The sequence below is a fragment of the Amycolatopsis sp. NPDC043885 genome, assembly GCF_056435685.1.
Window position 1 is genome coordinate 228,858 of sequence record NZ_JBWKEA010000012.1, and the last position, 44,376, is coordinate 273,233.

Consider the following 44,376-nt stretch of genomic DNA (forward strand, 5'->3'; position numbering starts at 1 on the left):
GGCGAAGCGGTGTCCTTTATAGATAGCCATGTCGTTAGTTCCCTTGGTTGTCTGTGTCTGTCGGCACTTCGTCGCCGTCTTTGCCCCTTGCGGCAGCCGCGCTCAGTGCGGCCTGGACCTCTGCGAGTTCTCTCCCCAGCACCGCTATCGCGTCGGAATCGACGAGCAGGACCACGGGGAACGCCTTGCCGAAACGGATCTCCGCCCGGTTGGCGTAGGTGAGCGCGCGGACGCGGATCGGCAGGTCTGCCGTGACGTGGATCTGAACCGTGTCGCGCATCGGGCGCTCAGATCACGAACCGGCGAGCTGTCCACGTTCCCGAGCCGCGTGCGGACGCTGCCCGACCGGCGGTTGGAGTCGTCATGCCTGCCTCCCTCTTGGTGTCGAGGTGCTGGGGCGAGTCCCCGGCAACCTGGCACCTAATCTCCGCCAAAACGCGGGACGTGATCACCACGTGGCGGGACATCTAGGGACGTCCCTGGTACGGTCGAAGACGTCCCTACAAGTCCCTAGGAGGGCGGATGCCGAACGAACGCTTGCGGGACGCCCTGCTGCGCAACGGCCTTACGCCGAAGCAGGTCGCCGACGCCACCGGGGTCGATCAGAAGACCGTGGAACGGTGGATCACCAAGGGGCGGACGCCGTACCCGAAGCACCGGCACAAGATCGCCGCGATGGCGCGCGAGTCCGAGACCTACCTGTGGCCGGACTCGGTGGCCCCGGAGCGCAAGGCCGAGACAGCAGCCGCCGAGGTCGTACGCGTGTTCCCGCACCGCAACGCGATCCCCGTCGAACTGTGGGACCGGCTGATCAAGGAAGCGTCGGACACCATCGAGGTGCTGGTCCACGCCGCGCTGTTCCTGGTGGAGCGCCCGCGGTTCATCAAGGACTTGGCCGCAAAAGCCCAGGCCGGGGCGAAGATTCGGCTGATTTTCGGAGATCCCGAAGGGGAGAGCGTCGCTCTGCGCGGGGACGAGGAGCAGCTAGGCGACGGGACGCTTGCGGCGCGTATCCGCAACGCACTGGCGTTCTACCGGCCGCTGATCGGGGTAGACGGGGTGGAGATGCGCTTCCACAACACGACCCTCTACAACTCGATCTTCCGCTTCGACGACGAAATGATCATCAACACGCACGTCTACGGCTTTCAGGGAGCCCATGCCCCATCCCTGCACCTCCGCCGGCTATCCGCCGGGGACCTCTTCGAGACCTACTCGGAGAGCTTCGAAGCCGTCTGGAACCTCGCCAAGCCCGCCACCTTCTAGGAGGCCACACATGGCACGCGTCGACTACTACAACGACCCGAACGCCCCGAAGGCGAACAGCATCGCGGTCGCGGTGTCCGCGTTCATCCAGGACGACGAAGGCCGCATCCTCATGATCCGGCGGACGGACAACGACCTGTACTCGATCCCCGGCGGGCAGCTCGAACTCGGCGAGACCCTGTCACAGGCCGCCGTGCGGGAGGTCCGCGAGGAGACCGGGATTGAGTGCGAGGTGACCGGGGTCATCGGGCTGTACTCGAACCCGAACCACGTCATCGCGTACGACGATGGCGAGGTGCGGCAAGAGTTCTCAATTTGCTTTCGTGCGAGTGCGCTTAGTGGAACCCTTGCGACCAGCAGTGAGAGCAGGGAAGTGATCTGGGTAAACGCCGATGCTCTGCGCAGTCTTAACATTCACCCTGCAATACGACTCCGAATCTCTCATGCTACAAGTAACAGGGACAATGTCTACTACGCATAGTGAGTTTTCAGAGAAGTCCTAGCTATGGAATTTCAAGAACATCGTTGCTCTCTTCGATAAATGCAATCTCTAATTTTAAGCCTAATGTTGCGATCCTTTGCTCGCAGCGCACAAGGCTGACCTGAGAAAACGTGAACAAGTCGCCGGGTGATCGACCTTTGCCGGCGAACGCAATCACGACTAACTTGGGCTCAAAGTCGTCAGAAAGTGTGTGCTGTCCGCCGCTGACAACCGAAACCTTTTCTCGAAATTTTTCTAAAGCGTCTGGCTGTCTGACCAGGGCCTCTGCTGAGTTGCTGGCCTGGTTAAAGAGGTGGCTTGCTGCAATCGAATCGTCGAGTCGCTTCACGTGTACAAGGCGGCCGTCTGGTGTCAAGATGTCGCAAGCCTCGAAGCCATGAGGGTGCTGCTCTGTGTGAATTAGCTGCCTGTCGAGTGAGACGTGGCCTTTTATTTTTCCTACCACGTGGTCATTGTAGTGACGCTCATTCGCCCACCCTAGGTACTCCGATGAATCGGACTTGCGGATCTTCTTCTGCTTCGGCCATCCAGGAAGGGATAGATTACTTCTGTTCGAGAAGATCCGGTCGAGGCGCGAGTTTAGCATTGTGAGGTATGCGCCTCCAATGTTGTACCAGCGGCCTCGGTGAAACACGTAGGACTCGCCGTTCAGCTTCGTCTGATACAGGATCCATTTGTCGCCGGATATTTCCCGGGTTAGCGCTGTTCCCTCTTCGCTTTGGCCTTGGATCCTCATGGTTCGTAGGCGAGACAAGCGCGCGTTTGGTTCCAGGTGCGCCAAGGGTGCAGTCAGGCAATGTAGATCGAGTTCTTCATAGAGCGGAGGTTTTGTGGAGCCGGATCCAAATACTTTGTACTGTGCGATTTCGCCAGGTTCGCTATCGAACTCCGCAGGCCAGCATAGTGACATACTAGCAGTGTCTTCCTTGAGGTCTGCCGAAAGTGCGGCCTCCAGCATGGAAATCTTGCCATTTCCGGGCTTAAGTGGTTGTGTATCTTCGAGATGGGCAAGCTCGGACTTTGCCTCTTCGGTCTCGATTACGCTGTCGATTTGTTTAAGGTCTGATAGCAGGCCTCCGGGAAGCTTTGCCAGCGGAATGCCGAGAGAGTCGGCGCCTCGGACGGTGATCTTGCGGGCTGCTTGCCGTACGGCTTTGGAGCGAGGTTTTCCGCCTGTTGGCTGAACATCGCAAGTCAAGCCATCTGTCTCAATCTTTCCGACGAATCGGCTTACGATTTCACCGATCTCTTCCAGGCCGAAGGAGGGGAGAGATGCGCCACCGAACACGGTAGTTCGCGCTGTACGAGGCACGGTATCCAAAGCGTGTGATGTTAGAGCGGAAACCGATTCAGGGTGCGCGCGGCGCAAAGCGAATTTAAGGCCAAAGCCGTCGTCGATGCAAGTCGGGTTAATGACAAGGTGTCCCATGCTCCAAGACAGCCCGTAGCAATAATCGTGCGTCGATTCAATTCTCACCAGAAGTAGTCCGGCGGAAGTTTGATTGGTTAACTGAAAGGGAATCGATGAAACGCTCGCAGCATGCCTTACCCATGTGGGGCTGTCATTCAAAATTGTACCGTAGACCAACAGTGCGTCACTCTTGTCAACTGTGGTCCGAATTGCTGTAAAGCCTTTTTCTTTCAGATACTTGTCTTGTACGGCAGTCTCAAGCTGATCATTCGCTGGCAGGCGAAGTCTGTAAAGGGATGTCTTCGCTGATTTCGACGGCTGCCTAGGCACTGCCCACCTCATTCATACGTTCTGTTCTGCCGAACTTGGCTCTATGGGATCAAGGCGCGCCGCCGTCGGCGGCGCGCTGGTCACCTTGCGTACGCGTCTCGCCTGCGGGCGCACCTGGCCCGACACGGCGGGCTGCCGCTCCGCTCCGCCCACCGGCCGGGCGGTGCACCCGCTGAAGCCGTGGACAGGTGTTGCCGCCGCCAGCGGCGCGCAGGTACGCCAATGAGCACGTCGGCCTCCTCGCTGAGACATTCGTGCTCAGAGGTCGCGAACGGACCAACGGCTGTTACGCGAAGCCATCGCCCCGATGCCAGATCGTCACAACGGCCGTCACGCCGCGTCAAGGCGGGAAAGCGTGCCTTGACCCGACGCGACGGCCGCGTGGATGGCTTCGTATCGGGGGGATGGGGGAGGAGTGGGCGAGTGCCAGGCCGTCTCCAGGCCGTCAGACGTCGGGTAGGGGTGAGAACACGCGAGAAGTGCCCAGCCCTGTCCGCGCAGGTCAGCGGCCAAAAGCAGCGATCATGCCCACGTCAGAAAAGCCCCGGGCCCAAAAGATCAACATGTAACTGGCCTCGTGAGTGGTAAGGACGGTTCTAACCGTCCTTACCACTCACGAGCACCTGTACCGCACCGGCGGTCTCACGTGCTTGTTGGGACGACACGTGTGATCCGGCGGGCGACGTGCGTGACTGGATGGACGACGCGCGCGACGGGTGTTTCGCCGCGAGTCGTCCGCCTGAACACGCGTGTCGTCCCGTCAATCACGTGTGTCGTCCGTCCAATCACGCGAAACGGCCACCCGCGCACTCGCGAGACGCAGGCGACCAGCGTTGCGAAAGCCACAGCGCAACACCCGGGGCAGCAGGGACCAAGATCGGCCAGGTGGGTCGTGAGTGGCAATAAGGGTTAGAACCCGAATCGCCACTCACGACCCACCGGGCCCAGCGCCCACCGCAGCCCGCCTCCCGCAAGCAGCCGGCGAGCTAAAGCGTGTGGGTGGCGATCAGTTGCCCGATGGCGCGGATGTCCGAACCCCGGAACTCCAGCCGCACGTTCCCCAGCCCGCTGAACCAAAGGTCCAGCTCGGCATCGAGGTCGAAGGTGCCCGCGGTTTCGATCGAGAAGGCCTGGATCCTGTTGTACGGCAGCGAAGTGAAGTCCTTCTTCTTGCCCGTCATGCCCTGGACGTTCACCGCGATCAGCCGCTTGTTCGTGAACACCACGAAGTCGCGCACCGCCTTGAACGACGAGATGATCTCCTCGCCGGGGATGATGATCGGCTGCACCGTCGGCGCGATGTCCTTCGGCTTGCACGGCGTGAGTTTGAAGACGGTGTCCTTGGAGAAGTCAATCATGTAGTCCAACATACGGACGAACGCGACATCGGGACCCGTCCCCGGCTGCGTCCCTCATAATGCCGGGCAACAGGAGGAGGCACGATGAAGCGGCTCACGACGACGCACGAGAGCCTGGCGCTCGGCGTGCCGCCGTCGGCTCCCGGCGCGGTGTTCGCGCTCACGCTCGCGGGCGGCGTGTCCGTCGACCCCGGCGAAGGCGGCGAGATCACTTTCGGACGCAATCGGCCGCAGGTCGACGTCTGTGTGGGGGAAAACGACCTGCAGGTCAGCCGCAGGCACGGGCTGCTGAACTTCACCGACGGGCGATGGTGGGTCAGCAACACCGGCCAGCTGCCCATCCGCTTGCCGAATTCCCGCTGGCTGTCCCGCGGCGAGGAGCCGATCCCCCTGTCGGACGGCTATACACCGCTGTTCGTGCGCGGTTCGGGCAGGCGGGAGCACCTGCTCGAGTTGTACGTCGCGGGGCCCGAGGAAGGGCAGCCTGTCACTCGGCACGACGACGTCACCGTGCCGCCCCGCCGCTGGCGCCTCAGCGCGGAAGAACGCCTGGTCCTGGTCGTCTTCGGGCAACGGTATCTGCTGCACGACCTCAATCCGCAGCCGTTGTCCCGTCAGCAGACGGCCGAGGTGCTCGCCGAACTCCGGCCCGGCGAGACGTGGACCGCCCGCCGCGTCGAGCACGTCGTCATCGACGTCCGGGCGCGGCTGTCCGCCGGCGGCGTTTTCGGGCTGCGGCGCGAAGAAGTCGGCGAGCCGGTCGGCAACGCGTTGAACGACAACCTGTTGCGAGAGCTCGTGCTGTCCACGACCCTCGTCCCGCCGGATCTCGCCCTGCTCGAGGCGCTCGACTGAATATGTCCATAAAGGACAGTCAGCTCACGCCTTCCATCGCCGCCTTCGCGACGTCGCTTCCCCTGTCCGCCTCGCCCGCGACCTTCACCAGCGCCGCCGTCGCCTGATCCCGGCTCTCTTCGGCCTTCACGCGTCCCGCCGAGGCCGCGTTCACGCCGAAGAAGGCGCCCACCACGGTGCCGATCACCGTGCCCGCCGCGGTGATCACCGCCGTGACGTCGGAGGTGTTCGGGTACCGCCAGACCGCCGCGACCGCGATCACCGCGAGCGCGCTCAGCCCCGCCAGCACCGTCATGAATCCGTAGTTCTTGCTCATGGCCCGCTCCCTTCAGGCTCTTTGGCGGCTGCTTCGCCCGAACGGCGCCCATCGTTACGGCGAAAGGCCCGACTGTTATCCGCCGATGCCGAAATGTACGTCGTGCTCCGTGCCCGGCACTACGAATTCCAGGAGCCGTGTGCCCTCTTCGGCGATCGAATCCTGATCTCGCAACGGCTTCCGCGATTCGATCGTCAGGGTCGCCCCTTTGATCGCCCAAATGGCCAGGAATTCACCATCGACGAGCAGGGTGCCCCGTCGGCCGCCGTTACCCGGTGGCAAGGGCACGCGACGGCCATCGGGGATCACTCGGACGCGGTCGGCGTGGGAGAGCAGGACGTTGTCGTACTCGGGAAGAAACCGGGTCGGCGCCGGGGTTTCCGGGTCTGGCCGCGGGGCGTCGGGAAGGTCGAACAGTTCCTTTCCCTCGGTGTCGCGGAAGGTGATCAGCCGTGGCCGGAGTCGCTCGAAGACCTCCTTGAGCCTGGTGAGCCCCGACCAGACCTGCGCGTCGCGGACGGTCGCCGGGCCGAACGCGTTCAGGTAACGCAGCACCAGGTCGTCGAGGGAGATCCCGGACGTGACCGGCTCACCGACCCACTCTTCGAGCAAGGCGAACGCGGCCGGGCCGGTCTGGCCCCACAGGCCACGCGGGGTCACGTGCGCGAGCGGGAGCAGGCTGTTGACCGCGTACGCGAGAGTCTGCGGGTCGGCGTCGGGCCATCGAGGCGCCAGCGCGGTCCGGATTTCGGCGCGTGTGCGGGGCCGTTCGGCCAGCAGTGCCCGTCCGGCTTCGGCGATCGCGGCGAGGTCGAGTCCGGCGATCTCCCGCGAGTAGTGGCCGAGGAAACCGCGCTCGACCACTGATCTGACGGTCGGCCACAGGGCGAGGCCGTCTGCGGCCGTGACCAGGTGGACCGTGCCGCGCATCAGCGTCGACCGGACGACCTCGCGGGCGGCCAGCGGTTTCGCCAGCTCGTCCACCTGGAAATCCCGCAGTCGTGACCACAGCCCGACATAGGACGAGTCGGGGGCCTGCGCCTGGAGGCCGGCCAGCCGCTCGATCGCGGTCACGGCGGGCAGATCGGCGCGATCGAGCAGGAGCTGCCTGGCCAGTGTCGCGCGGTTGAGGGCCCGTGGGCTCAGCTGGTCCATGGTCAGACGCACTTTCGCAGGAAGGAACGGAGGTCTTCGGCGAACAGACCGGGGACCTCCATCGCCGGGAAGTGGCCGCCGGTGTCGTACTCGGACCAGTGTTCCACCGGGCCGTCCTGCAGGCTCCGGATCGTGGTGTCCCCGGCGAAGACGGCGATCCCACGCGGCGGACCGGCGGGCGCCTCGCCCCAGCCGCCTTGCGACATCTGCCGGTAGACCTCCATGCCTTCGTACACGGCGTGCGCGGAGGAGGCGCCCGCGCCGGTGAACCAGTACAGGCTGACCGCGGTCAGCAGGTGGTCGCGGTCGACGGCGTCGTCCGGCAGTTCCTTGGCCGGATCGGTCCATTCGGCGAACTTCTCCACGATCCAGGCGAGCTGGCCGGTGGGGGAGTCGTTCAGCGAATAGGCAAGCGTCTGCGGCCGGGTGGCCTGCAAGTGCAGGTAGCCGAGGCCGTCGGACTGGAACCGGTTGAAGCGTTCGCCGCGCTCGCGGTCCTTGTCGTCGAGGCCGTCCAGGTCGACCGCGGGTCCGAAGGGCATCCCCGCGCTCGTCCCGGTGAGGTGCACGCCGACCACACGGTGCGGGGCAATCATCGACAGGATGCCTGCGACCCCGGCGCCCGCGTCCGTGCCGTGGACGCCGAAGCGCTCGTAGCCGAGGCGGTCCATCAGCGTGGTCCATGCCTGGGCGACGCGGAACAGGTTGCCCCAGCCGGGGCCGCTCACCGGGTTCGAGAACCCGTAACCGGGCAGGGACGGGATGACCAGGTGGAACTCCTCGGTGAGCTCCTCGACGACCCGCCGGAATTCGAACGGCGAGCTGGGCCAGCCGTGCGTGAGGAGCACCGGCAGCGCGTCCGGGGCGGTCGAGCGGATGTGCAGGAAGTGGATGGTCTGGCCGTCGATCTCGGTGGTGAACTGCGGGAACTCGTTCAGCTCGGCTTCCTGGGCGCGCCAGTCGAAGCCGTCGGCCCAGTACTCGGCCAATCCCTTGAGGTAGGCGACCGGGACGCCTCTGCTCCAGTCGCCGGTGACCTCGCGGGGCCAGCGGGTGCGGTGCAGGCGGTCCTTGAGGTCGTCGAGTTCGGCCTGGTCGATGGCGATGCGGAAGGGCTTGATTTCGGTCATGGGGCTAGATTAGGAACGATTGCGGAAAGGTTCGTTCCGCGATTGCGGACAAGGTGGAATCCATGGCGGAAACTTCGGCGAGACTGCTGCGACTCCTGTCGTTGCTGCAGGCCAGGCGTAATTGGACGGGGCCGGAACTGGCGGACCGGCTCGACGTCACCACCAGGACCATCCGGAACGACATCGAGCGGCTTCGCGGCCTGGGCTATCCGGTCGACGCCACTCCCGGCGTCTCCGGTGGCTACAGCCTGGGCGCCGGCGCGGCGATGCCCCCACTGCTGCTCGACGACGAAGAGGCCGTCGCGGTGGCGATGGGCCTGCGCACGGCCGCGGGCGGCACGATCGCTGGGATCGAGGAGACGTCGGTGCGCGCGCTGGCGAAACTGGAGCAGGTGCTGCCGTCGCGGCTACGGCACCGAGTCGCGGCGCTGAATTCCGCGACGCTCGCGGTGCAGGGCGGAGGGCCCACGGTCGACGCCGAGGTGCTCGCGGCCATCGCTGCCGCCTGTCGTGACCGCGAGACCCTGCGCTTCGACTACGTGGGGCACAGCGGATCCGAGACACGAAGGCAGATCGAGCCGCACCGCGTCGTGCACATGAGCCGCCGGTGGTACCTCGTCGGCTGGGACGTCGACAAGCAGGACTGGCGCACGTTCCGCGCCGATCGGGTGCGGCCGCGGATGCCCAACGGCCGACGGTTCGAGGAACGCGAACCACCCGAAGGCGGCGTGGTCGCCTACCTCCAACGTGGCGTCGGCGCCGCGTTGTGGCGGCACCACGCGACGATCCGGCTGCACGCCCCGGCCGCCGAGGCCGCGGCGAAGGTGCCGCCCGCCGTCGTCGTCGAAGCCGTCGACGAGCGGACCTGCTTGCTCAAAGCCGGCGCGGACACGCTGGAGTACCTGGCGCTCTACCTGGGCCTGCTCGACACCGACTTCGAGGTCGTCGACTCCCCGGAATTCGCCGGGCACCTGCGCAAACTGATCGGCCGGTTCAGTCGTGCGGTGGATGCTTGACGTCGAAGACCAGTTCCGGGCGCTCCCAGGTGATCTTCGGCGGGCTGGGCGGTACGACGCCGACGCGGCGGGCGCCCATCCGCTCGTAGAACCCGGCCGCCGGCGGATGGGAGACGACGCGGAGCTCGGTCATGCCGAGGTCCGCGGCCTGCCCGAGCATGTGCTCGATCAGCCACGCGCCGATGCCCGTGCCCTGAGCCGAATCGGCGACGAACAGCAGGTCCAGCTCGGCCGGGTACTCGATCAGGCTGTAGAAGCCCACCACATCCCGCTGCGCGTGGGCGACGAACGCGGGATGGGTGGCGAGGTAGTCCTCCGTCACCTGGTAGTTCTCGAGGATCGACGCGTACTCCCCTTGGTAGGCGGCCGATTCGTGCATCAGCGCCGTCAGCCTGCCGGCGTCGGAAGCGCTTGCCCTGGAGATGCGGTAGCTCGTCACGAGCGCAGCTTAGAACTTCACACCGACAATTCTTGACCTCCAGCTATCTGGAGGTATGAGGCTGGGTTCCTACAGCAGGGACGAACTGGAGGTACAAGATGAAAGCGGCTGCGTTCACGGAAGCCGGTGGCCCGGAAGTGCTCCGGGTGCTGGAGCTGGAGGAGCCGCACGCCGGGGCGGGGGAAGTCCGGGTGCTGGTGAAGGCGGCGGGGGTGCAGCCGTACGACGCGGCCGTGCGGGCGGGATGGGAACCCGCGGGGCTCGAGCTGCGTTGGCCGCGTGTCCCCGGGAACGAGTTCGCCGGGGTCGTCGACGAGGTCGGTTCCGGGGTTACCGGCCTCGTCGCGGGGGCCGAGGTGCTCGGCTTCACCGCCGTGCAGGCATACGCCGAGTACATCGTGGTGCCCGCGGAGAACGTCACGCCGAAGCCGGCGGAGATGCCGTGGGAGGTCGCGGGCGGGTTCACGGCGGGGACCCAGACGGCGTATCTGGCGCTGGACGCCCTCCGGGTCGCCCGCGGCGAGACACTGCTGATCCACGGAGCGGCGGGCGCGGTGGGCACGGCCGCCGTCCAGCTCGCCGGGCTGCGCGGGGCGAAGGTGATCGGGACGGCGAGCGAGGCGAACCAGGACTACGTCCGTTCGCTCGGCGCCGAACCGGTGGTTTACGGCGACGGCCTCGCGGACCGGGTGCGTGGCCTCGCGCCGTCCGGCATCGACGCGGCGCTGGACGGCGCGGGCGGGGAAGCCTTCGACCTTTCCCTGGAGCTGGTCGGGAATCCGGACCGCGTGCTCACCCTGGTCGAGCACGGGCGCGCGCCCGAGGCCGGGGCGCGAGTGGTCACCGGGACGCGGTCGGCCGAGAGGCTGGGGATGCTGGCGTCGTCGTACGTCAAGGGGGAGTTGCGATTCCTCGTCCGGCGGACGTATCCGTTCACCGAAGCCGCGGCGGCGCACCGGGAGATCGAGACCGGGCACGGGCGGGGCAAGGTCGTGCTGACGTTCCCGTAGAGACCTCGTGAGTGGTAAGGACGGTTAGAGCCAACGGTGTCTTGCGTACCTACCGGCGGTGACTGCCGGTCGATCGCGGGTCCGTGAAGGCCTCCTTCCCTACGCTCAAGGTAGGGAAGGAGGCCTTCACGGACACCAGAACGCCGGCAACGGCACGTTAAGGCTGGTCCAGGTCCCCTCGTGAGTGTTTCGGGTCGCTAGAACGACCCGAAACACTCACGAGCCCCAAGATCCCCGCAGCTTCCTCACCACTCCGCGCACCACGAGCGGCGTCACGATCGCCACGAAGAGCACCAGCGCCGCCCAGCCCCCGAAGCCGCCGAACCCGCCTTCGTCGTAGGCCGCCGGTGCGGCTTCCCGCCAGTTCTTCGAGCCGCCGCCCGCCGATTCCTCGTCGGGGCTCGCCGTCGCGGTCGCGGTCTTGTCGCCGGTGGCCGGACCGTTGGCGGGCCCCGCCGACTTGCTCGGCCCACCCGCACCCGGCCCGGCCGCGGGTTTGCCGTTCGGGGCGATGATCCCGGCGGTCACCAGCGGGTCGGGCGGGCTGGTGGCGCCCGCGCCGAGACTGCCGCGGAAGGTCGGGTTGGCGCAGTTGCCCGCGTTCAGCTGTTTCGGTGGCTGCCCGGTGAGCCGCGCGTTGGAGTTCATGATCTCCTGCGACAGGTTCGGCGGCAGCGGCGAGTAGCCGATACGGGCCATGTTGATCTGGCCGTCGCAGGCCACGTGTTCGAGGAACGCGGTCATCGTGTCGGTCTTGCCCTGGTCGCCGTAGCCACCGCGGCAGGTGTCACGGCCGCTCGTACAGGGCATCATGATGTAGGAGTACGCCGAAATCGGGTAAGTCTTCGGGTCCGCGTTCGAGTAGACCTTGTCGAGTTTCTGGCTCAGGTCCGGGCGGAGTTCCGCGAACTTCAGCGCGGAGGCGATGTTCTCCGCGTAGGGCTGTGTGTACTGACCCGCGCCGTTCTGCACCCAAGCCGACGGCACGTTGTGGCGCTGCGCGTAGGCGAATTCGTCGTAGGCGATCGAGAACGGGATGGTCGCTTTGCCGATGGCCTGCGCGATCTGGTCCGAGTCTGCGAGCAGCCGGTACCAATCGGCGTCCGGTCCTCGTTCGGGCAGCTGGATCGGGCGCACCCCGGCGGGCAGGCTGCCCATCCCGTTGCCGACGTTGCGGGAGACGAAACGCTGGTAAGCGTCGGGTGCCGCGTGCGCGACGAAGTCGTAGAACAGTGCCGTCGTCCCGGATTGCCCGGTCCGCCCGACGAGGGTGATGGGCTGGTCCGGCAGCGACTTCCCGCCGTTGGTCGCGGTGATCGCCGGATCACTCCAGCGGGTGATGTCCCGGCTGAAGATCCGGCCGATCACCTCGCGCGTGAGGTGCAGGTAGTCGACCCGCTTGCCCGCCTGGTCGGTGACGTTGTACATGACCGCGACCGCGCCGGCGACGTCCGGAACGTACTGGTAGCCGCGGGTCTGCGCGGTCACGCCGCCACCGCCGGCCGCGAGGAGTGAGGAGACCTCGGCTTCGGTCCCGCCGAAGTCGACCGTCCGGTCGCCGTACTGGTTGACCCCGGCCGGCGAGTTGGTGGCCGAGTAGTTGACCGGGATACCCCGCGACGTCGCGCCGTTCTGCCAGTCGGTCATCGCCACACCGACGTAGCTGGACCCCGAGCCGGTGACCCTGCTGAGCGCCGCCGCGCCGGGCGCGCCCGCCACCGAGATCGAGAGCAGCAGCGCCGAGATCCCGGCCAAAGCGCCCACCCCGCGCAAGGCCGTCATCCGAACCGCCCGTTCACGTAGTCGAAGGTGCGTTCGTCCGACGGCGCGTTGAAGATCGTGTCGGTCGGACCGTGTTCGATCACCCGGCCCGGTTCGTTCTCGGCCGCGAGGAAGAACGCGCAGTGATCCGAAACCCGTTGGGCCTGCTGCATGTTGTGCGTGACGATCACGACGGTCACCTCGTGCCCGATCTCGGCGATCGTCTGCTCGATCCGCCGGGTGGAAGTCGGGTCGAGGGCGGAGCAGGGTTCGTCCATCAGGAGCACGTTCGGCTGGACCGCGAGCGAACGGGCGATGCAGAGCCGTTGCTGCTGCCCGCCGGACAGGGCGCCGCCGGGCGAGCTCAGCCGGTCGCGGACCTCACGCCACAGCCCGGCGCGTTCGAGACTCTGTTCCACGAGTGCGTTCTTGTCGTCGCATTTGACCCCGGCGAGTTTCAGCCCGGCGAGCACGTTGTCCCGGATGGACATCGCCGGGAACGGGTTCGGCTTCTGGAACACCATGCCGATGCGCAGCCGGACCTGCTGCGGCCGGGTTCCGTCGGCGTAGATGTCCTGGCCGTCCAGCAGGACTTCGCCGGTCAGTGACGCCGACGGGACGAGCTCGTGCATCCGGTTGAGAATGCGCAGGAAGGTCGACTTGCCGCAGCCCGACGGACCGATCAGCGCGGTCACCTCTTTGGCTGGCATCCGCAGCGACACGCCTTCGAGGACCAGCCGGTCGCCGAACCAGGCGCCGATCTCGCGCGACTCGAGTTCCGCCGCACCGGGCGGCGGGCCACCGGTCAAGGTGACCTGAGGCCTGCCGTCCACAGTGGACAAATCGATGGTGTCGGTCACCGGTTCTCCTTCGTTCTTTTCGCCTTGCGCTTCGACCGGTCGCGTCCGACGATCCTGGCGATCGCGAACAGGCCGAAGATGAGCAGGATCAGCACGAGCGCGCCGACGTAACCGCGCTGCTGGACGTTTTCCAGCGGCTGCTTGATGAAGCGGTAGATGAACAGCGGGATGCTCTCCTGTGGAGCGGAAAACGGGTTGGCGTTCATCGCGAGCGAGCCGAACGAGGTGAACAGCAGCGGTGCCGTTTCGCCCGCCACCCTGGCGATCCCGAGGATCACAGCGGTGGTGACGCCGGTGCGCGCGGTGGGCAGGACCACCGACCACACCGTCCTGGCCCGGCTCGCGCCGAGTGCCAGCGACGCCTCGCGCAGCCCGTCCGGGACCAGCCGGAGCACCACGTCCACGGTCCGCGTCACCGTCGGCAGCATGACCATCGTCAGCGCCAAGGTGGCCATCAAACCGTTGTAGCTGAACAGTCCCACCCCCGCCTGGATCCCGGGGATGATCAGCGCCGCGTAGATGAACAGACCGGCCACGATGGACGGGAGCCCGCTCATCGCGTCGACCATGATCCGCACCGGGCGGCGGAACCTCGACCGGGTCTCGTTCAGGAAGATCGCGGTGAGCACGCCCAGCGGAACGACGAACACCAGGGTCAGCGCGGTCTGCTGAAGGGTGCCGACGACCGCGTGCAGACCGCCGGTCGCGGTGACCGGATCGGTCGGCGCGACCGCGGACATGTCGTGGGTGAAGAAGCCGAGACGCAGGTACGGGGCGCCCTCGATCACGATGTAGGTCAGCAGGAACAGCAAGGGGACGAGCAGGGTGAGCGCCCCGGAGACCACGATCGTCGACACGAGCCGGTCCGACGCGGCCAGTTTGCCCAAGCGGTCGCGGGTGACGAGGTAGAGCATCGCCAGGTACAGCAGGTAGGCGACGATCAGATCCGCCAGCCGGCCGGGGGAATCCAGCAGCAGGTGCATGACGAACCAGGTGAGCAGCGTGGCCGACACCGCGCAGCCGAGCGCCGCCAGCCGGTCCTGCCGCGTGGTCTCCGACGGGCGCCGTTTGACGAGTTCGCGCGGGCCGGACGCGACCGGAGGAGTCAGTGTCGTGGTCATCAGGCATCCACTCCCGCACCCGACCGGCTCTTCGAGATGATCACCGACGCGGTGAAGTTCGTAGCGAGGGTGAAGACGAACAACACCAGGCCCGCCGCCATCAGCCCGGACAGCGAAAGGCCTGAGGCGCCGGAGTTGTTGGCGATGAACCCGGAGATGGTCGCGCCGCCGAACTGGAGGATGTGCTGCGTGATCTCCGGAACCTGGGGCAGCAGCAGGGAAACGGCGATCGTCTCGCCGAGCGCGCGGCCGAGCCCGAGCATCGAACCGCCGATGATGCCGCCCCGGCCGAAGGGCAGCATGACCGTTTTGACCATCCCCCACCGCGTACTGCCCAGAGCGAGCGCCGCTTCCTTTTCCCCGGGCGGAGTCTGCGCGAACACCTCACGGATCACCGAGGTCGTGATCGGGAGGACCATCAGGGACACCACCAGCCCGGCGATGAACATGGACTGGATGTACAGCGTGTTCTCTTTGGACGCGAACAACGGGAACCAGCCGAGGTTCTCGGTCAGCCACGTCGAAACCGGGACGATCTGCGGGCCGAGGAAGCTGAATCCCCACAGGCCGTACAACAGGCTGGGAATGGCGGCGAGCAGGTCGACGAGGCCGGTGAGGAAGCCGCGGATCCGGCCGCTGGAGTATTCGGTGATGAACAGCGCCGCGAGGATGCTCAGCGGCACGGCGACCAGGACCGCGATGAGCGCGACCACGATCGTCCCGTAGAGCAGGCCCAGGACACCGAGTACGCCGGAGGCCGGGTCGAACCGGATGGTGGTGAAGAACCCGAAACCGCTGTTGTCGAAGGCGGGCCCGGACCGGTAGATCAGGAAGAAGCCGATGACCAGGAGAATGCCCAGCATGGCCAGCCCGGCGCCGGTGGTGACCCGGCGGAACGCCCGGTCGGCCCGGGAAAGGACTTCGGTGATCGCCCGCCGCACCGGGGCTCCCGGTGAGGACGGGTCGGGCCGGGGTGGCGCGACGGTCACGAGCGGCCTTCCTTCGTATCGGTGGGCAAACGAGTTCAGGGCACACCACGTCGCCCCTCGATGCGGCCAGTATGTGGTGCCCGATACCGCGAAAGGTGTCCAAGCGGGGAACGCCCGACGGGGCGCGTGTGAATCTGTGCCGGGGCGGGTCCGGGGGCGGTTGACCCCGAACGGGCGACTCGGGGACGTTGGTTTCGGCGCGGCTCGTGATCGAGTCCCGCTCTCCGCCGTATGCCCGCGCACCTTGGGAGTCGTCCGTGTTCTTCGTCCGCGCAAGACAAGTCGGGATCTTGCTGATCTGCGGGGTGCTGATGGTCACGGGGGTGTCCGTCCCCGCGGCGCAGGCGCAAGCGCCGGCGAACCCGCCGTACACCCTCAAAACCGAGCCCGCCGATCTGTCGGCGGCCCGGAACGGCGACCCGGTGCGGATCACGGTGTCGGGATTGGCGAGCGGTGCGCAGGCGTCACTGAGAGTCTGCCCCAAGAGCTTGCCGGACAATCTGATCAAGGTCGCCGGTAAACCGCCTTGGGCGCGGGACAGCAGCGTCAGCGCGCGCGTCCGGGCCTACTGCGGAGAGCTGAAGGACGAATTCATCGCGAACGCGGCGCATATGGACAGTGCCACGGGCCGCCGGAGCAGCAGAACCGGCGACATCGTCATCGACACCCAGATCCCGCTCGGTTCCTCCACCCCGAAACCGATCGTCTGGGACCCGCTGTACACCACCTTCAACAAGAACGCCGAAGGCCAGCCGGACAAGCCGCCCACGGTTTCCTGGGCGGCCAATCCCGACGTCGTCGATCCGGCGACCGGTGCGAAGACCCGCAACAAGTATTCGTTCCGGTGCGACGAGAACAATCCCTGTTCGGTCGCGGTCACGATCACCGCGAAGAACGCGGACGGCGCGTTCGTGACCTGGATCGACAGCTCGATCGAGTTCACTCCGTCGCAGCAGGCGATCGGCGTCGAAGGCTGTAAGGGCGCCGGTCAGAACACGCTCAGCGCCAGCATGCCGGAGCGGCTGGGCCGCACCGCGGTCGCTTGGAACCAGGCGCTCTGCGCGCCCACCCAGGCCGAGCAGCCGGCGAACATCGTGAGCGAGACGGAAAACGCCGGTCTGACCGCGTTCGACAAGGGCACCTCGGATCTCGTGATCACCGGCAGCGGAAACGCGCTCGCCCCCCAGACCGTCCGGGACCGGCAGTACATCCCGGTCGGGATCAACGCGGCAGTCGTGGCCGCGGTCGGCTGGTCGCCGACCGACACCGACGACAACGGGAGTTCGCTCAACGCGAAGTTCACCGGCACCCTGCGGTTCACCCTCGACGAAGTGGCGAACATGGTCACCAAGGGGGGACAGCAACCCGATCTGGACGGCCGGGGCGGCATTTTCCGGAACGGTACCCCGCTGGTCGGCCGTAATCCGGGGCTCGCCGCCGTCACGCGGGAGAACGAGGCGAACGCGGCCAGCGCCAGGGCCGGCGCCGAGAGCCTGGATTTCTTCGGGGTGACCGGGGAATCCGGGCCGGGCACCGTGCCGCTCGCGCTGAGCAGGGTCCTCGCCGGGGCGGCGCCGGAGGCCTGGGTGTTCCCGAAGAAGGGGACCGAGTACTTCGGTGAGCTGAACGGGAAATCGCCAGGGGTGATCTCCGATCTCAACGCGCTCGATCCCGGTGCCCGCTCGCTGCACAACGTCGACGCGAAAACCGGTCAGCTCGCCGTGCGCAAGACGGTGCAGAACGGTGTCGTGGGAACGGGATTCGTCTGCACCGGCGGCTGCATGAGCTGGGTGATCACCGATCTCGCGACGGCGAGGGCCTATGGCTGGGCGCCGGTCGCGCTCCCGGACGGCAAGGGGAACTTCGTCGCGCCGACCAGGGAAAGCCTGCAGCTGGCCGCCGATTCGATGGAGGTCGGCGCGGACGGGACCGTGCAGCCGGGCACCGTGACCAAGGACGGCGCGTACCCGCTGACCTTCGTGGAATACCTGGCGGCACCGGTCAATCCGTTGATCGACGCGACCTGCAAGCCGATGACCGAAAAGCAGGCGCAGCTGAAGGCGGTCGCCGAACTGGCGAGCGGCTACGGCCAGTCGCTGCTCCCACCGGGGATGACCCCGTTGAGCCCTGGCCTGGCGGCCACCGTTCCCGCGCGAGTGGCCAAGATCGGCACCGGGACGGTCCAAGACGCCTGTCAGGAAAGGGAAGAAGCGAAGAATCCGCCACCGGCGGGCGGGAACGGTGCCACGACGGCCGCCAATTCCTCGTTGACCGGTCCCAGCGGGGGAACGGGTTCGCCTGCGGGGACGTCGGCGACGGCGGCCGCCTCCGGTCCCGCCGCCGCGGCCGCGCCGACGCCGGAAAGCGTGCTGGCGGCCAAGAATCTCGCCGAGTCGATCGACATCCCGAAGTTCCCGGGGGCGGGCGTGCTGGGTGCGTTGATTCCCTTGGTGGCGTTGGTGATCCTGGCGACGTTGCCGTCCGCGACGGCGTACGTCGCCGCCGGACGCCCGGTGCCGAGGTGGCTGGTCGTCGCCTTGGCCGAGATCGGGGCCGCGTTCGCGATGCTTTTCGGTCTCCTGCGGCGTAAATCGGCCGGAGGGACGGCGTGAGCACCTCCGTCGAAGAACCGGAAACCCGCTTCCTGAGTTTCGGTCCGGGATGGATCGGCACCGTCCTCGCCGCTTGGCTGGTCACCACCTTGGTGGCGCTGGCCCTGGTCGTCTACGCGCTGGGGCCGATGCTCCAGGCGAGCGACCAGCGGAAGGCACTGGGCGAGATCCGCGGTGAGATCGGCCTGGCGCTGGGGGCCGGCCAAAGCCTCTTCGGTGCCGCTCCGCCCACCGAACCGGTCGAGTTCGGCAAGCCGGTCGCCGTGCTGGAGATTCCCGCGCTGAAACTGCGGCAGGTCGTCGTCGAAGGCGCGTCGAGCGGGGAAACCGCGTCCGGGCCGGGCCACGTGCCGGGGACCGCCGGTCCCGGGCAGCCGGGCAACGCCGCGATCGTGGCGCGCAACGCGGGTTACGGCGGTCCGTTCGGTTCGCTGGAGGCACTGGGGCCCGGTGACGAAATCGTCGTCGCGACGACTCAGGGCAAATCCGTCTACCGCGTGACCGAGAAGGCCACGCGCCCGCTCGACGAGGGTGCCGACTACGGCAAGACCCAGAACGATCGGCTGACCTTGGTGACCTCCGCGTCCTGGTGGCCGCTGGCCTCGCAGGAAGCGACCGTGGTGACCGCGGTCCTGGAGGGCAGGCCGTTCCGGCCCACCCCGCAGAACGGCAAGGCGGACGCGCAGGACGGGCGGACCGGCGACGGCGACGCGTGGGCCGGGCTGGTGCTGGCCTTCGGCGGATTCGTGGCGGCGGCGGCCGGGGCGACCTTCCTCTACCGCCGGTGGCGGCCGGTTTCCACCTACGTCATCACCGGGCCGGTGCTGCTCACTCTGGCGTCGCTGGCGGCTTTGGCACTTTGGCGACTGTTTCCGGCTTGGGCTTAAGAGCGATTTCGGTCTTTTCGGACCGAAATCGGTCTCACCATGTGGCGCTTCCCCCGATACCGACTTTGGTCGGTGGACTCCTCACTGATCGCTCTTTAGATTCTCCCCATTGCACCCGGTCAGGGTAATTCATTCGGGCGACCGAAGGAATTCCTGTCACGGGCTGTGCCGGTGAAAAACAGGGAGAGAGTTCGATGAGCAGATTCAGCCGGGTGGTCACATGCTCGGTTCCGGTCGCGGTCGGTGCTTTGCTGCTGTCGACCGCGGTTTCCAGTGCCCAGCCGTCGGAAGAGGTGCGCACCCAGGCCGGGATCAGCGCACTGCAGAGCATCAAGAAGAGCCTCACCCCGGCCGAGCGCAAGCAGTCGAGCCAGCTCGTCGTCGAGAAGCGCCTCCGCGCCGACAAGGGCCTGGCCGGCAAGCTGCCCGAGTACCGGACCGGGCTGGGCGTCAGTGACGCCGGCACGGTCGCGGTGGACATCAAGGGCGCCGGACAGTCCCTGGTGGACGCCGTCAAGGCGGCGGGCGGCACCGTCCGCTACGCCTCACCCGCCGGAGCGATCCGCGCCGATCTCCCCCTGACCGCGGTGGACGCGATCGCCGGACGCGGTGACGTCGCCGAGGTCAAGGCCGCTTCCCAAGCCATGACCTGGAACGAATCCGCACCGCAGGACCGGCGGCAGGCCGCGGCCAAGAAGACCGCCGCCGCGCTGCAGGTCGCCGAGGGTGACAAGGCGCACGGCAACGACACCGCCCGGACCAAATACGGCGTCACCGGCGCGGGCCAGAAGGTCTGCGTGCTCTCGGACGGCATCAAGTCGCTCCAGGCGTCGCAGACCGCCGGCGAGCTCCCCGCCGTCGACGTCCTCCCCGGCCAGGCGGGCAGCGGTGACGAGGGCACCGCGATGCTGGAGATCATCCACGACATGGCGCCCGGCGCCGCGCTCGGTTTCGCGACCGCCTTCACCAGCGAGCAGAGCTTCGCCGACAACATCCGCGCCCTGCGCGCCACCGGCAAGTGCACGATCATCGTCGACGACGTCTCCTACTTCGACGAGTCGCCGTTCCAGGACGGCCCGGTCGCGCAGGCCGTCAACGACGTGACCGCGGACGGCGCGCTCTACTTCTCCTCCGCGGGGAACTCGGGCAACCTGACCGACGGCACCAGCGGCTACTACGAGGGTGACTTCCGCGGTTCCGGCAGCAAGATCTCCGGGATCACCGGGACGCCGCACGACTTCGACCCGAGCGCCACGACCCAGCTGTACAACGCGCTTTCGCCGAACTCCGTCGGCCGCTACGTCACCCTGTTCTGGTCCGACCCGTGGGGCAAGGCCACCAGCGACTACGACCTGTTCGTCCTGAACTCGTCCGGTGCGGTCGTCGCCTCCAGCGAGGGCGCGCAGAACGGCACCCAGAACCCGTACGAGATCGCCCAGGTCCCGGCCAGCGGCTCGGGCTTCAAGGTCGCCGTGGTCAAGTACAGCGGCGCCGACCGGTTCATCGCGCTCAACGTGATCCGCGGCCGCTTCGTCGCCTCCGGTGACCTGAAAGCCTTCAGCACCAACGGTGTCACCTCCGGCCACTCGGCGGCCGTCAACGCCTTCAGTGTCGCGGCCGCCCCGGCCGCCGGTGCCTTCGGCCGCGCGCTCGAAGCCGGTGACCCGGCGAACCCGGCCGGTCCGTACCCGGGTCTGTTCACCGCCGCCAGCAAGTGGGAACGGTTCACCTCGGACGGTCGCCGTCACCAGTTCTACCACCCGGACGGCTCGGTGATCACCCCCGGCAACGTGTCCTCGACCGGTGGCGCGACGCGGAACAAGCCGGACATCACCGCGGCCGACGGCGTCGCGACCTCGGTGAGCGGCTTCCAGCCGTTCTTCGGGACCTCGGCCGCCGCGCCGAGCGCCGCCGCCATCGCCGCGCTGCTGAAGCAGGGCAAGCCGACCGCGACCCAGGCGGAGATCAGGAACGCGCTCGTGTCGACCGCGATCGACCTCGGTGCCCCGGGCTTCGACCCGGTCACCGGCGCGGGCGTGATCATGACCGACCCGGCGCTCGCCGCACTGGGCGTCGCCCCCAAGTAGTCCCGTTGCGCGTGAAGGCCCCCTTCCCTCGGCTCAGCAGAGGGAAGGGGGCCTTCACGCGCTAGGAGGGTCAGGACTTGACGCAGGACAGGCCGTTCGGGCCCGAGACGGTCAGGAAGCCGTACCGCTTGATGGTGGTGGCGAGCTGGCCACCACACAGCGGGCTGGCGGTCGCGGCGGTGTCACCGGCGGCGAAGCCGACGGCGCGCTGGGCCTGGTCGTAGCTCGGCGTGCGGGTGTCGAGCACGTGGTAGACGCTGCGCGAACCCAGGAACGCCGTGGTGAAGGCCGGGGTGTAGTTGCCCGCCGAACCGGCGACCGGGGACCCGTTGAAGCCGGCGCCGGTCAGCGGGTTCACGGTGAAGCCCGCGCGCTTGTCCGCGGTCACCGCGTTGCCCTGGGCGATCCACTGCGCGATGGAGAACGGGGCGATCGCGTTGGCACGGTCGGCGGCGAGGATCGAGTTGCCGTCGTGCTCCTGGAACCGCTTGATGGTGACCGGCTTGGTGGTGGGGTCGAAGCCGAGGACGGTGGTGGTGAAGAAGCTCAGTGTGCCGGAGCCGGTCTGGGGCAGGTAGACGACGATGGCGGCGTTGGCGCCACCGACCTGGTTCCAGTTGGTGATGGAGCCGTCGTAGATACCGCGCAGCTGCGCCAGCGTGAGGGACAGGCCCGCGCCCGAGCCGGTCGCCGAGGACGACCAGGTGACACCGTCGGTGGCGAAAGCGTAGTACTCGAACGACGCGGGGTCGGACGAGCCGCGGGGCGACGACGACCGCGCGATGTCGATCTTGCCGTCGCCCGCGTCGCCGGAGGCCTTGAGCGCGGCCTTGCCCTGGGACGAGCCGTTCGGCGGCAGGGTGGTCGTGGTGTTGTAGACGACCTCGTCGGCGTACAGGTCACCGGGAACGGTGAAGGTGCCGCCCGGCGCGAGCAGCGGCGGGATGTTGACGTGGTTGTCCGGGTCGGTGTTCCAGGCGGCGCCGTTGGCGTTGGCCAGGATCGCGCCGGTGATGTCGACGGTGGTGTCCGAGCCCGCCGCGGCCAGGACGTCTTCGAGGCCGTTGGCCGGGGCGACCGCCGAGGCGGTGCCGGTCAGGGTGAGGCAGGCACACGCGGCGATCGCGGTGGCGCCGAGAAACCGAGTGGTACGAGCACGCATCTTGTTTGCACTCTTTCTCTAGTCCCCAAGTCGTCACGGGATTCCGTGACTTGCCACAATCCTCGCTCCGCAACACTGTCCGGCGACGGTGCTTCGCGTTCCCGCCCGACGTCCTGGTGGTTAATCTCCGGGGAACGCACTTTCCGTGAGCGGTCGTCACGGAGAACGATTCGGTGAAATACCGCCGGAATCGCGACGGTATTTCCGGCGCCAATCGGCGATGGTCTCGATGCCTTCGCCGATGGACGCCTCGGTGGTGGCCGAGCGGAATCGGTCGAGGCCGCGTTGCGCCTCGATACGCCGCCCGTAGGCATGGCTGGCGATCGCGACGATGCGGTCTTCCCGATGCAGGCGCCAGCGCCAGCGTCCCCCGCTGAGATGACTGAAATCGCTGGTCAGCTCGGAAACATGGGCGCTGAGCCAGGCGATCGCGGCGAGGCATTCCTCGGCTCGCGGATAGTCGTCGGGCGCCGAACCCAGCGACACGTTGTTGCCGCCGAGCAGCCGCCATCGGATGGTCTGTTCGCCGGTCTGGACCAGCTGGAAGCGCGGATTCTTCTTCACTGTCCACCACTCCGGCGACGAAGTGAACGGTGTGAATTCCCCCTGGGCACATCCGGTGAATCGCCTCGACGCGGTGAAGGGGTTACCGATTTTCGTGAAGGCGCGACGGCCGACGGGTGAACGTTTTCCGCCGACGGCGGCGCGCTAGCCTGAACGGACGCGGGTAATCGGAAAACAATCACCGAGCCGGATCGGTCCGGCACGGTCTGCGAGGAGGTTCGATGGGCAACGGCAGGACCGCGGTCGTCACCGGGGCGGGTTCCGGGCTCGGCAGGGAGATCTCCCGCGCGTTACTCGGCGCCGGTTACCGGGTCGCCCTCGCCGGCCGCCGCGCGGACGCGCTGGTCGAGACCGCCGACGGCGACACGAACGCGCTTCCCGTACCCACCGACGTCGCCGACCCGGAGTCCGTCGCCGCGTTGTTCGAGACCGTCCGTGCGGAATGGGGGCGGCTGGATCTCCTGGTGAACAACGCGGGTGTTTCGGTGGGCGGGACCGTCGACGAACTGTCCTTCACGGACTGGAAACGCGCCGTCGACACCAACCTGACCGGGATGTTCCTGTGCGCGCAGCAGGCCGTGCGGCTGATGAAGGCGCAGGACCCGCGCGGCGGGCGGATCATCAACAACGGTTCGATCTCCGCGCACGCCCCGCGCCCCGCGTCCGTCGCCTACACCGCGACGAAACACGCGGTGACCGGGCTGACGAAGTCGATCTCCCTCGACGGGCGGGCCTGGAACGTCGCTTGTGGACAGATCGACATCGGCAACGCCGCCACCGAGATGACCCTGCGGATGGCCGACGGGATCCCGCAGGCCGACGGCAGCGTCAAGGCCGAGCCGACCTTCGACGCCCGGCACGTCGCGGACGCCGTGCTGTACATGGCCGGGCTGCCGCTGGGCGCGAACGTCCAGTTCCTGACCGTCACGGCGACCGCGATGCCGTACATCGGGCGGGGTTAGCGTCAAGCCTCGTGAGTGGTAAGGACGGTTATAGAGGGGTAAGGCAAACGTGGCGTGCCGGAGTCGGCGGCAGGAGCGGGACTCGCCGACGAGACACCTTCCTGACTGTCCATAAGGGACGTTTTCCGAGGTGTCAGTGCCCGAGTTGAGCGATTCGTGCGGTTTGGCGAGGGGGTCGTGAGTGGCAAAGAGGGTTATTGAGGGGTGAGGCAAACGTGTCGGGTGCGGTGGGCGGTCCGCTCATGGCCGCCTTCGATCGTGTCGCGAAAGCCACGTCGACGGCGTAGCGAAGGGCCCCTTCCCTACCTTCAGAGTAGGCAAGGAGGCCTTCACCACCACCCGGGTCGATCACTTTGAACTGACGGTGCGAAAGTGGCTTTCGCAACACGCCACATTTGCCTTACTCCTCAATAGAAACCCTACTTGCCACTCACGACCCCCTTGGCAAACCGGACATATGCCCTTTGGGTCGACATTTCGTCGCTGAAAAGCGTCCCTTGTGGACACTGGGAGCGCGGTCGACTCCTGTCGGCCAGTTCAGAACCACGCCGCGAAGGCCTCCTCTCTGCCCTTGACCCAGCGAAGGGGTCTTTCATCGCAGAGGCTCTATCACGCCCACAATTGACTTACCGCTCAATAGAACCGTCCTAGCCGCTCACGAGAGCGTCAGGGGATCACCTTCGCCTTCCGGAACTCGTCGAACAGCCGGAAGAACATCGCCGAGGTCTCGGTGTATTCGTGGAAACCGGCCCGCCGGGCCTTCGAGCCGTCCGCGAACATGTCGTAGTCCCAGCCGAACACGAAGTCCGCGAACGCCCACGACGACGAAACGGCGCTGTACGGCACGTCGAGGCCGTACTTCGCGGCGATCGACGTCCAGAGTTCTTCCTTGTCCGCCATGACGACGTCCAGCGACATCGGCAGCGGCGGCGCCACCTCCAGGTCGAAGTACCGCGCGATCCGCGGCCAGAGGTCGCTCCATCGGAACAGGTCTCCGTTCGCGATGTTGTACGCCTCGTTCTCCGAACCGGTGGCCCACACGGTGGCCTTCGCCAGCAGCCCGGCGTCGGTCATCTCCAGGAGGCTGTCGTACGCGCCGGGTTTGCCGGGGAAGCGCAGCGGCAGGCCGAGTTCCTTCGAGATCGACGCGTAGACCGCGATGGCCAGCGCGAGGTTCATCGGGTTGCCCAGCGCGGTGCCGCCGACCACCGACGGCCGGATCGCCGACCACGTCCAGGATTTCCCGGCCTGCCGCTTCTCCAGGAACTCCTGCTGGTCCACATTGAACTCGGGCGGCATATGCCCGGCGTCGTCTTCGCGCGCCGGGGTCTTGAACGGGCCGAGGTGGGCGCCGTAGACCTTGTAGCCCTGCATGAGGCTGATGTGGCGCAGTCCGGGCGCGACGGGCTCGATCGCGTCGACGAGGTTGGTCAGCATCGCCAGGTTCGGCGCGACCAGTTCGGCCCAGGTCGGCTTGTCGACATAGGCCGCGTAGAACACGTGCGTGACGTCGTCCAGGCCGCCGAGCTTCGCGCGAGTGTCGTCCGCGTCGAGCAGGTCGACCGCGATCTGGCCCGGGCCGCCGCGGCGCGACAGGCCGATGACATGCCAGCCGGACAGGGTCTCCAGGTGTTCGATCAGGTTCTTGCCGATGACCCCGTTGGCCCCGGCGACCAGGGCGACCTTGCGTTCTTCGTTCATGTCTTCAAGCCTGGACCCGCCGCAGAGATAAGTCCAAGGCATAGATATCACCGCTCCGATAAACTCTCTTCATGACAAGCTTGCGGCAACTCGAGTACCTGGTGACCGTCGTCGACACCGGCTCGTTCACCAAGGCCGCCGAGTTGCTGCACGTGACGCAGCCCGCGCTGTCGCATCAGGTGCGCGCGCTGGAGAAGGGCGTCGGCGGCCCGCTGCTCGAACGGCTGCCGCGCAGCGTCCGGCTCACCCCGATGGGCCGCGCCATGCTGCCGCACGCCCGCGCCACCCTCGCCGACGCCGAACGCGCGCGGTGCGCGGCCCGGCAGGCGTCCGGGCTGGAGGCCGGGGAACTCCAGATCGCGACGGTCTACTCGGTCGGCATCGGGGTCCTGCCCGCGGCGTTGCGGGTCTGGCGCCGGGAGCGGCCGGAGGTCGACGTGCGGCTGGTGGAGTTCCGGCACGCGGACGAGCTCCGGGAGGCCATGGCGGCGGGGGAGGCCGACGTCGCGGTCGGCCCGGTCCCGCGGGCTTGGGAGGGGCCGGTCCGCGAAATCGGTGCCGAGGAGTTCGTCGTGGTCCTGCCGATCGACGGGCCGCGCGAGGACGACGGCACCGGCGTCGTCGATCTGGCTACCCTCGCCGACTGCGCGTGGGTGCACTACGCGCCGGGCAACGGCCTCGCCGACCTCGTCGACCAGGCGTGCGCCGCGGCGGGGTTCCAGCCGAGGGCGGCGGTCCGGACCGAACAGAGCGCGGCGGCCCCGGTACTCGCGGCGGCGGGGCTCGGTCCCGCGCTGGTCCCGGCCAACGTCCTGCCCGCAGGCTTCCACGGCCGCGTCCTGCGGCCCGAACCGGCGATCCGGCGCACGCTCGCCGCCTATTGCCGCGGCACGCCCGACCCGCTGACCTCGGCCTTCATCGACGTCGTCGCGGGCGAGTGCACGCTCGGGTCACCGCACGGAGGCGCCTGACAGGTCCACCCCGCCGAACGCCGTCGCCTTGACGTCGCCCACCCTGTCCGCCCAAACGGCGTGCCCGTGCCCGGACCACAGTGGCACGACCGGGAGATCCCGGAGCAACTGGTTCTCCACCAGCCGGTAGACCTCGCCGCTCTCGCCTGCTTCGATCTCCTCGGCCGATTTCAGCAGGTCGGCGAACCCGTCGCTCTGATATCCGGTCGCCTTCGCGAGCTCGGCCAGCACCTCCTGCGGGCTCGGCGTCATCAGGGCCACGTCGATCGCGAACGGTCCCTGTCCGGGCTCCGCGGCGAGCGGGACGCCGACCGCCGCGCCGACCTGCTCCGCGAGCGGACGCAGCCAGCTCGCCTGCGACTGTCCGAAGTGGACGGATGTGGCCGGGAACTCCGCCTGGGACAGCAGGGATTTTCCGGCCTCGGCGTCGAACGTGCAGGGACGGCAGGTGCTGCTGCGCTCACCCGGCGCGACGGCGGGCGGCAGCAGCGATTTCGCCGGGTCCACCTGCTTGCCGAGGACGCCGGCCTCCAGCGCCGCGCGGTCGATCCCGAGCGCGAAGCCGTGCCGGACGGTCGCGTCGGAGAAGTGCTGTGCGGTCAGGGGAAACCCGAGGTAGGCGACGGTGGGCAGGGCCCACATCACGTGCCGCCGCGCGAAATCGGCGTGCATGGCTTCGTGGCGATCGCCGGGGACGAAGGTGGAGAGGTCGAGTTTCCCGGCCTTGACCTCGTCGTACTGCGCCGCCGCGTCGCCGGTCTTGAGTTCGATCACGCGCGCCTTGCCCGGCGCGTCCGCCACGCGGATCAGTTTGCCGCCCGACGGCTGCCACGGGCCGTCCAGCCGGAACGGCCCGTTGCCGACGGGACGCTGCGCGAAACCGGTCCAATCACGGGAAGTCAGTGCCGACGCGGGCAACGGGACCAGCGCGGGCGAGGAGAGCAGGGCGGGAACCTGACCGGACGCCCGGTCGAGCACGAGCCGGATGGTCAGCGGATCCGGTGCGGTGATCTCCTTGGCCCGCAAGAGATCCTTGATCACCCGCGACGCCTGCCACTGTTCCGCGCCGATCGTCTTCCAGGTGTCCACATAGGACTGCGCCGTCACCGGGGTGCCATCGTGGAACGTCCCGCCGTCCTTGAGCTTCACCGTCCACGTGATCCGATCGGAGCTGGTGAACGCTTCGGCCGCCCGCGGTGTCGACCTCCCCGTCGCCGGGTCGTAATCGGCCAGCGGTGTCCACAGCGCGCCGGCGAGCATCCGCCCGGACTGGTCGCGGACGTCCGCGGGCAGCAGGGTCGCCGGGGCGGCCAGGCCCACGCGAAGAACGTCCGGTGCGGGCGGTTCGCCGGATTCCGAGCAGCCCGCCGCGACCAGGGCGGCGGCCAGGAGTGGGACCAGAAGACGCAAGCGCATGAGGATGTCATAGCAGTCCCGCGCCGAGCAGTCCCACAGACCAATGGCGGTTGTGCGGGCAAAGTGGCGATCATAAGGTGCAGGGACCAGCCTGGGAGGTTTCTGTGCGAGGAAACTGGTTGCTCCGTTCGTGCTTGGCGCTCGCCACGGTCACCGCGACCCTGATCGCCACCGGTCTGCCCGCGGCGGCCTGCGGCGAGGAGGACAAACCGGCCGGCGAGAAGGTCCGGGTCGCGGGTGCCCCCGGCGCGGTGAAGAACGTCAAGGCCGTCGGCAACGTGCCCGACGCGCAAGGCGCCATCGCCATGGGGTTCCTGCAGTACGGCAACCGTGACGTCATGGCGGTTTCCGGCGAGTTCGGCCTGAAGGTCTACGACCTCACGAAGAACCCCACCGCACCGAAGCTGATCGGTGAAGTCAGCCTTCCCGGTCTGTGGGAGACCGAGGACACCGAGGTCGACGTCAAGCGCAAGCTCGTCTTCCTCGCGCGCGACCCGCGGGCCTACGGCGGTACCACGCAGACCGGCGAGTCCGGTATCTACATCATCGACCTGAAGAACCCGGACAAACCGGCCATCCTCAGCTATACCAAGGTGCCCGCCGGCCACACGACCAGCTGCGTCGACGACTGCCGGTATCTGTGGACCGGCGGTCCCGCGAAGGCCGCGAACCAGCCCGCGGAGTGGGGCGGCCGCCCGATCTGGGTGACCGACATCCGCGACCCGCGCAACCCCAAGACGTTCCCGAACCCGATCGAACTCGCGCGCAACGACGGCAAGACCGACTACGTGCACGACGTCCAGGTCGACGCCGAGGGCGTGGCGTGGGTGTCCGGACGAGGCGGCGTCCGCGGTTACTGGACCAACGGCTACCACCGCGATCCCGTGCGGGGGAAGGTCCGCCGCGCGACCGCGTTCGACCCGGTGCCCTACGCGGGCGGCGGGATCGAGGAGACGGCGGCGCCGTCGAAGTTCATGCACAACAGCTTCCACCCGGCGGGACACCGCTCGGCCGACGGCGCCGAATCGAACCGCTGGCACGGCCGAGACCTGATCTATGCCACCGAAGAAAGCTTCCTCGACGGCTGCGCCGGTGACGGCGTGCTGACGATCTCGTCGCTGAAGAACTCGTACAACGGCGAGGGCTGGCGCTCGACGCCGGAGAAGCCGTTCCGCCTCGAGTCCGTCGGCACCTGGAGCGTCGCCGGGCAGGAAGGCAGCGACCCGGCGTCGGGTGACTGCTCCGCGCACTACTTCGACATCCGCGGCAAGGTCCTCGTGCAGTCGTTCTATGCGCAGGGCACGCGATTCCTCGACGTCAGCGACCCGACCGACCCGAAGCAGATCGCCTACTTCCGCCCGGCGGACGCCAGCGCGTGGGCGCCCTACTGGCACAAGGGTTACGTCTATGTCGCCGACAACACTCGCGGAATCGACATCCTGAAGCTCACCGCCTGAGGGAAGATGTTCCCCATGCGCACCATGGGGAAGACGTTGGGGATCACGGCCGCGGTCGTCCTGATCGCGGCCTGTGCCCCGGCACCGCCGGAGGAAATGGCCGTCCGCACCGATCCGGCGCCGGTCGCCGAGGATTTCCCGGAGGTCGGCGAGATCGTCCAGGCGTCCTGGGTCGAGGAGAGGATAGGCGCCTCCGAAGGGCGGGAGGCGGCACCCGGACCGAGCGACCTCCGGTTTTCCGCTCTGGTGAAGCTACGTCGTGAGGCCGTCGCGAAGGTGCTGGACGGCTACAAGTGCCAAGCGGGTTCTCCGGCCGTGCCCGAGTCCTTGACGGGACTCTTCCCGTCCGGGGTGAAGTGGCTTTCCTGCGAGCTGCCCACGACCACCAAGGCACGGACCGCGTTCGTCGCCGACGGGTCCGAGCAGGCCTTCCTCACGTCGACGACCATGTGACAGAACCGTGCGAAGCCGGTGATCAGCGGTCATGGTGGTGACATGATCCGTTTCTAGCTTGGCGCCATGACCACTTTGCTCGACCGGGCCCCGGTGCACGCTCCCGGGAAGACCCCGCGGCGAAGCGTCACCGCGCTGTTCGGCATCGCCGTCCTCGTGGCCGGATACACCGGGTTCCGGTTGCCGGGGGAGTGGGCGGCGACCCTGCAGTCCGTGTCCCTGGCCGACGGTTTCCACCGGCGTTTCCTCGTCGGGACGCTCCTGAAGCCGTTCGGACATGACTACCTCGTCTTCGCGGTCGCGAGTTTCGTGGTCCTCGGCGCGGTGCTGGCGACCGTGGCGCTCGCCTTCTTCCACAGCCGCACCGAAAGCCGTCGGCTGCTGATCGTCGCCTGGCTCCTGCTGCCGTGCGGCGGCTACCTGTTCCACGAGGTCGGCTACTTCGACCAGGTGCTGTATCTCCTGCTGTTCGGCGCGCTGTGGGCGTTGCATCGGAACAGGCTTGTGTTCGCGAGCGCGGTGATGGCGCTTTCGGTGACGGTGCACGAGATCGCGCTGCTCACCGTGCTGCCGGTATTCGGGTTCGCCCTGCTGCGAAAGCTCCCGTTTCGGCGCGCGTGCGCACTGCTCGCTCCGGGCGCCGTGCTCGGCCTGGGGATCCTCGCGCTGCCACCCGCCGCACCCGGCGCTGTCGAAGGACTCCGGCGGTCACTGTCCACAGCGGACTTTCCCTACCGCGTCGACGCGCTGGATCTGTTCGGGCGCACCCAGGCCGAGAGCTGGCGGCTGTACTCGATCACCGCCGTGCTGCTCTATCTGCTGCCCATCGCGGCCGTGGTGATCGGCGGTTTCCTGTACCTGCACCGGCCCACGCTCGCGGCCGTGGTGCCCGCCGCCGCGATCGGGGCGCCGGTGCTGCTCGCGTTCGGCGGCTGGGACGACGCCCGGTGGGGCTTCCTGCTGGTCACGAACTTCGTCCTGGTGATGTGGCACCGGCTCGGTCACCGTGAGCTGAAGCTGTCCCAGGCAGGAGTGCTGACCGCGTTGTTCCTGATCCTCACCCACGTCCCGATGCCGTACTTCGACGGCTACGCGCCACGCGGGCTCACGCTGGTGACTCCCGTGGAAGACGCACGGTGAAGACGGCGCCGCGGTCGTTGCGCACGGTGATGTCCCCGCCGTGGATCAGCGCGTTCTCCCTGGCGATCGACAACCCCAGCCCGCTGCCCTCGGTCGCCTGGCGCGCGTGATCGCCGCGCACGAACCGGTCGAACAGGATCGGGCGCAACTCCTCGGGCAACCCTGGCCCGGAGTCGGCGACCCGGATCGTCACCGAGTCGGAAAGGCCTTCCATGGACACGGCGATCGGGGTCCGGCCGTACCGTTCGGCGTTGACCAGCAGGTTGCACACGATGGTGTGGACGCGGCGCGGGTCGGCGGAGACGGTCGTGTCGCCGGTGCTCGTCACCTGGACGGGCGTCTCCGGCACGCTCACCTCGATCGCGTCCTCGACGAGCGCGGGCAGGTCGACGAGTTCGGGGCGCAGGTCCGCGGAACCCGCGTCGAACCGCGAGATCTCCATCAGGTCTTCGACGAGCCGCGCCAGGCGCCGGGCCTGCGTGCCGAGCAACTCGGTCGCGCGGGTCCTGATCTCGGGGCTGGCGTCGTCGAGGGTGTCGACCGTGGCGACCATCGACGCGAGCGGGGTCCGCAGGTCGTGGGCGACGTCGGCGACGAACCGTTGCTGCTGACGGTCCTTGGCGCGCAGTTCTTCGATCGCCGCGCCGACCCGATCGGCCATCGTGTTGAACGACGCGGCGAGGTCGGCGAGTTCGTCGCGGCCCTTCACGGGGACACGCACGTCGAAGGCGCCGTCGCCGAGGTCGCGGGCGGCGGAGGCGACTCGCAGCACCGGTCGCCGGACCCGGCCCGCCGCGAAGACGGCGGCCGCCACACCGAGGACGGCGACACCGAGGGCGATCCACCCCAGCTTCCACCGCTGGGCCGCCAGATCCTGCTCGAACGTGGTGAGGTCGAAGAACTGCACCACCCAGTACGCGACGAAGTTCGCGCTCACCACGAGGAGCCTGCGGCCGGTCGCCGGATCGGTCGTGACCGTCGACAGCAGCTTTCCCGGGCCTGTGGTTCGCAGGAGGACCACGTCCTTCACGCTTTCCAGCGCGGCTCGCCGGTCGGGAGGGTTCACGTTCTTGGTGCCAGTCGCCCAATCGAGGCTTAGTGGCGAGGGCTTGACGACCACGGGAGGTCCTTCGGGTGCCTTGAAGTCGTCGTTGGTCAGTTGGGGATGGCTCGTGACGAGCATCCAGTCCGCCGCCGCCGTGTCCATCCCCTGGGAGAACAGGTCCAAGGCCTGCGGGTTGCCCGCCATGAACTGTTCGAGATGGGGCCATGCCTGTCCGAACGTCGCCCCGAACGACGTCTTCGCCGCGGCGGTGAAACTGTCGAGCGCGTCGTCCTCTTGGATTTTGGCCGCACTGAAGGCCATCAAGACCGTCGCCGTCGTGGTCACCACCACGACCGCCGCGGTCACCCGGGCACGGAGTCCGAACCTCATTCGCCCACCAGCCGGTAGCCGAGTCCGCGCACGGTCTTCAACACCACGGGATTCGCCGGATCGTCCTCGATCTTCGCCCGCAGCCGCGCGACCGCCGCGTCGACGATCCGCGAGTCGCCGACGTAGCCGTAGTCCCAGACCCGTTTCAGCAGCGTCTGCCTGCTCAGTACCTGGTTGGGATGTTCGGCGAACTCGACCAGCAACCGGATCTCGGTCGCGGTGAGCGCCAGTTCGACGCCGTCGCGCGTCACGCTCATCGCGGTCGCGTCGATCTCCAGCCGTCCCACCCGCAACTGACCGGCCGACGGCCCGGGAGCGGTGACGGCACGCCGTCCGATCGCCTTGATCCGTGCGTCGATCACCCGCGGTTCGGCGGGTTTGACCACGTAATCGTCGGCGCCACACTCCAGGCCAGCGACGATGTCGATCGGGTCGCCGCGGGCGGTCAGCAGGACCAGCGGCAGACGGCTGCGGGCGCGGATCCGGCGGCACACCTCGAAGCCGTCCATCCCGGGCAACATGACGTCGAGCAGGACGAAGTCAAGTTCGAGCCGGTCGGTGAACAGCGCCTCCAGCGCCCGCTCCCCGGTCGGCGCGACGTCGACATCGTGCCCGAGTGCCTTCAGCGCGAGTGTGAGCGCTTCGGCCAGTGCTACGTCGTCCTCGACGAGCAGGATGCGCGGCATGGTTCTCCCAAGATCGAAAGGCTCACCGATCGTAAGGGCGCTCTGTCGCACTTGCCCGGATCGGCGGCGGAACCGTCGCAGAGCCGTGCGGTCTCGTCACAAACCCCGGTTCTCTGTTTCACTGTCGTATTCGCGAGCGAGGGGGAACCATGTCGGTCGAGGTGGGGAACGATCCTGCGGGAAAACGCGCGTCCGGCTACTTCGGATTCTCCGATGTGGCGGTGATCGCGGCCGGTGCGGTGTCCGGTGCTGTCGGCGCCTACGCCTACTACAGCGAGCCGCTTCGGCCACTGGCGCACAGCTTCACCCTTTGGATCGTGCTGATCGTCGCCGTCGTCCCCGGGATGCCGAGGCGTCGGGCAGTGGTTCGAGCGGTTTGCGCGCTGATCGCGGCGGTACTCGCGTTCTATCTCGGCAAGGCGGTGATGTACGGCGTCAAGTACGCGGGCATGCCCTACCGGATCGACCTGCCGACGCTCGTACTGTGGTGTGGTCTGGCTGTTGCCGGTGGCCTCGTCGCCGGACTCGTGCTCGATGCCGTCGGGCGGACCGACCGGCGCGGCACCGTGGCCACCGCGGCGGTCGTGGGTCTGCTGGTCGCCGACCTCGTCCGGCGGTCCGACCGGTCCGGAGTCGGAACCTTGGCGGTCGTGACGGCCCTCGCTATCGCCTTCGTGGCTTGGCGGGGAATCCGCTCGCGCCGGCAGGCCGCCCAGGTCGCCTTGGCCGCTCTGCCGATGGGACTTGCCGGTCTCGTGGTCGTGTCAGCGCCGGACTTCTTCGAGGGCTTGTTCGGCAACCTCAGTTTTTGAGCTTCGGGTTCCAAGCCGTCAGCGTCAGCTTGCCCGTGGTCCCGAGGTCGGTGTCGACCGTGATCCGCTGCTCCGGGTCACCCTTCGCGGCCGCGACCGTCACGTAGGCGCCCGCTTCCGGCGAACCCACGGTGACGGTGTTCGACCACGAGACGACCGAGAGCAGTGTCCCGCCGGGCTGAACCGTCTGCGCGCTGACACCGGGATCGATCGCCATGTACGACGTCCCGTGCTCGACCTCGACCGCCATCGGCCGCTTTTCCTTGTCCAGCAAGCGGACTTCGGGATAGCCGGTGAGCGTGCGCGGTGTCGTGCCGCAGTTGGTGAGGGTGAGCACGATCGCGCGATGGCCCAGCGCGGCCTCGACCGGCCCGGATTTCACCGCCACCCCGGTGCCGAGACAGCCCGCCGGTTCGACGGTGCCCGGCACCGGCGTGGGCACGGGCTGAGGGACCGGCGCCGGGGGCGGGGGCTCAGCGCACCCCGCCACGAAGAGCAGTAGTCCGCCCAGCAACCCCAGTTTTCCCAGCACGCCGGAACCCTATCGATGTCCGTGAAGGCCTCCTTCACTACCGTCAGGGTAGGCAAGGAGGCCTTCACGGACACGCCATGGTTTGCCTTACCCCTCAAGAAGCCAGCAACTCCTGTAACTCGCGGATGGCGTTGGCCAGTTCGGTCGCGAACAGCTCCATCTCGTGTGCCACGTGCTTCGGCGTGCACAGGTACAGATTCAACGACTCCGGCAGCAGCACGTACGCGACACCGATGCACTGCGGGCTGGTCGACCCGAAGCCGAAGTACTGGATGTTCACCGACGGCGCCGAGCTCGTGCTCAGGTAGTCGTCGCGCATCTTCAACCAGCCGGGTGACGAGTACAGCGCCGGAGAGTCCTCGACGCCGCGCCGCTTCTGGATCAGCTGCAGCTCCCACAGGTGCTGCTCCGGCGCGTCACCCGCCTGACACTCCTTCGCCCGCGTGACGTGCTTCGCGGCCGCCGCGCGGAAGGCCGCCTGACGCGTCTGCCGGTCGGCCTGCGGGTCGTCCATCACCTGGACGAACCACTGCACCTCGGGCGTCACCACGCGCATCGCTTCGGTGCGCCCATTCTGGTACTGCCGCGTCGCGATCGACTCGTACGTCGCGCCGGTGATCCCCTTCGCCCGCTTGTGCGCGAGCTGGTACGCCATCTGCGCGAAGGCGTCCGGGGACATCCCCAGCTCCTTCGCCCGCTTCGCGCCGAAGTCGGTGAAGGACACCGTCTTCGTAGCGGTCGCCTCGGCGTACTCGGCGAAGGACGCGGCAGCGGCGCGGGCGTCCTCGCGCAGCGCCTCACCCAGGACGAACTCGATGAGCTCGGACGCCGGGACGCCGTCGGCGGGCGGCCGCTCCAGCCGCGTTCCGCTCAGCAGCGCGTCGGTGAACCCGAGGATCGTGGTCCCGTCCAGTTCACAGTGCTCGACGTTGATCCCCGCCGTGCCGTCCTCGAAGACGATCAGCGAAACGGCCTTGTCGAACCAGCGGTTCCCACTGTCGCCGTGCAGCAGGTTGTCGCACGCCTCCTGCGTGTTCGCCGGCGTGAAGTCCTCCAGGCACAGGCAGAACAACGCCGTCTCGATGTCGTCGAGCGCGGCCGCGTTCCCGGCGGCGAGCAGCGCTTCCCGCGTCGCCGCCCACTCCGCCCTGGCCTTGGTGGTGAAATGCCCGGCGGCGGTCCGCGGGTCTTCGATGAAGTTCCCCGACTTGACGATCACCTGCAGGCCCGCGACCAGCTGTTCGGGGGAGTACGGGCGGCCGTCCGGCGCGATGACGTCCATCCGGAACGGGGTGTCGCGGTGGAAGACCACGATATGCCGCGCCCTCGACGGCCCCGGCCAGTCCTCGCGGTACGGCGTGCGCGCGGTGTCCTGCACGGCGCCGGGGATCCGCGTCGCCGAGAACAGGTACTTGTGCTGCACCATCGACTGCGGCTGCCCGCGCAGCACGATCGGCGGCACCAGTTCCTCGTCGAGCTTCAGCTTGTAGTCCACCGCCGACGCCGCCAGTTCGGCCGCGCGCTCGAGCTGTCCCAGCGGGGATTCGGTGAACAGGAAGAAGAAGTTCGCGTTGAGCGCGATCCGGTCGCGGCGGCCGAGGTAGCGGTACGGCCAGAAGGTGTCGAGCCAGCTGCGGACGCCTTCCCGCTTGTCGTAGGCCTCGAGCGCGCTCTGCAGTTCGTGCGCCGGGCTTCCTGCCGCGAGGAACTCGGCGACGGCGCCTTCGGTCTCCGCGAGCTCCCCAGGGGTCAGCAGCGGCGAGCACCACTCGAGAAACCGGCGGCAGGTGTCGTCCAGGCTGGGGACGGGGACCCGCGGCAGGATGTCCTCGTTGCCGAACGTGCGGGTGGACGGTTCCGGACTGCTCACGATCATCCTTGATCTCGAAGGGGAAGGGCGTTCAGCGCGGAGGCGAGCTCGCCCGCCGCGCCGTTCGGCCGGGAGACGAACAGCCGCGCGTACAGCCGGCCGTCGGCTTCCAGCCCACGCGGGTCGACGCCCGCGACGGAAAGATTGTCCAAGATCTGCGACTGTTCCTCAGCAGAAGCGAATCTCCGCTGCCGGAAGAGGCCGTCGACCCCGGTCGTCTCGTACTCGAATTCGGCGAGGCTCTCGGCGACCGGCCCATAGGAGAACATCCGGAGGACGAAATGCGCCATCCACGGCCGGTTTTCCCGCGCGATCCGGACGAGGGTCTTCTCGGTGACGTAGCCGACGCAGCCGGTCGAGATGACGATGTCGACGTCGGCCAGCAGCGCGCGCTGCTCCTCTGTCGGGTCTTCGCTCTCCAGATCCGCGTGGATCGCGTCGTCGATGAAGCCCGCGGCGAGCGCGTAGTCCAATGCGGGCGCGGAGGCGTCGAGGCCGATGAAGCGGACACCGTCGCCGACGGCGAGCTTCTCGACCATCCGGCGATCGCGCGCGATCAGCTCGTCCCGGCTCAGCGACTCGCCGTCCCGGTAGTGGTCGTACAGCCGGTCCATCGAGATGTCACAGCGATGCAGCGCCGCGTTGACGCCGTAGGAACAGCCGAGGTCGAGCACCGTCGGGACCTTGACGTCGGCCTCCGCGCGGTACTCGTCGATCAGTTTCGCGAAGTACGCCTTGGCCTGCTGGGGGATGTCGTAGTCCAGTCTGCGCAAGGTGCCGAAGAACGCGCGAGGATCGGGCTCGGTGTAGATGTCGTCGAAATTGATCTTGCCGGTCGAATCCAAAGGCACGGCCATGCTCCTGACTTAGTCGAGCAGCTGATCGCCCCGGACCGCCGCGGAAGCGACGTGTTCCGGCAGGACCCGGCCGAACAGCTGTCTCGTCCGTTCCGGACTGCCGATGACCCCAGGGCGCTCGCTGTACGCGAAGATCGCGGAATGGCGGGCGACTGCCCCTTGAACCCTACTCACCCGGTGCAGCGCGAAGCGTCCGCGAAACAGCTGAAGATCGCCAGGACGCAGAGTGAGCCGCTTGATCAGATGATCACGTTCGCCCGCCAGCACGGCGCGGACGTCGTCGAAGTTCTCCGCCGTTTCGGAGCGGATGTTCGGGCAGTATTCGAAGACTCCGCCGTCGGCCGCCTCCTGGGTGAGCATGCTGACCGTGTACTCGTTGGTGTCGAAATGCCACGGATGCGAGCGGCCCGGCTCGATCACGTTGAGCACCAGGCCGGACAGCGGATCGGCGAGTTCGTGCAGCTCGGGGAGTTCGAAGCAGTCGGCGACGAACCGCTGGAACTCACGGCTCGAGTACAGCTGCTGGATCACCGCGGTCGCCGGGATCCGGTCGCGCGCCACGAAGGCGTTGCCGCGTTCCATGATCGTGCGGCCGGGGTGGTCTTCCGGCAGCGGAGTGTCGATGGCGATGTTGTAGGCGTTGACGCGTTCGACCTTCGCGTACGCCTCCGGAGCGATCTTCGCGCCTTCGTCGCGAAGGACGTCACGCAACTCCGGACGGATGAAGTCGGCCAGCACACTGCAGCCCGTTTCCCGCAGTTCGGCGCGGGTCCGGGAAACGATTTCGCGCCACGCGGGGCTTCCCGGTTCGGACAACGGATAGCGGGCGGTATCGGCCACCTGGACTGCGCTCGCGGTCATCGACGTCCTCTCGGCTGCCCGGAAGTGAGTCTCGGGTTTAGCACAGAAAACGCCCGCGAACCCCGCGCCTTGTGAGCGGTGCCACACGGAACGTGACGGCCCCCTTGCCCGCGGTCGTACGCGGGTAAGGGGGCCGTCAATGACTTTTCGTCAGCTGGTGACAAGCGGCAACAGCGGCCGCCGCACCGCCGTCGCGACGCCGTCGGATGCCTGGGCCGCGGCGATCCGCTCGGCCGTCGGCGTGCCGTACTCCGTGGTCCGCTGCCGCAGCGGACGGCCCAGCGGTTCGACCATCGCGCGCATGTCGCTGATCGTCTTGTACGACCCGTTGGCCGCCCCCGCCATCCGGCTGATCGTCTCCTCCATCAGCGTCCCGCCGATGTCGTTGACCCCGCCCTGGAGCACCGCGCGGCTGCCTTCCTCACCGAGTTTCACCCACGAACTCTGGATGTTGTCGATCATCCCGTGCAGCAGCAGCCGGGACAGCGCGTGCACCGCGCGGTTCTCGCGCAGCGTCGTCCCGGCCCTGGCGAGCCCGGCGAGGTAGATCGGGGAACTCTGGTGGATGAACGGCAGCAGCACGAATTCGCTGAAGCCCCGCCGTCCGTTGCGCTCCAGGCCCTCCCGCTGCAGCTTCGCCAGCAGCTTCAGGTGCCCGACCCAGTGCGCCGGCGTGTCGACGTGGCCGTACATCATCGTCGACGTCGTGGTGATGCCGAGTTTGTGCGCGGTGGTGACGACGTTGATCCATTCCGACGTCGGCAGCTTGCCCTTCGTCAGCACCCAGCGGACGTCGTCGTCGAGGATCTCCGCGGCCGTGCCCGGCAGCGAGTCGACGCCGGCCTCCTTCGCGCGCGCCAGCCAGTCCTCGATCGAGAGGTTCGTCCGCGAAGCGCCGTTGACGACCTCCATCGGCGAATACGAGTGCAGGTGGATGTCCGGCTGACGGCGTTTCACCTCCGCCGCGAGGTCGAAGTACGCGGTGCCCGGCAGATCCGGGTGGATGCCGCCCTGCATGCAGATCTCGGTCGCGCCCGCGGCCCACGCCTCGTCGACCCGGTCGCCGACCTGCTCCAGCGAGAGCGTGTACGCGTCCGCGTCGGTGCGCCGCTGGGCGAACGCGCAGAACCGGCAGCCGGTGTAACAGACGTTGGTGAAGTTGATGTTCCGCGTGACGACGAAGGTGACGTCGTCGCCGTTCACCTCGCGACGCAGGTCGTCGGCGATCTTGGTGAAGGTGTCAAGCTCCGGCCCGTCGGCGTGCAGCAGAGCCAGAGCCTCGTCGTCCGAAAGCCCGGCGGGGTCCTTTTCCGCGCTGCGCAAGGCATCCCGGATATCGAGGTCGAACCGCTGCGGCGCGGTCTTGATATTGCCCTTGATCTCGGCCCAGTCGCCGTAGACCGAGTCGAAGTCGCTGCGGCGGTCTTCCGTGCGCCCGACGGTGTCGACCTCGACGTGCAGATCGGTACGCCCGGCCTCCTTCCAGCCGCCGTCCGGCTCCTGCCATGGGATGCCCACCGGGATCGCCTCTTCGATGGCGAGCCCGGTCTCGGTGTCGGTCAGCGGCGCGAGATGCGCGTTCATCCGCGGGTCCAGCCACGGCTCGCCGGCCTTGACGTACTCCGGGTAGATCGGCAACCGCTCGCGCACGGTGAAGCCGAGCGCCTCGGTGCGGCGTTTGAGCTCGTCGATCTGCGGCCACGCGCGTTCGGGGTTCACGTGGTCGGGGGTCAGCGGCGATACGCCGCCCCAGTCGTCGATACCCGCGTTCAGCATCAGTTCGTACTGCTGGCCGATCAGGTTCGGCGGCGCCTGGATCCGCATCCGCGGCCCGAGCACGAGACGCGCGACGGCGATGGTCGCGGCGAGTTCTTCGAGATCGGCGTCCGGGGTCGCGCGCATCTTCGTGTCCGGCTTCGCGCGGAAGTTCTGGACGATGACCTCTTGAATGCCGCCGTAGGTCTTCGCGACCTTGCGGATCGCGAACAGCGAGTCGGCGCGTTCCTCGAAGTTCTCGCCGATGCCGATCAGGATCCCCGTGGTGAACGGCACCGAACTGCGTCCGGCGTCCTCCAGCACCCGCAGGCGCACGTCGGGGTCCTTGTCGGGCGAGCCGTAGTGCGGGCCGCCCTTCTCCGTGTACAGCCGCTTCGCCGTCGTCTCCAGCATCATGCCCATGGACGCCGAAACCGGCTTGAGCCGCTGGAAGTCCTGCCAGCTCAGCACGCCCGGGTTGAGGTGCGGGAGGACACCCGTCTCCTCGAGAACCCGGATCGCCATCGCCCGGACGTAGGACAGCGTGTCGTCGTAGCCGTGCGCGTCGAGCCAGTCCTTCGCCGCCTTCCAGCGGTCTTCCGGACGGTCGCCGAGGGTGAACAGCGCTTCCTTGACCCCCATTTCGGCACCCTTGCGGGCGATGTCGAGGACCTCGTCGGGGGAGAGGAACGGCGATTCGACGCGGCCGGGGACGGTCGCGAAGGTGCAGTAGCCGCATCGGTCCCGGCACAGCCGGGTCAGCGGGATGAACACCGAACGGCTGTAGGTGACCACGCCCGGACGGCCTGCCGCGACGAGTCCGGCGTCGCGGACCCGGGAGGCGTGCTCGGACAGCGTCTTGAGATCGTCGCCGCGCGCCTGGAGCAGGATCGAGGCCTCGGTGAGGTCGAGGGTCTTCCCGTCGCGCGCCCTGGCGAGTGCCCGGCGCATCGCCGAGGTGGTGGGGGCGTTCGCGTCAGCAGGGGATGCCATTCCCGCACGCTATGGCCGGACCTGCTCCACCTGCCAGTGTGCATCCCGCCACCGCGTCACCCACGTGGGTGTGATCACTGTTCTCGCTGGTCAGGGCGCGATCTTGGTTGCCGATCGATGGGTCGGAGTGTATTACCTAAAGTGTGGCTTCGGTGATCGGCAAGAAGGTCGGCGGGCGGACGTACTACTACCTCGTCACCTCCGCGCGGGTCGACGGCGAGCCGAGGGTCGTGTCGCAGCGCTACCTCGGGACGGCCGAGGAGATCGGGCGCGCGATGGAGGGCGATGTCTCCGCCCCGGGCGAAGCGCGTCACCGGACCTTCGGTGACGTCGCGGCGGTGTGGGCCACGCTGCGACGGCTTGACTTCGTGCGCCGGGTCGACGAAGCCGTCGGAGCCCAGCGCGCCGCGACCACTCTCGGGACGCATCTCGCGCTCGCCGTTCTGCACCGGGCGACAGCGCCCGAAACGCAGTTGGCCGACTGGTGGCGTGAGTCCGTCGCCCGGGAATTCATCCAGGCAGACCTTCCGAATCACTGGCGGGCGCTGCACCGTCTCACCGGCGAACGGATCGCCAGGATCGAGACCGCCGTCGCCGACGCGGTGCTCTCCTGGCTGGGGACGGGCGACGCCGCGCTCGCCGTGGACGTCGCGCAGTTCGCCACCTTCACCACGGCAGACCCCTGCCGCTGCGAACTCGCCGGACTCGGCCTGGTGGTGACCAAGGACGGCGCGATCCCGCTGGCGTCACACGTGTACCCGCGGGAAGAGGCGCCGCCGTTCGCCGCGCTCGCCGAGCGACTCCGCTCGCTGTACCCCGTCACGCTGGTCTTCACCGCCGGCCAGGCCGCGCAACTGGACCTCGGACGGCACTTCGTCGGCGCGCTGCCTCTTTCGGAGCATCCGGAGCTGTTGGCGAAACCGCCGTCCGCGCGCAAGCCCGTCGACCCGGAGCGCTTCGCCGGGCTGACCGCTCTCGACACCAGAGCCGTGGTCGCGGGTGTGCGGCGGCGCGTGATCCTGACCCATTCGGAGACCCTGCACAACGCGCAGGCCCGCGCGTTCGGCGAGGAACTGGGCACCGCGACGCGGGAACTCGCCGGCCTCGACGCCGCACTCGCGTCGGGCGTCCACCGGGGTGACCGCGGCCAGGTGAACGCCGAAATCGCGCGGATCACCCGCGGCCGCCGCGTCGAACGGGTGCTCTCCCCTTCCCTGACGGGGACGAAGCCGGGGGAGATCCGGCTGACCTGGAAGGTCGACGATGCCGCCGTGTCGCGGCTGCACGACGAGTTCTTCGGCAAGCAGGTGCTGGTCACCGACCACGACTGGCCGGTGTCCGAAGTCGTCACCGCGTACCGGGCCCGGACCCACCTCGACTCGACGTTCCGCTGGCTGACCGGTCCCGCCGTCACCGGCCCGGCCCCGCGCTGGGAGTGGACGCCGCATCGGATCGCGGTGCACACCCTGGTCACGGTGCTCGCGTCCACGGTCACCCACCTCATGCGGCGCGAGGCCGACCGGGCCGGGATGAACCTGTCGGTCCGTGAGCTGATGGACAGCCTCGCGGGGATAGGGGAGACGGTGCTGCGGTATCCGTCCACCGGCGGCCGCCCTCGGACGCGGCGCCTGCTGACCGAGCGGAGCCCGGAACAGCAGGCGCTCTTCGACCTCTTCGGTCTTAGCTCTCTCGGTGAATATGAAGCGCGGAGAAGCTCTGCACCACCGGCATCAACTCGATGACGTTGATGTTCACGTGCTCCGGCTGCGAAGCCGCCCAGAAGACGGACTCGGCGACGTCGGCGGCCGTCAGCGGCGTCGTGCCCTTGTAGACGTTGTCGGCCTTGCTCTGATCACCCTCGAACCGGACGACGGAGAACTCCGTGCCGCCGACCAGGCCCGGCTCGACGTTGGTCACCCGGACGCCGGTGCCCTGCAGGTCCGCGCGCAGGTTCAGGCTGAACTGGTGGACGAACGCCTTGGTCGCCCCATAGGCGTTGCCACCGGGATAGGGGTAGGAGCCCGCGACCGACCCGATGTTGATCACGTGCCCGCGGCCGCGCTCGACCATGCCGGGCAGCAACGCGCGGGTGAGGTGCGCGAGCCCCCTGATGTTCGTGTCGATCATCTGGTCCCAGTCGTCGAGCTTCGCCCGATGGGCGGGTTCGAGTCCTTTCGCGAGGCCGGCGTTGTTGACCAGCAGGTCGACTTCGGCGAATTCGGCGGGCAGCGTGCCGGGGAGCGCGGCCACCGCGTCGGCGTCCCGGACGTCGAGCTCGAAGGGGAGGACGTTCTCGCCCAGCTCGACGGCCAGCTTGTCGAGCCGGTCCTTACTCCGCGCGGCCGCGACGACCTTGGCGCCGTCGGCGGCGAACCGGCGGACGATCTCGACGCCGAACCCGGCGCTGGCACCGGTCACGAAAACGGTCTTCTGGGACATGGAAGGCATCACTCGATCTCTTTCAAGAACTGTGCGAACACGGTGTTGAACTCGGCCTCGCGCTCCAGGTTAGGCATGTGAGCGGCGCCCTCGATCACCGCCAGGGTGGAGCCAGGGATGAGGTCGTGCATGAGCTCGGCGTCCGCGACCGGCGTGAACTCGTCCTCAGTCCCGACGACGACCAGGGCCGGCACTTCTACGCGAGTGAGGCTGTCGCGGTAGTCCGGACGCTCGGCGCGCCCCCTGAGTGCGGCCGCCGCTCCTTCCTTGGGCGTCGTGCGCATCATCCCCAGGACGTGCGCCGCCACGTCCGGCATCGTGCGGACGTTCTCCGGGGAGACCATCTTCGTCAGGACTTCCTCCGCGTAGGGGTTCAGTCCCTCCGCGAGGATCCGGTCCGCCATCTCGTTGCGGACGCGTTTGCCCTCTTCTGTCTCTTCCTGGGGAGAGGTGTCGGCGAGCAGGAGCCCGGCGACGCGGTCGGGGTAGGTGCGGTGGAACTCCATGACGATCTGCCCGCCCATGGAGAGGCCGCCGAGGACGAAGCGCCCGAGGCCGAGTCGATCCGCGAGACGCGCGATGTCCTTGGCGAAGACGTCGAGCCCGGTCTTGCCCGGGACCACCGTTGTCTCGCCGTACCCGCGGAGGTCCGCTGTGATGACCCGGTAACCCTCCTGACTGAAGCGCTCGGCCTGGGGACGCCACATCGAACGGTTGAAGGGGTGGCCGTGGACGAGGACGACGGGCAACCCGGTGCCGAGGTCGTCGTAGGCGACGGAGATGCCGTCGAGTTCCGCAGTGCTCATGAGCCCGACGCTAATCGGAGCAATCATCAGGATCAATACGGTGCAATGTACTCGGAGCAATATTCTTCGCCGGAAGTTCGCCGGGTGGTTCCCCGGCCGCCTGTGGGGCGATCGCCGGCTTCGACCTTGTATATGGCCTCTGACCTGCGTAAACGCCGTTAAGGTACCCCCCTGTTTTCGGGGGTTTCCGGACGTGTAATCTTCTCTTCGTCGCCAGGGAGACCGGGCGGCCGACCGGGACACGAACCAAGCTCTCGCTCACTGCGATTGAGTGGGTGTCTCACCAAAAACTGCTAGGAATGACTGCTTCGGATAAGGCCGCGTGATGGCGGTGCGATCTGGGGTGTGTTGCTTGAGAACTCAACAGTGTGCTAGTGAACTAAGCCAGTAGAGCTTATG

The 44,376-nt window shown here is 67.8% G+C and carries 41 protein-coding genes (1 of these 41 cut by a window edge); 16 read left to right on the forward strand and 25 right to left on the reverse strand.

Annotation, left to right across the window (positions count from 1 at the left end; all coding sequences use genetic code 11):
* Together AC069I_RS29865 and AC069I_RS29870 are read right to left on the reverse strand one after the other, a co-directional pair.
* Window positions 1–30, reverse strand: partial view of a hypothetical protein gene (locus AC069I_RS29865; RefSeq protein ID WP_478266904.1) — the start only. Its footprint begins 432 nt before the window's first position; the window shows 30 of its 462 coding nt (coding positions 1–30); the start codon lies at window positions 28–30; the stop codon falls past the left edge of the window.
* A 4-nt stretch (window positions 31–34) separates the two neighbouring features.
* A complete protein-coding gene (locus AC069I_RS29870) occupies window positions 35–280 on the reverse strand; it encodes a hypothetical protein (protein ID WP_457956914.1) in 246 nt (81 codons plus the stop codon).
* 242 nt (window positions 281–522) lie between these two features.
* On the opposite strand from AC069I_RS29870, the gene AC069I_RS29875 reads away from it, so the two are divergent.
* Both AC069I_RS29875 and AC069I_RS29880 read left to right on the forward strand, forming a co-directional pair.
* Window positions 523–1,266, forward strand: coding sequence for a DUF5919 domain-containing protein (locus AC069I_RS29875; RefSeq protein ID WP_478266905.1), 744 nt, complete (start codon window positions 523–525; stop codon window positions 1,264–1,266).
* 10 nt (window positions 1,267–1,276) lie between these two features.
* Window positions 1,277–1,747 (forward strand): NUDIX hydrolase, encoded by a 471-nt coding sequence (locus tag AC069I_RS29880; protein ID WP_478266906.1) that lies wholly within the window; start codon window positions 1,277–1,279, stop codon window positions 1,745–1,747.
* A gap of 22 nt (window positions 1,748–1,769) precedes the next feature.
* Here the strand turns inward: AC069I_RS29880 and AC069I_RS29885 are convergent, their stop codons facing one another.
* Entirely contained in the window at window positions 1,770–3,509 is a 1,740-nt protein-coding gene (locus tag AC069I_RS29885; protein WP_478266907.1) for a DUF6119 family protein, read from the reverse strand.
* Window positions 3,510–3,552: 43 nt separating this feature from the next.
* Between AC069I_RS29885 and AC069I_RS29890 the strand changes: the two genes are divergently transcribed.
* Window positions 3,553–3,735: a hypothetical protein gene (locus tag AC069I_RS29890; protein WP_478266908.1), complete on the forward strand. Its 183-nt coding sequence runs from the start codon at window positions 3,553–3,555 to the stop codon at window positions 3,733–3,735.
* A gap of 760 nt (window positions 3,736–4,495) precedes the next feature.
* Here the strand turns inward: AC069I_RS29890 and AC069I_RS29895 are convergent.
* Window positions 4,496–4,867, reverse strand: a complete 372-nt coding sequence (locus AC069I_RS29895) for a PH domain-containing protein (protein ID WP_026467493.1) — start codon at window positions 4,865–4,867, stop codon at window positions 4,496–4,498.
* Between the two features lie 84 nt (window positions 4,868–4,951).
* Between AC069I_RS29895 and AC069I_RS29900 the strand changes: the two genes are divergently transcribed.
* Complete coding sequence (locus AC069I_RS29900) at window positions 4,952–5,722, forward strand: FHA domain-containing protein (protein ID WP_478266909.1); 771 nt, start codon at window positions 4,952–4,954, stop codon at window positions 5,720–5,722.
* A 19-nt stretch (window positions 5,723–5,741) separates the two neighbouring features.
* On the opposite strand, the gene AC069I_RS29905 is transcribed toward AC069I_RS29900, so the two are convergent.
* The 3 genes from AC069I_RS29905 to AC069I_RS29915 form a co-directional block, all read right to left on the reverse strand.
* On the reverse strand, window positions 5,742–6,038 hold the full coding sequence (locus tag AC069I_RS29905; RefSeq protein ID WP_340686479.1) for a hypothetical protein: 297 nt from the start codon (window positions 6,036–6,038) through the stop codon (window positions 5,742–5,744).
* Window positions 6,039–6,113: 75 nt separating this feature from the next.
* Complete coding sequence (locus AC069I_RS29910) at window positions 6,114–7,193, reverse strand: winged helix DNA-binding domain-containing protein (RefSeq protein WP_478266910.1); 1,080 nt, start codon at window positions 7,191–7,193, stop codon at window positions 6,114–6,116.
* Window positions 7,194–7,195: 2 nt separating this feature from the next.
* Window positions 7,196–8,323, reverse strand: a complete 1,128-nt coding sequence (locus AC069I_RS29915) for an epoxide hydrolase family protein (RefSeq protein ID WP_478226447.1) — start codon at window positions 8,321–8,323, stop codon at window positions 7,196–7,198.
* Window positions 8,324–8,385: 62 nt separating this feature from the next.
* On the opposite strand from AC069I_RS29915, the gene AC069I_RS29920 reads away from it, so the two are divergent.
* Window positions 8,386–9,339: a helix-turn-helix transcriptional regulator gene (locus AC069I_RS29920; protein WP_478266911.1), complete on the forward strand. Its 954-nt coding sequence runs from the start codon at window positions 8,386–8,388 to the stop codon at window positions 9,337–9,339.
* Here the strand turns inward: AC069I_RS29920 and AC069I_RS29925 are convergent.
* Entirely contained in the window at window positions 9,317–9,778 is a 462-nt protein-coding gene (locus AC069I_RS29925; RefSeq protein ID WP_340686475.1) for a GNAT family N-acetyltransferase, read from the reverse strand. The two genes, AC069I_RS29920 and AC069I_RS29925, sit on opposite strands and share 23 nt — an antisense overlap.
* Window positions 9,779–9,876: 98 nt before the next feature.
* Here AC069I_RS29925 and AC069I_RS29930 point away from each other — a divergent pair, with 98 nt between their 5' ends.
* Window positions 9,877–10,788, forward strand: coding sequence for an NADP-dependent oxidoreductase (locus AC069I_RS29930; RefSeq protein ID WP_478266912.1), 912 nt, complete (start codon window positions 9,877–9,879; stop codon window positions 10,786–10,788).
* A gap of 216 nt (window positions 10,789–11,004) precedes the next feature.
* On the opposite strand, the gene AC069I_RS29935 is transcribed toward AC069I_RS29930, so the two are convergent.
* Genes AC069I_RS29935 through pstC form a run of 4 tightly spaced genes read right to left on the reverse strand, consistent with a single transcriptional unit; the run spans window position 11,005 to window position 15,519 of the window.
* A complete protein-coding gene (locus AC069I_RS29935; protein WP_478266913.1) occupies window positions 11,005–12,570 on the reverse strand; it encodes a substrate-binding domain-containing protein in 1,566 nt (521 codons plus the stop codon).
* Window positions 12,567–13,382, reverse strand: coding sequence for a phosphate ABC transporter ATP-binding protein (locus AC069I_RS29940; RefSeq protein ID WP_378440308.1), 816 nt, complete (start codon window positions 13,380–13,382; stop codon window positions 12,567–12,569). The genes AC069I_RS29935 and AC069I_RS29940 overlap by 4 nt, the downstream gene beginning before the upstream one ends.
* Window positions 13,383–13,405: 23 nt before the next feature.
* Window positions 13,406–14,530, reverse strand: coding sequence for a phosphate ABC transporter permease PstA (gene pstA / locus AC069I_RS29945; protein WP_478266914.1), 1,125 nt, complete (start codon window positions 14,528–14,530; stop codon window positions 13,406–13,408).
* Window positions 14,530–15,519 carry a phosphate ABC transporter permease subunit PstC gene (gene pstC, locus AC069I_RS29950; protein WP_478266915.1) on the reverse strand — a complete coding sequence of 330 codons (990 nt, stop codon included), beginning with the start codon at window positions 15,517–15,519 and terminating at the stop codon, window positions 14,530–14,532. Before pstC ends, pstA begins: the two co-directional genes overlap by 1 nt.
* Before the next feature lie 257 nt (window positions 15,520–15,776).
* Between pstC and AC069I_RS29955 the strand changes: the two genes are divergently transcribed.
* From AC069I_RS29955 to AC069I_RS29965, 3 genes are all read left to right on the forward strand, one after another.
* Complete coding sequence (locus tag AC069I_RS29955; RefSeq protein WP_478226440.1) at window positions 15,777–18,131, forward strand: hypothetical protein; 2,355 nt, start codon at window positions 15,777–15,779, stop codon at window positions 18,129–18,131.
* Complete coding sequence (locus tag AC069I_RS29960) at window positions 18,128–19,018, forward strand: sortase (protein ID WP_478226439.1); 891 nt, start codon at window positions 18,128–18,130, stop codon at window positions 19,016–19,018. The genes AC069I_RS29955 and AC069I_RS29960 overlap by 4 nt, the downstream gene beginning before the upstream one ends.
* A 194-nt stretch (window positions 19,019–19,212) precedes the next feature.
* Window positions 19,213–21,105: a S8 family peptidase gene (locus AC069I_RS29965; protein WP_478235661.1), complete on the forward strand. Its 1,893-nt coding sequence runs from the start codon at window positions 19,213–19,215 to the stop codon at window positions 21,103–21,105.
* A gap of 70 nt (window positions 21,106–21,175) precedes the next feature.
* On the opposite strand, the gene AC069I_RS29970 is transcribed toward AC069I_RS29965, so the two are convergent.
* The gene (locus AC069I_RS29970; protein WP_478226437.1) at window positions 21,176–22,267 is read right to left on the reverse strand and encodes a substrate-binding domain-containing protein; all 1,092 of its coding nucleotides are present in this window, start codon (window positions 22,265–22,267) and stop codon (window positions 21,176–21,178) included.
* A gap of 156 nt (window positions 22,268–22,423) precedes the next feature.
* Window positions 22,424–22,831: a YegP family protein gene (locus AC069I_RS29975; RefSeq protein WP_478226436.1), complete on the reverse strand. Its 408-nt coding sequence runs from the start codon at window positions 22,829–22,831 to the stop codon at window positions 22,424–22,426.
* Window positions 22,832–23,052: 221 nt separating this feature from the next.
* Between AC069I_RS29975 and AC069I_RS29980 the strand changes: the two genes are divergently transcribed.
* Window positions 23,053–23,793 carry an SDR family oxidoreductase gene (locus tag AC069I_RS29980; RefSeq protein ID WP_478266916.1) on the forward strand — a complete coding sequence of 247 codons (741 nt, stop codon included), beginning with the start codon at window positions 23,053–23,055 and terminating at the stop codon, window positions 23,791–23,793.
* A 666-nt stretch (window positions 23,794–24,459) separates the two neighbouring features.
* Here AC069I_RS29980 and AC069I_RS29985 read toward each other — a convergent pair.
* Window positions 24,460–25,494, reverse strand: a complete 1,035-nt coding sequence (locus AC069I_RS29985) for an SDR family oxidoreductase (RefSeq protein ID WP_478266917.1) — start codon at window positions 25,492–25,494, stop codon at window positions 24,460–24,462.
* Window positions 25,495–25,565: 71 nt separating this feature from the next.
* Between AC069I_RS29985 and AC069I_RS29990 the strand changes: the two genes are divergently transcribed.
* Window positions 25,566–26,465, forward strand: a complete 900-nt coding sequence (locus AC069I_RS29990; protein ID WP_478266918.1) for a LysR family transcriptional regulator — start codon at window positions 25,566–25,568, stop codon at window positions 26,463–26,465.
* Here the strand turns inward: AC069I_RS29990 and AC069I_RS29995 are convergent.
* Entirely contained in the window at window positions 26,445–27,881 is a 1,437-nt protein-coding gene (locus tag AC069I_RS29995) for a peptide ABC transporter substrate-binding protein (protein WP_478266919.1), read from the reverse strand. The two genes, AC069I_RS29990 and AC069I_RS29995, sit on opposite strands and share 21 nt — an antisense overlap.
* Window positions 27,882–28,000: 119 nt before the next feature.
* Here AC069I_RS29995 and AC069I_RS30000 point away from each other — a divergent pair, with 119 nt between their 5' ends.
* The 3 genes from AC069I_RS30000 to AC069I_RS30010 all read left to right on the forward strand — a co-directional run bounded on the left by AC069I_RS30000 (window position 28,001) and on the right by AC069I_RS30010 (window position 30,931).
* The gene (locus AC069I_RS30000; RefSeq protein WP_478266927.1) at window positions 28,001–29,338 is read left to right on the forward strand and encodes an LVIVD repeat-containing protein; all 1,338 of its coding nucleotides are present in this window, start codon (window positions 28,001–28,003) and stop codon (window positions 29,336–29,338) included.
* Between the two features lie 15 nt (window positions 29,339–29,353).
* On the forward strand, window positions 29,354–29,791 hold the full coding sequence (locus AC069I_RS30005) for a hypothetical protein (protein ID WP_478266920.1): 438 nt from the start codon (window positions 29,354–29,356) through the stop codon (window positions 29,789–29,791).
* Between the two features lie 66 nt (window positions 29,792–29,857).
* A complete protein-coding gene (locus tag AC069I_RS30010; RefSeq protein WP_478226430.1) occupies window positions 29,858–30,931 on the forward strand; it encodes a hypothetical protein in 1,074 nt (357 codons plus the stop codon).
* Here the strand turns inward: AC069I_RS30010 and AC069I_RS30015 are convergent.
* Window positions 30,897–32,366, reverse strand: coding sequence for a HAMP domain-containing sensor histidine kinase (locus tag AC069I_RS30015; RefSeq protein WP_478266921.1), 1,470 nt, complete (start codon window positions 32,364–32,366; stop codon window positions 30,897–30,899). The genes AC069I_RS30010 and AC069I_RS30015 overlap by 35 nt on opposite strands.
* Complete coding sequence (locus AC069I_RS30020; protein ID WP_478226428.1) at window positions 32,363–33,052, reverse strand: winged helix-turn-helix domain-containing protein; 690 nt, start codon at window positions 33,050–33,052, stop codon at window positions 32,363–32,365. Before AC069I_RS30020 ends, AC069I_RS30015 begins: the two co-directional genes overlap by 4 nt.
* 149 nt (window positions 33,053–33,201) lie before the next feature.
* Here AC069I_RS30020 and AC069I_RS30025 point away from each other — a divergent pair, with 149 nt between their 5' ends.
* Window positions 33,202–33,864, forward strand: coding sequence for a hypothetical protein (locus AC069I_RS30025; RefSeq protein ID WP_478266922.1), 663 nt, complete (start codon window positions 33,202–33,204; stop codon window positions 33,862–33,864).
* Here AC069I_RS30025 and AC069I_RS30030 read toward each other — a convergent pair.
* The 5 genes from AC069I_RS30030 to AC069I_RS30050 all read right to left on the reverse strand — a co-directional run bounded on the left by AC069I_RS30030 (window position 33,854) and on the right by AC069I_RS30050 (window position 40,690).
* Complete coding sequence (locus AC069I_RS30030; RefSeq protein WP_478226426.1) at window positions 33,854–34,396, reverse strand: DUF4232 domain-containing protein; 543 nt, start codon at window positions 34,394–34,396, stop codon at window positions 33,854–33,856. The genes AC069I_RS30025 and AC069I_RS30030 overlap by 11 nt on opposite strands.
* Before the next feature lie 94 nt (window positions 34,397–34,490).
* Window positions 34,491–36,272, reverse strand: a complete 1,782-nt coding sequence (locus AC069I_RS30035; RefSeq protein ID WP_478235653.1) for a choline/carnitine O-acyltransferase — start codon at window positions 36,270–36,272, stop codon at window positions 34,491–34,493.
* A complete protein-coding gene (locus tag AC069I_RS30040) occupies window positions 36,269–37,123 on the reverse strand; it encodes a class I SAM-dependent methyltransferase (protein ID WP_478226424.1) in 855 nt (284 codons plus the stop codon). Before AC069I_RS30040 ends, AC069I_RS30035 begins: the two co-directional genes overlap by 4 nt.
* Window positions 37,124–37,132: 9 nt before the next feature.
* The gene (locus tag AC069I_RS30045) at window positions 37,133–37,984 is read right to left on the reverse strand and encodes a HalD/BesD family halogenase (RefSeq protein WP_478226423.1); all 852 of its coding nucleotides are present in this window, start codon (window positions 37,982–37,984) and stop codon (window positions 37,133–37,135) included.
* A 150-nt stretch (window positions 37,985–38,134) separates the two neighbouring features.
* Window positions 38,135–40,690 (reverse strand): bifunctional FO biosynthesis protein CofGH, encoded by a 2,556-nt coding sequence (locus tag AC069I_RS30050; protein WP_478226667.1) that lies wholly within the window; start codon window positions 40,688–40,690, stop codon window positions 38,135–38,137.
* A 185-nt stretch (window positions 40,691–40,875) separates the two neighbouring features.
* On the opposite strand from AC069I_RS30050, the gene AC069I_RS30055 reads away from it, so the two are divergent.
* Entirely contained in the window at window positions 40,876–42,474 is a 1,599-nt protein-coding gene (locus tag AC069I_RS30055) for an IS1634 family transposase (RefSeq protein ID WP_478235651.1), read from the forward strand.
* Here AC069I_RS30055 and AC069I_RS30060 read toward each other — a convergent pair.
* Window positions 42,413–43,171 carry an SDR family oxidoreductase gene (locus AC069I_RS30060; RefSeq protein ID WP_340688535.1) on the reverse strand — a complete coding sequence of 253 codons (759 nt, stop codon included), beginning with the start codon at window positions 43,169–43,171 and terminating at the stop codon, window positions 42,413–42,415. The genes AC069I_RS30055 and AC069I_RS30060 overlap by 62 nt on opposite strands.
* Before the next feature lie 8 nt (window positions 43,172–43,179).
* Window positions 43,180–43,977, reverse strand: coding sequence for an alpha/beta fold hydrolase (locus AC069I_RS30065; protein ID WP_478235650.1), 798 nt, complete (start codon window positions 43,975–43,977; stop codon window positions 43,180–43,182).
* Window positions 43,978–44,376 lie beyond the last annotated feature (399 nt).

Bases quoted from the DNA above. Each gene is read 5' to 3' on its own strand.
- AC069I_RS29870 (WP_457956914.1), bottom strand. From the start codon at position 280: ATGCGCGACACGGTTCAGATCCACGTCACGGCAGACCTGCCGATCCGC.
- AC069I_RS29875 (WP_478266905.1), top strand. From the start codon at position 523: ATGCCGAACGAACGCTTGCGGGACGCCCTGCTGCGCAACGGCCTTACG.
- AC069I_RS29880 (WP_478266906.1), top strand. From the start codon at position 1,277: ATGGCACGCGTCGACTACTACAACGACCCGAACGCCCCGAAGGCGAAC.
- AC069I_RS29890 (WP_478266908.1), top strand. From the start codon at position 3,553: ATGGGATCAAGGCGCGCCGCCGTCGGCGGCGCGCTGGTCACCTTGCGT.
- AC069I_RS29895 (WP_026467493.1), bottom strand. From the start codon at position 4,867: ATGATTGACTTCTCCAAGGACACCGTCTTCAAACTCACGCCGTGCAAG.
- AC069I_RS29900 (WP_478266909.1), top strand. From the start codon at position 4,952: ATGAAGCGGCTCACGACGACGCACGAGAGCCTGGCGCTCGGCGTGCCG.
- AC069I_RS29905 (WP_340686479.1), bottom strand. From the start codon at position 6,038: ATGAGCAAGAACTACGGATTCATGACGGTGCTGGCGGGGCTGAGCGCG.
- AC069I_RS29910 (WP_478266910.1), bottom strand. From the start codon at position 7,193: ATGGACCAGCTGAGCCCACGGGCCCTCAACCGCGCGACACTGGCCAGG.
- AC069I_RS29915 (WP_478226447.1), bottom strand. From the start codon at position 8,323: ATGACCGAAATCAAGCCCTTCCGCATCGCCATCGACCAGGCCGAACTC.
- AC069I_RS29920 (WP_478266911.1), top strand. From the start codon at position 8,386: ATGGCGGAAACTTCGGCGAGACTGCTGCGACTCCTGTCGTTGCTGCAG.
- AC069I_RS29930 (WP_478266912.1), top strand. From the start codon at position 9,877: ATGAAAGCGGCTGCGTTCACGGAAGCCGGTGGCCCGGAAGTGCTCCGG.
- AC069I_RS29935 (WP_478266913.1), bottom strand. From the start codon at position 12,570: ATGACGGCCTTGCGCGGGGTGGGCGCTTTGGCCGGGATCTCGGCGCTG.
- pstA (WP_478266914.1), bottom strand. From the start codon at position 14,530: ATGACCACGACACTGACTCCTCCGGTCGCGTCCGGCCCGCGCGAACTC.
- AC069I_RS29965 (WP_478235661.1), top strand. From the start codon at position 19,213: ATGAGCAGATTCAGCCGGGTGGTCACATGCTCGGTTCCGGTCGCGGTC.
- AC069I_RS29970 (WP_478226437.1), bottom strand. From the start codon at position 22,267: ATGCGTGCTCGTACCACTCGGTTTCTCGGCGCCACCGCGATCGCCGCG.
- AC069I_RS29980 (WP_478266916.1), top strand. From the start codon at position 23,053: ATGGGCAACGGCAGGACCGCGGTCGTCACCGGGGCGGGTTCCGGGCTC.
- AC069I_RS29985 (WP_478266917.1), bottom strand. From the start codon at position 25,494: ATGAACGAAGAACGCAAGGTCGCCCTGGTCGCCGGGGCCAACGGGGTC.
- AC069I_RS29990 (WP_478266918.1), top strand. From the start codon at position 25,566: ATGACAAGCTTGCGGCAACTCGAGTACCTGGTGACCGTCGTCGACACC.
- AC069I_RS29995 (WP_478266919.1), bottom strand. From the start codon at position 27,881: ATGCGCTTGCGTCTTCTGGTCCCACTCCTGGCCGCCGCCCTGGTCGCG.
- AC069I_RS30005 (WP_478266920.1), top strand. From the start codon at position 29,354: ATGCGCACCATGGGGAAGACGTTGGGGATCACGGCCGCGGTCGTCCTG.
- AC069I_RS30010 (WP_478226430.1), top strand. From the start codon at position 29,858: ATGACCACTTTGCTCGACCGGGCCCCGGTGCACGCTCCCGGGAAGACC.
- AC069I_RS30015 (WP_478266921.1), bottom strand. From the start codon at position 32,366: ATGAGGTTCGGACTCCGTGCCCGGGTGACCGCGGCGGTCGTGGTGGTG.
- AC069I_RS30020 (WP_478226428.1), bottom strand. From the start codon at position 33,052: ATGCCGCGCATCCTGCTCGTCGAGGACGACGTAGCACTGGCCGAAGCG.
- AC069I_RS30025 (WP_478266922.1), top strand. From the start codon at position 33,202: ATGTCGGTCGAGGTGGGGAACGATCCTGCGGGAAAACGCGCGTCCGGC.
- AC069I_RS30035 (WP_478235653.1), bottom strand. From the start codon at position 36,272: ATGATCGTGAGCAGTCCGGAACCGTCCACCCGCACGTTCGGCAACGAG.
- AC069I_RS30040 (WP_478226424.1), bottom strand. From the start codon at position 37,123: ATGGCCGTGCCTTTGGATTCGACCGGCAAGATCAATTTCGACGACATC.
- AC069I_RS30045 (WP_478226423.1), bottom strand. From the start codon at position 37,984: ATGACCGCGAGCGCAGTCCAGGTGGCCGATACCGCCCGCTATCCGTTG.
- AC069I_RS30050 (WP_478226667.1), bottom strand. From the start codon at position 40,690: ATGCGCCGGGCACTCGCCAGGGCGCGCGACGGGAAGACCCTCGACCTC.
- AC069I_RS30060 (WP_340688535.1), bottom strand. From the start codon at position 43,171: ATGTCCCAGAAGACCGTTTTCGTGACCGGTGCCAGCGCCGGGTTCGGC.
- AC069I_RS30065 (WP_478235650.1), bottom strand. From the start codon at position 43,977: ATGAGCACTGCGGAACTCGACGGCATCTCCGTCGCCTACGACGACCTC.